27 protein-coding genes (1 of these 27 only partly in view) are annotated in these 55816 nt (G+C 72.2%); 18 read left to right on the top strand and 9 right to left on the bottom strand.

The window, feature by feature from the left end; genetic code table 11:
* Nucleotides 1-103: 103 nt before the first annotated feature.
* The 3 genes from ACH442_RS29805 to ACH442_RS29795 all read left to right on the top strand — a co-directional run bounded on the left by ACH442_RS29805 (nt 104) and on the right by ACH442_RS29795 (nt 4581).
* Nucleotides 104-1231: a glutamate--cysteine ligase gene (locus ACH442_RS29805; RefSeq protein WP_396341424.1), complete on the top strand. Its 1128-nt coding sequence runs from the start codon at nt 104-106 to the stop codon at nt 1229-1231.
* 73 nt (nt 1232-1304) lie between these two features.
* The gene (locus tag ACH442_RS29800) at nt 1305-2600 is read left to right on the top strand and encodes a M20/M25/M40 family metallo-hydrolase (RefSeq protein ID WP_396341423.1); all 1296 of its coding nucleotides are present in this window, start codon (nt 1305-1307) and stop codon (nt 2598-2600) included.
* A 391-nt stretch (nt 2601-2991) separates the two neighbouring features.
* Nucleotides 2992-4581 (top strand): xylulokinase, encoded by a 1590-nt coding sequence (locus tag ACH442_RS29795; protein ID WP_396341422.1) that lies wholly within the window; start codon nt 2992-2994, stop codon nt 4579-4581.
* A gap of 233 nt (nt 4582-4814) precedes the next feature.
* Here the strand turns inward: ACH442_RS29795 and ACH442_RS29790 are convergent, their stop codons facing one another.
* On the bottom strand, nt 4815-6413 hold the full coding sequence (locus ACH442_RS29790; RefSeq protein ID WP_396341421.1) for a diguanylate cyclase: 1599 nt from the start codon (nt 6411-6413) through the stop codon (nt 4815-4817).
* A gap of 92 nt (nt 6414-6505) precedes the next feature.
* Between ACH442_RS29790 and ACH442_RS29785 the strand changes: the two genes are divergently transcribed.
* A complete protein-coding gene (locus ACH442_RS29785) occupies nt 6506-8020 on the top strand; it encodes a serine/threonine-protein kinase (RefSeq protein WP_396341420.1) in 1515 nt (504 codons plus the stop codon).
* On the opposite strand, the gene ACH442_RS29780 is transcribed toward ACH442_RS29785, so the two are convergent.
* The 3 genes from ACH442_RS29780 to ACH442_RS29770 all read right to left on the bottom strand — a co-directional run bounded on the left by ACH442_RS29780 (nt 7992) and on the right by ACH442_RS29770 (nt 10925).
* On the bottom strand, nt 7992-9128 hold the full coding sequence (locus ACH442_RS29780) for an FAD-dependent oxidoreductase (protein ID WP_396341419.1): 1137 nt from the start codon (nt 9126-9128) through the stop codon (nt 7992-7994). The two genes, ACH442_RS29785 and ACH442_RS29780, sit on opposite strands and share 29 nt — an antisense overlap.
* A gap of 410 nt (nt 9129-9538) precedes the next feature.
* Nucleotides 9539-10318 (bottom strand): hypothetical protein, encoded by a 780-nt coding sequence (locus ACH442_RS29775; protein ID WP_396341418.1) that lies wholly within the window; start codon nt 10316-10318, stop codon nt 9539-9541.
* A 79-nt stretch (nt 10319-10397) separates the two neighbouring features.
* Complete coding sequence (locus tag ACH442_RS29770; RefSeq protein ID WP_396341417.1) at nt 10398-10925, bottom strand: LURP-one-related/scramblase family protein; 528 nt, start codon at nt 10923-10925, stop codon at nt 10398-10400.
* 295 nt (nt 10926-11220) lie between these two features.
* Between ACH442_RS29770 and ACH442_RS29765 the strand changes: the two genes are divergently transcribed.
* On the top strand, nt 11221-13299 hold the full coding sequence (locus ACH442_RS29765) for a M14 family zinc carboxypeptidase (protein ID WP_396341416.1): 2079 nt from the start codon (nt 11221-11223) through the stop codon (nt 13297-13299).
* 69 nt (nt 13300-13368) lie between these two features.
* On the opposite strand, the gene ACH442_RS29760 is transcribed toward ACH442_RS29765, so the two are convergent.
* Complete coding sequence (locus ACH442_RS29760; protein WP_396341415.1) at nt 13369-14076, bottom strand: FKBP-type peptidyl-prolyl cis-trans isomerase; 708 nt, start codon at nt 14074-14076, stop codon at nt 13369-13371.
* A gap of 196 nt (nt 14077-14272) precedes the next feature.
* Here ACH442_RS29760 and ACH442_RS29755 point away from each other — a divergent pair, with 196 nt between their 5' ends.
* A complete protein-coding gene (locus tag ACH442_RS29755; protein WP_396341414.1) occupies nt 14273-14968 on the top strand; it encodes a hypothetical protein in 696 nt (231 codons plus the stop codon).
* On the opposite strand, the gene ACH442_RS29750 is transcribed toward ACH442_RS29755, so the two are convergent.
* Nucleotides 14929-15570 carry a YdeI family protein gene (locus ACH442_RS29750; RefSeq protein WP_396341413.1) on the bottom strand — a complete coding sequence of 214 codons (642 nt, stop codon included), beginning with the start codon at nt 15568-15570 and terminating at the stop codon, nt 14929-14931. The genes ACH442_RS29755 and ACH442_RS29750 overlap by 40 nt on opposite strands.
* Nucleotides 15571-15819: 249 nt before the next feature.
* Here ACH442_RS29750 and ACH442_RS29745 point away from each other — a divergent pair, with 249 nt between their 5' ends.
* On the top strand, nt 15820-17910 hold the full coding sequence (locus ACH442_RS29745; RefSeq protein WP_396341412.1) for an ATP-binding protein: 2091 nt from the start codon (nt 15820-15822) through the stop codon (nt 17908-17910).
* Between the two features lie 99 nt (nt 17911-18009).
* A complete protein-coding gene (locus tag ACH442_RS29740; RefSeq protein ID WP_396341432.1) occupies nt 18010-19053 on the top strand; it encodes an NAD(P)-dependent alcohol dehydrogenase in 1044 nt (347 codons plus the stop codon).
* A gap of 98 nt (nt 19054-19151) precedes the next feature.
* Here the strand turns inward: ACH442_RS29740 and ACH442_RS29735 are convergent, their stop codons facing one another.
* From ACH442_RS29735 to ACH442_RS29725, 3 genes are read right to left on the bottom strand one after another with little or no spacing between them, the layout of a single operon-like run.
* Nucleotides 19152-19985, bottom strand: a complete 834-nt coding sequence (locus ACH442_RS29735) for an ABC transporter ATP-binding protein (RefSeq protein ID WP_396341411.1) — start codon at nt 19983-19985, stop codon at nt 19152-19154.
* Nucleotides 19982-21037, bottom strand: coding sequence for a FecCD family ABC transporter permease (locus ACH442_RS29730; protein WP_396341410.1), 1056 nt, complete (start codon nt 21035-21037; stop codon nt 19982-19984). Before ACH442_RS29730 ends, ACH442_RS29735 begins: the two co-directional genes overlap by 4 nt.
* On the bottom strand, nt 21034-21996 hold the full coding sequence (locus ACH442_RS29725; RefSeq protein WP_396341431.1) for a FecCD family ABC transporter permease: 963 nt from the start codon (nt 21994-21996) through the stop codon (nt 21034-21036). The genes ACH442_RS29730 and ACH442_RS29725 overlap by 4 nt, the downstream gene beginning before the upstream one ends.
* Nucleotides 21997-22201: 205 nt before the next feature.
* On the opposite strand from ACH442_RS29725, the gene ACH442_RS29720 reads away from it, so the two are divergent.
* The 10 genes from ACH442_RS29720 to ACH442_RS29675 form a co-directional block, all read left to right on the top strand.
* The gene (locus tag ACH442_RS29720) at nt 22202-23224 is read left to right on the top strand and encodes an ABC transporter substrate-binding protein (protein ID WP_396341409.1); all 1023 of its coding nucleotides are present in this window, start codon (nt 22202-22204) and stop codon (nt 23222-23224) included.
* A complete protein-coding gene (locus ACH442_RS29715) occupies nt 23225-23863 on the top strand; it encodes a GNAT family N-acetyltransferase (RefSeq protein ID WP_396341408.1) in 639 nt (212 codons plus the stop codon). It abuts the gene before it with no gap.
* 27 nt (nt 23864-23890) lie between these two features.
* Nucleotides 23891-24124, top strand: a complete 234-nt coding sequence (locus ACH442_RS29710; RefSeq protein WP_396341407.1) for a phosphopantetheine-binding protein — start codon at nt 23891-23893, stop codon at nt 24122-24124.
* The gene (locus ACH442_RS29705; protein ID WP_396341406.1) at nt 24121-25614 is read left to right on the top strand and encodes a tryptophan 7-halogenase; all 1494 of its coding nucleotides are present in this window, start codon (nt 24121-24123) and stop codon (nt 25612-25614) included. The genes ACH442_RS29710 and ACH442_RS29705 overlap by 4 nt, the downstream gene beginning before the upstream one ends.
* Entirely contained in the window at nt 25611-25823 is a 213-nt protein-coding gene (locus ACH442_RS29700) for an MbtH family protein (RefSeq protein WP_396341405.1), read from the top strand. Before ACH442_RS29705 ends, ACH442_RS29700 begins: the two co-directional genes overlap by 4 nt.
* Nucleotides 25824-25901: 78 nt before the next feature.
* Nucleotides 25902-40583: an amino acid adenylation domain-containing protein gene (locus tag ACH442_RS29695; RefSeq protein WP_396341404.1), complete on the top strand. Its 14682-nt coding sequence runs from the start codon at nt 25902-25904 to the stop codon at nt 40581-40583.
* A complete protein-coding gene (locus ACH442_RS29690; protein WP_396341403.1) occupies nt 40580-52327 on the top strand; it encodes an amino acid adenylation domain-containing protein in 11748 nt (3915 codons plus the stop codon). Before ACH442_RS29695 ends, ACH442_RS29690 begins: the two co-directional genes overlap by 4 nt.
* On the top strand, nt 52324-54066 hold the full coding sequence (locus ACH442_RS29685; protein WP_396341402.1) for an ABC transporter ATP-binding protein: 1743 nt from the start codon (nt 52324-52326) through the stop codon (nt 54064-54066). The genes ACH442_RS29690 and ACH442_RS29685 overlap by 4 nt, the downstream gene beginning before the upstream one ends.
* A complete protein-coding gene (locus tag ACH442_RS29680) occupies nt 54059-55753 on the top strand; it encodes an ABC transporter ATP-binding protein (protein WP_396341401.1) in 1695 nt (564 codons plus the stop codon). Before ACH442_RS29685 ends, ACH442_RS29680 begins: the two co-directional genes overlap by 8 nt.
* Nucleotides 55744-55816, top strand: the start of a protein-coding gene (locus ACH442_RS29675; protein WP_396341400.1) for an alpha/beta fold hydrolase. It continues 737 nt past the right edge of the window; only the first 73 of its 810 coding nucleotides appear in the window; its start codon is at nt 55744-55746; its stop codon lies beyond the right edge, outside the window. The genes ACH442_RS29680 and ACH442_RS29675 overlap by 10 nt, the downstream gene beginning before the upstream one ends.

Here is a 55816-nt window from a genome sequence, read left to right as displayed (position 1 = left end):
TCGCCCGCCGGCTGACGGACGAAAACACCCCAACCTGGCGAGACCCTCAAATCGCATAACACCACAAAATACGTTAATCAGACGTCCTCTTAGGGTTGGGCGCATGGGTATCGATTTCGCCCCATCGGTCAGATCGCGTCTAGGGATCGAATGGGAAATCGCCTGTGTCGATCGGCGCAGCGGAGAACTGGCCGCGGCGGCCCCGGAACTGCTCGCCAAGCTCGGCGTCGCGGACGGGTTTCCGCACGTCACGAACGAGCTGCTGACCAACACCGTGGAACTCGTCAGTGCGCCACATCACCGGGCGCGCGACGCCGTGGCCGACCTCACCCACCTCGTCGAACGGGTCGCGGCCGTCGCCGAGCCGATGGGGGTGGACCTGATCTCGTCCGGCACGCACCCGTTCAGCCAGTGGTTCCGGCAGCAGGTGACGCCGGGCAAGCCGCGCTACGACACGCTGATCGACCGGACCCAGTGGTGGGGCCGGCAGATGATGATCTGGGGCGTCCACGTGCACGTCGCGGTCGACGATCGGCGCAAGGTGCTGCCGATCATCGACGGGCTGCTCACGTACCTGCCGCACTTCCAGGCACTCAGCGCGTCCAGCCCGTTCTGGGCGGGGGAGCGGACCGGGTACGCCTCCAACCGCGCGCTGATGTTCCAGCAGCTCCCGACCGCCGGGCTGCCCCCGCAGCTCGACTCCTGGGCGGAGTACGAGTCGCTGGTCGCCGACCTCAAGCACACCGGCGTCATCGAGGAACTCAACGAGCTGCGCTGGGACATCCGGCCGTCGCCGACATGGGGGACGATCGAGATCCGCACGTTCGACGGCGTCTCCTCCGCGTGGGAGATCGGCGCCGTCGCGGCCCTCGCCCAATGCCTGGTCGAACACTTCTCCCGGGAACTCGACGCGGGCCGGGACGTGCCCCGCATGCAGCCGTGGTTCGTCCGGGAGAACAAGTGGCGGGCCGCGCGCTACGGCCTCGAGGCGATCATCATCAAGAATGCGGCCGGCGACGAACGCCTGGTCACCGAAGATCTCGCCGAGCTGGTGCCGCGGCTGGCACCGGTCGCGGACGCGCTCGCCTGCCGGCCGGAACTGGAACGGCTGCGCGACATCGTCGACGGCGGAGCGAGTTACCAGCGCCAGCTCCAGGTCGCCGCGGCCCACCACGGCAGTCTCAAAGCAGTCGTCTCGTCCCTGGTCCGCGAACTCCGCGACAACTGCTGACCATCGGCGCCCGCCCGCCGACAGTTCGCGAGCCGGGGCGTACGGGAAACTGGGGTTGATCTTGGGGGTGGGGATGAGCGACGAGGTGGTTCGGTTCGCGAGCGAGCTGATCGCGATCGACACGACGAACGCGAGTGACAGCGGCGGACCCGGAACTGAGCGGCCGGCCGCCGAGTACGTCGCGGAGAAGCTCACCGAGGTCGGCTACGACGTGACCTACGTGGAGTCGGGAGCGCCCGGCCGTGGCAACGTCATCGCCCGCCTGACCGGAAGCGACCAGTCGCGCGGGGCGCTGCTCGTGCATGGTCACCTCGACGTCGTGCCGGCCGACGCCACGGAATGGTCGGTGCACCCGTTCTCCGGCGAGGTGCGTGACGGCTTCGTGTGGGGGCGCGGCGCGGTCGACATGAAGGGCACGCTCGCGATGAGCCTCGCCGTGGCGCGGCAGCTCAAACGGGAGAACGTCGTCCCGCCGCGGGACCTGATCTTCGCGTATGTCGCCGACGAGGAAGCCGGTGGTCTCAACGGCGCTCGATGGCTGGTCGACAACCGTCCCGAGCTGTTCGAGGGCGCGACCGAGGCGATCAGCGAGGTCGGCGGCTTCTCGGTGACCACCGGCGACGGCGCTCGGGCCTACCTGGTGGAGACCGCCGAGAAGGGCGTCGCGTGGCTGCGGCTGACCGCGCGCGGGACCGCCGGGCACGCCTCCCTGCTGCACGACGACAACGCGGTGGCGAAACTCGCCGCCGCGATCACCCGGCTCGACCGGCACCGGTTTCCGCTGGTGCTGACCGGTCCCGTGCGCGAGCTGCTGGAGGGGCTGGCCGAGATGACCGGGATCCCGTTCGACCCGGACGACCCGGAGGCGGCCGTGGCCCGGCTCGGTCACCTGTCCCGGCTGGTCGGGGCCACGCTGCGGGACACCGCGACGGTCACCATGGTCGAGGCCGGCTACAAGGCGAACGTGGTGCCGTCGACCGCCCGCGCCACCGTCGACGGGCGGATGCTGCCGGGCCGGGAGGCGACGTTCGAGGCGGAACTGGCGACGGTGCTCGGGCCCGGCATCGAACGGGAGTACCTGTTCATGCCCGGGGTGGAAACGTCCTTCACCGGGTCGCTGGTCGACGCCATGGCGGCGGCGGTCGGTGCGGAGGATCCGGGGGCTCGGTTGTTGCCGTACATGCTGTCGGCCAGCACCGACGCGAAGGCATTCCAGCGGCTGGGGATCCGGCATCTCGGGTTCTCGCCGTTGAGGTTGCCGCCGGAGCTGGACTTCACGTCACTGTTCCACGGGGTGGACGAACGTGTTCCGGTGGACGGGCTGCGCTTCGGTGTCCGTGTCCTTGACCGGCTGCTCAGGAACTGCTGATCCAGCCCGGTACCGCCCGGGCCCGGCTCGTAGGCCCACACCACCAGCTGCGCCCGATCCCGCAGACGGAGTTTGATCAGCACCAGGCAGCACCGCCGCACCGGCCTCGCAGACGAGGAGCCCGCGCCGGCGAGCCGCGGTGGAGAGCGACGAGCGGCACGGTCATGACGTCGAGGGTGAGGATCAGCGCCGGCACGAGGGCGTCGCGCATCGATGCGGGCCGCCACCTGGCCCCACTCTACGGCGGCGTTGCCGCTACCCGGGGGATCGCCGGGGCCCTATCCTGTGAGCGTCCTGGCGTCTCAGCCGTCGTCAGACGCTGAGCTGCACCACAGCTAATGTTAGCGTTCACACTCCCATGTCCCAGGCCCGCTTGAGGTAGAACATGACCATGACGGAAACGCGTGCAGCGATCGAGCAGGGGCGCACCGCGCTCGGCATCGAATTCGGATCGACCCGGATCAAGGCGGTGCTGATCGGGCCGGACAACGCGGCCATCGCGACCGGCGCCCACGACTGGGAGAACCAGTTCGTCGACCGCGTCTGGACCTACTCCCTCGACGCGGTCTGGGCCGGCGTGCAGGACTGCTTCGCCGCCCTCGCCAAGGACGTGCGGGAGCGGCACGGCGTCGAGCTGACCAGCACCGGCGCGCTCGGCGTCTCCGCCATGATGCACGGCTACCTCGCGTTCGACGCCGACGGTGAACTGCTCACCCCGTTCCGCACCTGGCGCAACACCAACACCGGTGACGCGTCCGAGCAGCTCAGCGAGCTGTTCGACTACAACATCCCGCACCGCTGGAGCATCGCCCACCTCTACCAGGCCGTGCTCAACGGCGAGGAGCACCTGCCGCGTCTCGCCCACTTGACCACGCTCGCCGGTTACGTGCACTGGAAGCTCACCGGCCGGCAGGTCCTCGGCGTCGGCGACGCCAGCGGCATGTTCCCGATCGACGTCACCACCGGTGGCTACGACGCCGGCAAGCTCGCCCAGTTCGACGAGCTCGTCGACGGCCGGCTCCCGGTCAAGCTGGAGCAGTTGCTCCCGGCCGTGCTCCCGGCCGGCGAGTCCGGCGGCACGCTGACCGAGGCCGGGGCGAAACTGCTCGACCCGACCGGCACGCTGCAGCCCGGCGCGGTCGTCTGCCCGCCCGAGGGTGATGCCGGCACCGGCATGGTCGCCACCAACTCCGTCGCCCGCCGCACCGGTAACGTCAGCGCCGGCACCAGCATCTTCGCCATGATCGTGCTGGACGGCCCGCTGAGCCGCCGGCACTCCGAGGTCGACCTGGTGACGACCCCGGCCGGCGATCTGGTCGCGATGGTCCACTGCAACAACGGCGCCAGCGAGCTGAACTCGTGGGCCGGCCTGTTCACCCAGTTCGCCACCGCCCTGGGCGTTTCCGCGGACGCCAACACGATCTTCGAGACGCTCTTCCGCTCGGCGCTCGACGGCGCGCCCGACGGCGGCGGCCTGATGGCGTTCAACTACCTCTCCGGCGAGCCGATCACCAAGCTGCACGAGGGTCGCCCGCTGTTCCTGCGCGAGCCGGGCAGCACGCTCGACCTGTCCACGTTCATGCGCGTCCAGCTCTACTCCGCGCTTGCCACCCTGCGCCTCGGCATGGACGTGCTCCAGAAGTCCGAGAACGTTCAGCTCGACCGGATGTTCGCCCACGGCGGCCTGTTCAAGACCAAGGGCGTGGCCCAGAACCTGCTCGCCGCCGCGATCAACACCCCGGTCTCCGTCGGCGACCTCGCCTCCGAGGGCGGCGCCTGGGGCATCGCGATCCTCGCCGCGTTCGTCGCCGCCAAGCAGCCCGGCCAGACCCTGGACGACTTCCTGACCGGCACGGTCTTCGCCGGCGCGGAGCTGGAGACCGCCGCTCCCGCCCCCGCCGACGTGGCCGGCTTCGACGCCTTCATCCAGCGCTACGCAGCCGCCCTCCCGGTCGAGCAGGCCGCGGTCGCCAACACCTGAAATTCACATTCATCATTGCCCATCTCCGCTGGGGTACAGACCGTCGCTCCCGCGGGGACCCTTCCGGGCTGAGCAGGGCGCAGGGCGCCCAGAACGCTCAGCCCGGAAGGGCGGCCTCCGTGGGTGGGCGCGGTCAGGGCAGCAGGCGGTCGGGGCCGGGCCGGGCCGGGGCGGGCGCTTCGTGACGGACTCGGCCGGCGTTGTCACGGCGTACCGGCACGGGGCTTCGGGGGTTAAGAGGCCTGTTTCAACAGGTGGTAGGGGCCGTCGCAGGTGCGGTCGCGGCCGGCCTCCTTGGCGGCGTAGAGGTGCGTGTCGGCGAGCCGCAGCAGCGCCTCCTGCGTCCGGCAGCTCTCCGCCGACGTGGCGACGCCGATGCTCGCGGTCACCGGCACGTTCCCGGTGACCGGCCGCCAGTCGTGGGCGCGGATCGCGAGCCGGAGCCGTTCCGCCCATGTGTAGGCCGTCGCCGGGTCGGCGCCCGGCTGCACCAGCAGGAACTCCTCGCCGCCGAGCCGGGCCGCGAACGCGTCACGCCCGGTCGCCGCCGAGTCGGTCAGCAGCTGTGCGATCCGTCGCAGCACCTCGTCGCCGACCTCGTGCGAGCACGTGTCGTTGATGCGTTTGAAGTGGTCGAGGTCGACGACCGCGATGGACAGCGGCGTGTGCGCCTCGAGGGCCTGACCGATGAGGACGGGCAGTTCGACGTCGACGAAACGGCGGTTGAACAGGCCGGTCAACGGGTCCCGCAGGGACAGCTCCTGGGCGCGGGCCCCGGCTCGGCGGGCCTCGTCCGCCTCGTACATCGCATGAAGGGTTTTTGCTCTGGCGTCGCGCTCGCTGGAGGTCAGCGCCATCGCGGCGGCGTGGAACGCCTTGTACTCGTCGAGCGCCTCGGCGAACCGGCCGGCCGCGGCCCAGATCTCGGCCTGCTCGCGGCGGACACCGACGGCGACCCCGGACAGCCGTCGGTCCTCGCAGAGCAGGCGGCACCGGTCGACGGCGTCCTGCGCGGCGTCGAGGTTCCCGGCGCGGCGGTGCACCTCGGAGAGCGTGACCAAGCATTGCGCGCGGGAGCCGACCTCCTCGTAGGCGATCGCGTACTCGTCGTCGAGCGCCGGCAGCAGCGTGGTGATCGCGTCCGGGTACCGCCCGGCGCCGAGCTGCACGTGCGCGACCGTGTCGAGGGTGTTGTAGTCCAGGGTCAGCCCGTGCTCGGCGGCGAGCTGCAGGATTCGCTCGACGGCGTGCTCGGCTTCCGCGCTGTCGCCGAGGTCGTGCTCGGTGAAGGCCAGGTTGTTGAAGACCCGGATCCGCGCCCGGACGTCACCGAGCGTCACCGACAGTCGCCCGGCTTCCGCGTAGCGCTGCCGGGCGCCCTGGATGTCCTCGACGTCGGCGAGCGCGTCGGCGAGCGCCATCACACACCGCCATCGCAGGTACGACGAAGCCGCGTCCCCCATCCGCGACAGCGCGTCGAGCGCCCCGAGGGCGTGCTCCAGGGCGGTCGGATAGTCCCCGAGCTGCCCGAAGTACGGCGACAACCGCAGATGACTCAACGCCAGCAGCAGATGATGCTCGTGATCGGCGGCCCACGCGTTCACCCGGCGGCAGATCTGCCCGCTGGTGATCACGTCACCGCGGCGCCCGACGATGTCGGCGCGCAGCAGTTGCGCCCGCAGTTCCAGGTCGGTGGCTCCGAGCTCGGCCGCGGCTGCCTCGATGCCGGCGGCACGGGTGAACCACTCGTCCAGGTCCATGCCGTACCGCGGCTGTTCCTCGAGCGCGGTCAGTTCCGCGTCCAGGGTGCTCAGGTCCACATCTGCGCTCATCGTCCGACTGATCGTAGTCCTGAGAGCTCCGGTAGATCAGCATGGGTAAACTCCCGCCCGAAGCCGACAGAGGGGCAAAAGTCGACGTGAACATGCCGTTACGTCCGGGGGACGAGACCCGGCTCGGCCAATACGAGTTGATCGGCCGACTCGGCGAGGGCGGCATGGGCACCGTGTTCCAGGGCCGTGACCCGGCCGGACGGCTCGTGGCGATCAAGATGGTCCGGCCCGAGTTCGTGCACGAGTCCGAGTTCCGCGCCCGTTTCCGCAGCGAGGTGAACCGGGCGAAGCAGGTGCCGCCGTTCTCCACCGCCGAGGTGCTCGACGCCGACCCGGATCACGAGCCGCCGTACCTGGTGGTGGAGTTCGTCGACGGCCCGAGCCTGGCCGCCGAGGTGCGCGACAACGGGCCGCTGTCCGGGGCGGCCCTGCACAGTGTCGCTGTCGGCATTGCGACAGCGCTGACCGCGATCCACGGCGCCGGCGTGATCCACCGCGATCTCAAGCCGGGGAACGTGCTGTTCGCGCGCGGCGGGATCAAGGTGATCGACTTCGGGATCGCGCGGGCGTTCGAGGCGACGAGCCAGCACACGCGCACCGATCAGATGGTCGGGACCGTGGCGTACATGGCGCCGGAACGGTTCGACCCGGCCGGCGGCCGACCGGTGACCCCGGCGGCGGACATCTTCGCGTGGGCCGCGGTGGTCGCGTTCGCGGCGACCGGGCGGACGCCGTTCGCGGCGGATTCGGCGGCCGCGACCGCGATGCGGATCCTGACCCAGCCGCCGGACCTGTCCGGCGTTCCGGTGCCGCTGCGTCCGGTAGTGGAGCGCGCGCTGGACAAGGACCCGGAGGCGCGGCCGACCGCGCGGGAGTTGCTGGACGTGCTGCTGGCGGGGACGGCGCCGCTGTCGCCGGCTGCCCCGGCCCCGGTCGAGGCGGATACCGTGCTGGTTCCGGTTGTCGCGCCGCGCCGCCGCTCGCGACTGCTTCCGATCACTGCCGTCGTCGTCGTGCTCCTGGCCGCGGCCGGCGTCGCCCTGGCCAGATATCTTCCTGTAGACGACCGATCAAGCGCAGCTCCCACGGTCGAGACCAGCGTGAGCCTTGTCCCGAGCCCCTCGGCGACCCCCTCGCTGACCGCGGCCGACAAGCTGTCGTCGATCAAGCTGGGCAAGCGCCGCACCCTGATCCACATCGCCGAGGCCGACCGTGACCTGGCTCTGGACGTCACCGACGAGGAGGTCCAGGGTGGCGACGGCACCGGCCCCAAGTCCGAGTTCGCCCTCGTCCCGGTCGGCGTCCAGTACATGATCCGCACCCTGCGCGAACCTGATGCCAAACGTCAGACCTGCCTCGGCGTGGAGATCGTCCTGGACGAGTCGGCGCGACTGGTGCCGACGACGTGCGAGCCGACCGAGGCGACGCTCTTCAATCTGGATCCGGCTGACGGCACCGATGACAAGAAGCGCCCCACCTACTACCTCTCCAACAAGAAATACGGCGCCGTGCAGTGGAGCGAGGGCGACCGGGTCCTGTTCGTCGAGGTGCTCGGCGACGCCCCGCCCCTGTCCTCGTTCAGCTTCGTGGATCGAGGGCCCCTGTGAGCAGCGCGACCAGGCTGTCCGGCACCTTCTCGCCGAGGCAGAGCTCGAAGTCCCGCCACGCTTCGGCCGCTTCTTCCGCGCTGCGGACAAAAAGCCTTTGCTCGTACGCCGTGAGCGCGCCTTCGACGTCCCCGGCGTGATCGGCGAGCGCCCGGCCGAGTTCCGCCCCGTCGAGCATGGCCAGGTTCGCGCCCTCCCCGTTCGGCGGTGACAGGTGCGCCGCGTCGCCGAGCAGGGTCACGCCCGGGACGCGGTCCCACCGGTGCCCGACCGGCAGGGCGTGCAGGCTGCGCAGCACCGGCGCCGTCTCCCCGTCGGTGATCAGCGCGGTCAGCTCCGGCGCCCACCCGGTGAACTCGGCCGCGACCGCCGCGGTGGCCGCCGCCGCGTTCCCGAAGTCGATCGCGGCGAACCAGTCCAGCGGCCGGGTCAGCGACACGTACGCGTGCAGCACGCCGTTCGCCTCCCGGTGCGCCTGGATGCCCTGGCCGGGCACGGGCGCCATCAGCGCCCCGGCGCCGACCGCCCGGGCCGCCGCGGGGTGGCGCTCGTCCGCCTCGAACAAGTAGGTCTCGACGAACGACGTACCCACATAGCCGGGTTCTGCCGTGGAGAGCAACGGACGGACGCGTGACCACGCGCCGTCGGCCCCGACCAGCACGTCGGTCGTCACCGTCGCCTCGCCGGCGAACGTGACCTCGTGCCGCCCCGCGCCGAGCGGGCGGACCGCGGTGACCTTGTGCCCCCACCGGACCGCGCCGGCGGGCAGCGCGTCGAGCAGCATCCGCCGCAGGTCGCCGCGGAGCACCTCGGGCCGGTGGCCGGTGCCGTCGTCGGGTTCGTCGAGCAGGACCGTCCCGTCATACCCGAGAACCCGGGTCGCCTCGGCGCCCGGCCGGATCAGCGCGCGGAACTCGGCGGACAGCCCGGCCGCCTCGATTGCGACCTGCCCGTTGTGCTCGTGGATGTCGAGCTGCCCGCCCTGCGTGCGCGCGTCGGGGGAGGCGTCGGCCTCGTAGACGGTGGCGGTGATGCCGTGGACGTGCAGGACGCGCGCGAGCATGAGCCCGCCCAGCCCTGCCCCGATGATCGTCACATGTGCGCTCATGATCGTTCCCTTCACTTCTGGAATGCCGTTCCAGTGCAAGAATGGAACGGCATTCCAGAACTGTCAAGGGCGAGGGACGCCTGCAGTCGCACATGGCGGAACCGGTAGCCGGCTCCGGCCCGGCGGCGAACCCCACGCTGCTGGGCGTCCTCGAGGAAAGCGGCGACGTCCCGGGGGATCAGCCCGCGCGGCCAGAGCCGCAGCCGCGCCTGCCGAAACCGGAGCCACGCCGTCCCGGCGCCACCGCCCGGCCCCCGGGCCGGGCCGAGCACCACGGCGAACCCGCCGCTGACCGCGGGGAGGGCGGGGGGGCGGTTCGTGAACCGTCCCGGCAGGTTGACAATCCAGCAGCCGGCGCCGGTGACCAGTCGCTGTCGTCGGCCGATCGGGCGAACCCGGCGGTGCGACGGTCAGACCGAGGCGAAACGGGCGGCGAACGCGACCGCCCCGACATCTCCCTGGCGCAGCCGCGCGGCGATCTCCGACTCGCCGATCGTCTCCAGGGTGCGTGCCGCGGTGTTGATCGCGGCCGCCTCGCCGCGCAGCAGCTGCCGGGCCAGCCGCGACTGCGTCGAGCGCAACGTCGCGAACGCGCACAGGTCCAGCGCCGCGACGAACTCGTCGGTCAGTGTGCCGGCCACGGCGTGCTCGACGACCAGGTCACGCAGCCAGTCCGGCCAATAGCCGTACTTCCCGACGATCTTGCCGGCGTAGATGGCCTCGGCCGGGGTGCGCCCGGCGTTCAGCAGGTGCGCGGTCACGTTCACGTCCAGCGCGGAGACGCGCAGCGCCGACACGAAGATGCGCAGCAGCACCACCGCACCGAACCGGGGCTCCATCTCCGCGGCGGCCTGCGCGTACTCGCCGTCGAGAACCCAGGACACCACCTCGGCCTCGGCCAGCGCGGCCGGGTCCACGTCGCGGTCGGCGAGACGGGCGATCGTCTCCCGCAGCCGGTGTCGCGCGCCGTTGTACCGATCGAGCAGACCCTCGCTGCCCGGTTTGTTCCGGTACAGGATCGCGATGTCGGCGGCGATGTCCGCCTCCCGCTGCAGCAGCTGCGAGGTGATCTTCGGCAGCAACAGTTCGGTCAGACCGGTGGTGAGGATCGCCTCGTCGAACCGCTCGGTCGCGGTCTGGAACTGCCGCCACCAGTCGACGGGGTGAGCAACGCTGTGCTCGGCCAGCATGAGGACCTCCCGGGAACTCGATGCCACCCCATCGACCGGCGGACGGCGATGTTGCCGATTCTGCGCGGTCGGATTCCGCTCAGTTCGTGTCGTCGCCCTGCTTCTCCCGCTGCTTCTCGTCGTGCTTCTCGGCCTCCCGCTCCATCGCCAGGTCCAGCGCGAGGACACTGCAGATGATCAGAAGCGGATCAACCCCCGAGGTGATCTGTACGGCGTAGGTGTCCCGCACCGTCAGCCAGCGCTTGGAGACGGCCGCCACCTCGTCGCCGTCCAGCTCGATCACGTACTCGTGATCCAGCAGGTCGCCCTTCATCGTCAGGTCGTCGTGACCCGGCACGTCGATGGTGAACTTGTCCCGGAACGGGGTGAACAGGTTCTTGCGGACCTCGGCGGCCTCCTCGCCACCGATCCGGACCTCGTACGTCGGCCGGAGCGCGACCAGGTGGCGGTGCACGGTCGCCACCTCGTCCCCGTCCGGGTTCTCGATGACGAGCTTGTCGCGGAGGCTGAACGCCTTGCCGTCGACGCGGTAGACCTTGTTGCCGTTCTCGTCGAGCACGTCGAAGTCATCGCCGATGGCGAAGAACCGTTCCCTGATCAAATACATGATCCGGATTCTCCGCCATCACGCCACGTACCCCCTCGCCGCACTCCGGGACAGAGCCGGCGCGGCCGGGAAGCGTGGCGCGGGGCCCGCGGTGGGTCCGGGCCGGGGCGCGGGAGGCGCGCTGCGGGATCGACCCGGGACCGGCTTGCGGCAGCGGGCGGCGGGCGTGGGCTCACCGCGTACCGGAAATCGGGTGAAGGGTGACCGAAGCGGACCCGGCGCATCGACGCATGTTGACATCGATCGATCGCCACGATGGGGTGACAGTCATGACCTTCTATGCTCAGGAGGCTTGATGTCGCTCCGAGTCCGTTGGGCGGCCACCGCCGCCCTGCTCATCCTGGGTTCCTCGCTCGCCGCGACCCCGGCCGGCGCCGAACCCACCGAGGCAGCAGCCCCGGCCATCTCGCTCAGCAGTGGCGAGCATGCGCTGATCCGTTTCCGACTGGCCGATCAGGCCGCGCTGGACCGTCTCGTCGTGCAGGGCGCCGATCTGGCGGCCCGGCCGAAGACCGACGCCGGCGCGATTCTCGCCGATGTCGTCGTCGACGACGTCCAACTCGCCGAACTCGTGAGAACCGGCGCCGTGCCGGTCCAGCTGATCGGCACCGAGTCGAACGCGCCCGCGCGCCGGTCGAAGCTCTCCGCCACCGCGGACACTCTGCAGTTCCTGCAGGCCTACTGGTGGACGACCGGTGGGCGCACGTTCCTGCAGACGCAGGTGGCGACGACCGCGACCGACGACCCGGATGTCGAGATCACCGTCACATGGACCACCGCCGACGGCGCCACCGGCACGTATCCGCTCGTCCGGTTCGAGGACTCGGGTGAATATCAGTACCACTACGCGTTGCCGCAGCCGCTGCCCGGAAAGCCGGTGAAGGTTTCCGCCACGTCCAGCCTCGGTGGGAAGTCCCGTGCGGTGACGCCGTCCACGTGGCCGGCCGCGACGCCGCCGCCGGCACCGGCCGGGTACCAGAAGGACTTCATCGCCGCCTACATGACCCCGACCGACATCGCCGCCCGGATCAAGCGGCTGGCCCGGCAGTACCCGAAGCTCGTCGACGTCATCAATCTGCCCGACAAGACCCAGGGCTATCGGCGTACGGCCGTCGCCTACCTCGGTGACCCGAATGCCGCCGCCGTCGTGGTGGAGTCGGTGAAGTTCGGTGACCAGGGCATGAACGGGGTGCAGGTGCGCACCGTCGACCCGGGTGCCAGGAACCGCCCGCTCGCCGCGTCGTACGTCGACCGGGTCCTGACCGTCCGGCTGGCCACCGACGACGCCGGCAAGACGACAAGCACCACCGACGACGTGGCCGCGTTCATCACCGCGAAGTACCCGCAGCGGTTCCGCGCGGTGGTCGAGACCGGATCCGCCGGGCTGCCGATGCCGGTGGTCGCGCCGGTCCGGCTCGACGACGGGCTGGCCGGCACCGAGGTGTCGAAGAAACCGTGGACCGTGCAGGCACTGCGGATCGGCAAGGCGCGGGACGGGTCCAAGATCGGCGTGCTCGCCTACTCCCAGGAGCACGCCCGGGAATGGGCGACGCCACTGGTCACACTGGAGTTCGCCGAGCGGCTGCTGGCGAATTACTCCACCGACCCGGCGACGAAGGAACTTGTCGACAACGTCGACGTGTTCGTCATCCCCACCGTCAACCCGGACGGGGCGAACTACTCCTTCAACGACTTCAACTTCCAGCGGAAGAATCTCGTCAACCACTGCACCGGCGCCGACCGGGACCCGCGGTACCGCAACTCGTGGGGTGTCGACGTGAACCGCAACTACACGGTCGGCTCGTACTTCGACGGGTACGTGGGCGGCAGCCCGAACTGCCTCTCCGGGACCTACGCCGGCACCGCGGAACTGTCCGAGGCGGAGAGCAGCAACGTCATCGCGCTCGCCTCCGCGCACCCGAACATCCGGTTCGCGCTGAACGTGCACTCCTACGGGGGCTACTTCATGTGGCCGCCCGGCTCCTACAAGGCCGACGGCCGGGTCACGCTGCCCCGCCCGTCGATCGACGAGTCGAAGTTCTACCTCGACAGCGCCCGGCGCATCGTCGGGGCCATCGCCGCCTCCCGCGGCACCGTGACGTGGCCGGCCTACACCGGACCGGTCGCGGACGTGCTCTACTCGGCCGCCGGGAACTCGGCCGACCAGCTCTACTACGAGCTGGGCATCGACGCCTGGGACTTCGAGGTCGGCAACGACATCTGGAACGAGGCGACCCAGGAATGGGAGGGGGTCGGGTTCCAGCCGCCGTACGACGAGGCGCACGCCGAGTCCCAGGAGTACGCCGGAGGTCTGGTGGAACTGGTCCGCATCGCCAAGGACGCCCAGGACCGGGAGAGCCGGACCGCGCGCTGAACCCGAGCCGCTGAGCAGTGACGGGAGGGTGCCGGTGACGCGCACCCTCCCGTCACTGCTTGCGAGAGGTCAGGACGCGCCCAGCACGTCGACGATGAACCGCAGGGCACCGGCCGGCTGACCGCCGGTCGGGTTCTCGCCGTAGGCCAGGGCGGCCGGGATGTCGAGCTGCACCCGGCTGCCGACCTTCACGCCGATCAGCCCCTGGTCCCAGCCCTTGATGACACCGCCGGTCCCGATCTGGAAGGGGAACGCCTCCGACCGGCTCCAGGACGAGTCGAACTCCTTGCCGTCGGCATAGGTGACCCCGACGTAGTTGACGGTGATCGTCTGACCCGACTGCACGGCCGGCCCCGTGCCCTCGATGACGGTCGTCGTCGTGAGCTGGGTGAGCTTCCCCTTGCCCGCGGTGGCCTTGGGCTTCGTGCTCAACGCCGGATCGGCGCCCGGCGGCACCGGCGGGAACGCCGCACTCGACGCGGCGGCGGCGGGAGTGGCGGTGGCGGTGGTCGCCGTCGACGGCGTCGAGTCGGACGCGCCGGCGATCCACGTGATCAGCCCGACGACGAGCGCCAGCACCACGATCGCCGCACCGGCCACGGTCAGCGTCTGGCGACGTTTCTGCATCGCCCGGGCGCGTGCCTTGGCCGCCTTGGCCTCGGCCCGCTTCTCGGCTTTCGTCTTCAGGGGAGGGCCACCGGCACTCCGGCGCGGCGGACCACCGGCAGTGGCACGTTGGACAGCCGCGCCGTCGCGGCGCGCTACAGAATCGGGCACCGTCAGACGATACGACACGGACCTCGGAGCAGCCGACCCCCGACGTCGACGCGTTTGCGGGCGGTGGATCCGTTCGTACCCGGGAAAGATCTGAATCTTGTGGGTCTGCGGGGAACCGATGGGGGGTGAGGCGCGTCCACACGGAGACGAATGCCGCGGATGGCGCGGCGCGGCGCTGACGAACGGGGCACCGGGAATGAGCAGACCTGTCACGACGGCCGTGATCGCGGCGACGCTGGGAGTCGCCGCAGGATGCGGTACATCGGTCGCGGCGACCAGCCCCGCGCCGGAACTGCCCGGGGTGGTGGACGTCGTCTGCTCCCCGGGTGGCACCACGATCTCGGGCACCCGGTTCGCGGCCCGGAACGACGGCGTGCACCTTCACGTCGAGGACACGTCCGGCGGGTCCGGCACCTACCTCAACTTCGTCCACGACCAGGGGATCGGGGCGAACGGCGGCCGGCCGGTCGCGTCGGGGACCGACCTGGTGCTCGACCTCGCCCCGGGCCGGGTCTCGCTGAACTGCGCCCACGACACCGGGAGCAGGCAGGACCCGCCGGTGACGATCGAGGTGCTGGACCCGGCCGGTGCCTGGCGCACCGGGGACCTCGCGGCGCTCGGCTGCCGGCCGCCGGAGAAATCGACCGTCGACTGGGTCTACCGGCCCGGGACCGGGCCGACGGCCGAGGCCGCGCTGGCCGCGACGGCCGCCCAACTGCCGAAGCCGGTCACCTGGCGTCACGCGCAGGAGGGTTACGCCGGCTCGGCGCACCAGGTCTATGTGGCGATGCGCGACGACAAACCGTGGGCGTCGACGGCGGCTGACCGTTCCGCGGACGGCACGGTCAGCGTCTACCTCGGGGGGCTCTGCGCGGGCGCGAGCCCGTCCTGATCCGGCCGGCCGGCGGGGCGGGCCTTCTGCGGGTGAAACGTCTCCTGGCGGGCCAGCATCGCGACGAACTCGCCGATCTTGCGCTCCCGGGTCTCGGCCCGTTTCACCGCGTTGAGGCGGTAGACCATCGCGAAACGGTTCGTCTTCGTCAGCACCTCGAACATGGCCTGAGCAGCGGGTTCGGCGGCGATCGCGGCCAGCAGATCATCGGGCACCTCGGCCTGCGACGTCGGCGCGTAGGCGGCCGCCCAGCGGCCGTCCGCCTTCGCCGCCTCCACCGCGGCCCGGCCCGCCGGCTGCATCCGCCCCTCGGACTCCAGCCGGGCGACGTGCTCGACGTTGCGCTGCGACCAGGCGCTGCGCGACCGGCGTGGCGTGTAGCGGATCCACGACGAGGCCTTGTCCCGCTTGCGCGCCTGCCCGTCGATCCAGCCGAAGCACAAGCCCTCGTCCACCGCCTGCTGCCAGGTCAGGGTGGTGACGGTGCCGCCCTTCTTGGTCAGCGCCAGCCAGACCCCCGGGGAGGTGGTGTGCTGCTCCAGCAGCCACGCGCGCAGTGATTCAGCGTCGGGGACGATCAGTTCGTCGAGTTCGCTTGCCATGGGGCGCAGGCTAACCCGCATTCCGGTCACCACGGTGACCGCAGGCCCGTCGGGCACTGGGGCATGGCGTCGCCGGGCGCGGGGCCGCGACGCCGGCTGGGCACCGGGTCGCGGCCTGCCCGGGGGTGCGGGACGGCGACGTGCGCCGGACGCTCAGCCGCCGGCCGGTCCTGCGCCCGACCGCGCCGCCCCCGGCATGATTGTCGGAATGACCTGCGGCCCCGCCGCCCGGCGGACAAAAGTGGGGGAGTGCGGGCCGGCTGGTCACCACGGACGTGGTGGCAATTCATAGCCGTTCCCCTGGCGATCTGGCTGGTTCTGACCGCGAGCGGGACGGCGGCCCTGCTGTGGGCCCAGTCGCAGAGCCGGACCGGCCTGGTCCAACGGTTCGAGACGCGTCTGGATCTGATCCGCGACTTCGTCGGCAGTTATGTCACCGACCTGCTGGACCGCGAGCGGATTCAGGCCGAGGCGCTGCTGGCGGATCCCGCCGTGACGCAGCGGGAATTCGCGCGTTCGGTCGGCGGTTTCGGCTATCCGGCGGCGGTGCTGCTGGACGCGCGGGGCCGGTTGCTGCACGCGGTGCCCGACGAGCCGGCGATGACGGGGAAGGATCTCACCGGGACGTACGCCCACCTGCGCATCGCGGTCCGGGACGGCCGCCCGGCGGTGTCGCCGGTGGTGGAATCCGTCGTCCGCCGCGAGCCGGTGGTGGCTTTCGCCGTGCCGTTCGCCACGGGTTCCGGCCGGCGGGTGTTCTCCGGCGCGGTGGCGATTTCCGACAGTCCGCTGTCGTCGTATCTCTCCACCGCCTGGACGTTCGACGACATCCGCGTGCAGCTGACCGACGATGCCGGCATGATCGCCGCCAGTAACCGGAAGTTGAACGCCGCCAGCCCGTCGCTGAGCGGGAACGACCCCGACCTGGCCCGCGCGCTGACCGCGAGTGATCAGGGGCGCTACCGGGCCGGCGGGCGCTGGTGGCGTTATGCGGCGATGCCGGTCCCCGGCGCACCGTGGCGGCTGTCGGCGACCGTGCCCGAGGAGGTGCTCTTCGGCTCGGTGCACGGCAACGAGACGGCGGGCCGGGTCGCCGTGGTCACCGCGGCCGGCGTCGGCCTGCTGGTCGTCGTGGCGGCCGCCCGCGCCCGCCGCAATCGTCGTGAGCTGCAGGCCAGCGAGCAGCGTTTCCGCAAGGTGTTCGACAGTTCCCGGATCGGGATGCTGATCGCCGACCCGCGCGGCCGTTTCCTGCGGGTCAACCCGGAGCTGGCCCGGATGCTCGGCCACCCGCCCGAGGACCTGGTCGGGCGCGATTTCACCGAGTTCACCCACCCCGACGACACCGCCCCCTGCGTCCAGGCGGTCGACGACTGCCGCGCCGGCCGGCTCGACGGCTTCGAGCTGGAGAAACGATACCGCCACGCGGACGGCCACTACCTGGAGGTGATCGTCACCAGCATCCTGCTGCGCGATCCGGGCGGCCAGCCGCAGTTCTTCGCCGCGCAGATCATCGACATGACCGAGCGGAACACCCTGAAACGCACCCGCGACCGTCAGCAGGCTGAGCTGGCCGAGCGCGCGGAGGAGTTGCAGCTGGCCAACGCGCAGATGGCGGACTTCATCACGATGCTCACCCACGACGTCCGGCAGCCGCTGACCGGGATCGTGGCCGGTGGCGAGCTGCTGATCGAGGAGTGGCCCGAGCTGACCGATGAGGATCGCATTCATCGCGTACGGCAGATGACCGCCGGCGGGCATCGCGCCGACCAACTGGTCGCGGAGATCCTCACCCTGGCCCAGCTCGACGCCGGCGCGATCGTCGCGCGCCCGGTCGTGCTCGACCTGTCGCAGCTGGTCCCGGAGGCGATCACCGCGCAGGGCCTGCCGCCGGGCAAGCCGATCACGGTGCTGGCGCCGGACCGGTCGATCGCCGTGGCCGACCCGACGCACCTGCAGCTGATCCTGGGGAACCTGCTCGGCAACGCGGTGAAGTACGGCGCCCCGCCGGTCACCGTCCACGTCATCGGCCGCCCGCACCACGTCGAGATCCAGGTGACCGACAACGGCGAGGGTGTGCCGGAGGCGTTCGTCCCGCACCTGTTCGACCGCTTCGCCCGCGCGGAGACCGGGGTGGCGATCACCAAGCCGGGCACCGGGCTCGGCCTCTATCTGGTCCGGCAGCTGGCCTCGGCGGGTGGGATCACCGTCGCCTACCGCCCGCACTCGCCGCACGGGTCGACGTTCGTGCTGACCGTGCCGCGCCCGCCGCTGCCCCCGGCCGACGTGTCCGCGACGGCCGTCCCGCTGCGGCGCGACGCCGCTGTCAGCAGCGGTTAGCCCTGGGTGGTACTGCTGGTACACCCCTCAGCGAGGACTTGCTCGCGCCGAGCTGGGTAGGTGTGATGAGTCAGCTGAAATCTTCACTGGGAGGGCATCATTCTCACCGTCAACGCGATCGCCGCGACCTCCGCCACCGACCCGCTCGTGCGCACCACCGTCGAGCGGCGTGACGTCGGGCCGCGCGACGTGCTCATCGAGATCCGTTACGCCGGCATCTGCCACTCCGACATCCACACCGTGCGCGGGGAGTGGGGCGAGGTGCCCTACCCCCTGACCGTCGGCCACGAGATCGTCGGCGTGGTCAGCGAGGTCGGCGCCGAGGTCACCCGCCACGCGGTCGGTGACCGGGTCGGCGTCGGCTGCATGGTCAACTCGTGCCGGGTCTGTGACAACTGCAAGGCCGGCCTGGAGCAGTACTGCACGGGCGGCAATGTCGGCACCTACGCGAGCGTCGACCGGGACGGCACCGTCACGCAGGGCGGTTACTCCACGCACGTGGTCGTCGATCAGGACTTCGTGCTGCGGGTTCCCGAGTCGATCCCGTACGAGGCGGCCGCGCCGCTGCTGTGCGCCGGCATCACCACGTACTCGCCGCTGGCGCACTGGAACGCCGGCCCGGGCAAGAAGGTCGCCGTGGTCGGCATGGGTGGTCTCGGTCACATGGCCGTCAAGATCGCCGCGGCGATGGGCGCCGAGGTGACCGTGCTGTCACAGACGCTCAGCAAGAAGGACGACGGGCTCGCGTTCGGCGCCCAGCACTACTACGCCACCAGTGACGACGCGACGTTCGAGACGTTGCGGAACACCTTCGACCTGATCGTCAACACCGTCAGCGCGCCCATCGACATGCACTCCTACCTGGGCCTGCTGCGCCTGGACGGCACGCTGGTCAGCGTCGGCGCGCCGCCGGAGCCGCTGGCGGTGCCGGTGTTCGCGCTCTTCGGCCAGCGGCGCTCGTTCGCCGGTTCCAGCATCGGCGGGATCGGCGAGACCCAGGAGATGCTGGACTTCTGCGCCGAGCACGACGTGGCGCCGGAGGTCGAGGTGATCAGCGCCGAGGCGGTGAACGAGGCCTACGAGCGGGTGCTCAAGTCCGACGTCCGCTACCGCTTCGTCATCGACGTGGACACTCTGCGCTGACCTTGCCTGCGCAGGCACGCTGACCGGCCGCATCCGAGCCGGTCAGCGTGCGCGGGCGCCGGCACGCCGGGTGATCCGCGGGCGCCGGCCGAACCGGCTCAGGCGGCCCGGGGGAGCGGGACCACCAGCGGCGTCCCGCTCGCCGGGTCGGGCACGACCATCGCGGTCAGCCCGAAGACCTGGGCCAGCAGTTCCACGGTGAAGACCTCGGCCGGCGGGCCCTGCGCGACGATCCGCCCGGCGTGCATGGCGATCACGTGCTGGGCGTACCGCGCGGCCAGGTTCAGGTCGTGCAGCACCATGACGACCGTCCGGCCGCGTTCCCGATGCAGCCGGCCGACCAGGTCGAGCACGTCGATCTGATGGGCCAGGTCGAGGAACGTGGTCGGTTCGTCGAGCAGCAGCATGTCGGTGCCCTGAGCGAGCGCCATCGAGATCCAGGCGCGCTGCCGCTGCCCGCCGGAGAGCGCCTCGACCGGCCGGTCCGCGAACTCGCGCATGCCGGTCCACTCCAGCACCTCGGTGACCACGTCCTGATCGGCGCCGGACCACTGGTGGAACCACGTCTGGTGCGGGTGCCGGCCGCGCATCACCAGGTCGGCGACGGTCAGACCGTCCGGTGCGACCGGTGACTGGGGGAGCATGCCGATGATCCGGGCGACCTCGCGGGTGGGCATCCGGTCGATGCGGTGGCCATCGAGAAGAACCTCCCCGGCGTACGGCGTGAGCAGTCGCCCCAGAGCCCGCAGCACCGTGGATTTGCCGCAGCCGTTGGGGCCGACCACCGCGGTCACCGCCCGGTCGGGAACGTCGAGGTCGAGCCCGTCGACCACGATGTCGTCGCCGTATCCGAGCCGCAGGCCCCGTGCCCGCAGCCGCGAGGTCACCGGCGTGGACGCGGGCTCGGCGCAAAGATCCTCAGGCGTGGTCATGTCGTCCTCCGGTTGGTGCGGATCAGCAGCCACAGCAGATAGGGCGCGCCGAGCACGGCGGTGACCAGCCCGACCGGCAGTTCCCGGCCGGGCAGCGCGACGCGGGCGACCAGGTCGGCCCCGGCGACCAGCAGCGCGCCGAGCACGGCCGAGACGATCAGTGGCGGGCGGTAGCCTCCGCACAGCCGCAGCGCGATCTGCGGGACGACCAGCGCGACGAACTCGATCGGGCCGGCGGCGGCGACCGCGGCGGCGGCGAGGGCCACGGCGGTCAGCACCACTGCCGACTGCGCGACCTTCAGGCGTACGCCCCAGGACCGTGCCACGTCGTCGCCGAACTGCAGCGCCTGCAACGTGAAGGCCGTCGCCACCGCCAGTGGCAGCAGCATCACCAGGGCCAGGGTAAGTGGCCGCACCTGGGTCCAGTCGGCCCCGGCGACCGAGCCGTTGAGCCAGACGGTGGCGCGCGCCGCGTCGACGATCTCGGCGCGGATCAGGAACCAGGACACGCCCGCGTTGACGATCTCGCCGACGCCGATGCCGACCAGCACGAGCCGGTAGCCGTCGACGCCGCGCCGCCAGGCCAGCAGGTACACGGCGGTGGCCGTGATCAGCGCCCCGGTCAGCGCGGCGAGCGGGATGCCGGTGGCCGAGGACCCGCCGAGCACGATCAGCGCGACCGCCCCGAGTGAGGCGCCGCGGTTCACGCCGAGGATGTCCGGGCTGGCCAGAGGGTTGCGGGCGAAGGTCTGGGTGAGCGCCCCGGAGACCGCGAGCGCCGCGCCGACCAGCAGCGCGACCAGGATCCGGGGCAGCCGAAGGTCCAGGACGATCAGTCGTTGCGCCGTGGTGCCGCCGCCGAGCAGGGTGGCGACGACGTCGCCGGGCGCGATCGTGAAGCTGCCGTGACTGATGCTGAACACCGCGACGGCGGTCACGGCCACCAGCCCGGCGAGGCCGACGGCGACGCCGCGCGGCGAGACGGTCGCGGTGAACCGGCCGGCCCGCACGACGAGGCGGCCGCGGGGCCGGACCGGGGTGGAGAGCGTCACAGCCGCACCGTCCCCGTGCGGCGGCGGACGAGGGCGATGAAGAACGGCGCGCCGGCCGCGGCCAGCATGATCCCGGTCTGCAGCTCGGCCGGGCGCAGCACGACCCGGCCGGCGGTGTCCGCGATCAGCAGCAGCACCGCGCCGGCCAGCGCCGAGCAGGGGATCAGCCAGCGATGGTCGGGACCGGTCAGCGCGCGGGCCGCGTGGGGAACGATCAGGCCGAGGAAGATGATCGGCCCGCAGGCCGCGGTGGCCGCCCCGGCGAGCAGCACGATCGCGGTCACGCCGACGATCCGGGCCGGGAGGATGCGCTGGCCCAGTGCCCGGGCGACGTCCTCGCCGAGGCCGAGCGCGTTCAGCGCCGGCGCGTTGACCAGGGCCAGCCCGAGCCCGGCGGCGATGAACGGCGCGACCTGGGCGGACACCTCGCTGCCGCGGCCGGAGACCGAGCCGACCACCCAGAAGCGGAAGACGTTGAGGCTGGCGTCGTCGGTCAGCAGCAGCGACTGCGTGAACGAGCTGAGCAGCGCGCTCATCGCCAGACCGGCCAGCGCCAGCGTGACCGGGGTGGGCCCGCCCCGCCCACCGGCCGCGACGCCGAACACGGCCAGGCTGGCCAGCAGCGCCCCGGCGAACGCGAACCAGATGTAGCCGGTGAGCGTGCCCACGCCGTACTGAATCGCCAGGACCACGAAGAAGGACGCGCCGGCCGAGATGCCGAGCAGCCCCGGATCGGCGAGGGGGTTGCGGGTGTGCCCCTGCATCAGCGCGCCGGCTGCGCCGAGGGCGAGCCCGGCCAGGACGCCGAGGACCGTGCGGGGCAGACGCAGTTCGCGGATGATCGCGGTGGCCGGTGCGGACGGGTCCGGGTCGACCAGAGCGTGCCAGATCTCGGCCGGGCTCAGCGTCTGCGCACCGATCGACAGGCTCAGGACGACGGCCACGGCCACCGCCGCCATCAGGACGATCAGCGTCCAGCCACGACGGTGCGTGACCGGTGCCGGGCGGGCGAGCCGGAGTGTGGCCACTATCGATCTTCCCTCTTGTCCATTGCCCGAATTCTATGGAAGGTTAGCCTTACCAAAACACGGACCCCCGTATTGCCTCCGCAACGGAGCGTCGCTTAGCTTAGCCTCACCTAACTTTGCGATCGAGAGGTCCCACATGTCCCTCCCCCTCTCCGTTTCCCGCCGCACCCTCGCGGCCGGGCTCGCGCTCGCCGCCGGGCTCACCGTGCTCAGCGGCTGCGGCGGCGACGACGGTGACGACACGGCGGCATCGGCCTCGTCGGCCGCCGCGGCTGCGAGCTTCCCGGTCACACTGCCGCACAAGCTCGGCACGGCCGAGGTCAAGGCGGCTCCGCAGCGCGTCGTCGCGCTCTCCGACGCGGACCTCGACGCGCTGCTGCTGCTCGGCGTGCAGCCGGTCGGCGTCGCCGAGTCCTCCGGCGAGAACGGCATCACCGACTGGGCCCAGCCGCTGCTGACCGGCAAGCCGACCATGCTGACGGCCGGTGACAGCGGGTTCGACGTGGAGAAGATCGCGGCGCTGGCGCCGGACCTCATCCTGGCCGGTGGCGACTACTACATCGCCGACGAGTACGCCAAGCTCAGCCAGCTCGCGCCGACCACGGCCTACGAGACCACCGGCGCCTTCGAGGACCCGTGGCAGACCACGCTGCGGCAGGTCGGCAAGGCGGTCGGCCGGAGCGCGAAGGCCGAGCAGGTCGTCTCCGAGGTCGAGGGCAAGGTCGCCAAGGCCAGGACCGGCCACCCGGAGCTGGCCGGCAAGGAGTTCACGCTCAGTCAGATGTGGGAGGCCGGCTCGATCGGCGTGCTGCGTTCCGAGAAGGACGCCGGCGTGAAGATGCTCAACGACTTCGGCATGAAGCTGGCGCCGGCCGTGGCCGGGCTCAAGGGCGACGAGTTCGCGGTGCAGCTGAGCCTGGAGAAGGTCGCCGTCCTCGACGCGAACGTGACGCTCGTCTACTACGCCGAATCGGAGCTGCAGCCCGCGCTGGAGGGAAACAGCCTGTTCAAGGGGCTGGGCTCGGTCAAGCGCGGCTCGTACAAGGCGCTGACCGCCCCGCAGTTCTCGGCGCTGCGCTCACCGACCGCGCTGTCCGTGCAGTACCTCATCGACAACGTCCTGCCGGTGATCTCGGACGCGTCCGAGAAGGCCGCCTGAGTGTCCGCCCGCGAGGTGACCGACGGTCTCGCCGCGGCGGTCGTCGCGGCGGGGCCGCCACCCCTGCCGGTCCTCGGGGCGCCCTGGTCGATCCGGGTGCTCGACGCCGGGGGTGACGACCCGGAGCTGGTCAGCCGGTGGATGAACGAGCCGCACGTGGACCAGTTCTGGGAGCAGGCGTGGACGCCCGAGCGCTGGGCCGGCACGATCGCCCGGCAGCTGGCCGGGGAGTGCTCACGCCCGTGCCTGGTGTCCTACCGGGGCGATCCACTGGCCTACGCGGAGATCTACCGCACGCCGCGGGACGTCGTCGGACTGCGGTACGACGCCGACCCGTACGACCTCGGCATCCACCTCGCGATCGGCGACCGCGACCGGACCGGTCGCGGTCTGGGCCGGCGGATGGTCCGCGCGATCGCCGAGGGTCTGTCCGTGGCGGACCCGCGGATGCGCCGGGTCCTGGCCGACCCGGACGAGCGGCACGCGATGGCTCGCCGGATGTTCGCCGGCGCCGGGTTCCGCGTGCTGGGCGTTCGTGATCTTGGCCATAAGCGCGCTGCCCTCTATTCCTATGAGATTTCCGGAAATGACCCCGGTGCACCTTTACCGGCATCGCCGAATAAGGTAAGCCTTACCTAACTAATGACTACCGAAGGACCTCCGCACATGACCGCACCCCTGAGCCTCGACCGTCTGCGCAGCGACGTCGCCGAGGTGCTGGCCGAGGAGCCGGGCAGTTTCGCCGACGACGAGAACCTGATCGACCTCGGACTCGACTCGATCCGGCTGATGAGCCTCGCCACCCGCTGGCGGGAAGCCGGTTACGAGGCCGGATATCTCGACCTGGCCAAGGAGCCGACGGTCACCGCGTGGTGGAACCTGCTGGAGGGGAAGCGTTGAGCCCGATCATCGAGAGTGCCGCCGTCGTCGTCATCGGCGGGGGCCCGGGTGGGTCGACCACCGCCACCCTGCTCGCCAAGCGCGGGCACCGGGTTGTCCTGCTGGAGAAGGAGACCTTCCCCCGCTACCAGATCGGTGAGTCGCTGCTGCCGTCCACGGTGCACGGCATCGGCCGGATGCTCGGCGTCACCGCGGAACTGGAGAAGGCGGCGTTCACCGTCAAGCGCGGTGGCAGCTTCCGCTGGGGCACCAACCCGGTGCCGTGGAACTTCCTGTTCGCGGTCGCCCCGGAGCTGTCCGGCCCGACCTCGACCGCGTACCAGGTCGAGCGGATGAAGTTCGACGACATCCTGCTGCGCAACGCGGCGGACAACGGCGTCGACGTACGGGAGAACAGCCCGGTCACCGAGGTCGTCAGCGACGACGAGCGGGTCCGCGGCGTGCGCTACACCGACCCGGACGGCGCCGAGCACGAGATCCGCGCGTCCTTCGTGGTCGACGCCTCCGGCAACCGCAGCCGGGTCCACCAGAACGTCGGCGGCGAGCGGCTGTACTCCGACTTCTTCCAGAACATCGCGCTGTTCGGCTACTTCACCGGCGGCAAGCGGCTGCCCGCCCCGGACAGCGGCAACATCCTCTGCGCCGCCTTCGACGAGGGCTGGATCTGGTACATCCCGCTCTCCGACGAACTCACCAGCGTCGGCGTGGTGATCGCCCGGGAGCACGCGGCCGAGCTGCAGGGCGACCAGGAACAGGCGATGCGCGGGTTCATCGACCGCTGCGCGATCGTCAAGGACATGCTCGCCGGCGCGACCCGGGTCACCGAGGGCGTCTACGGCGAGATCCGCACCCGCAAGGACTACTCGTACACCAACTCGACGTTCCACCGGCCCGGCATGGTGCTCGTCGGCGACGCGGCGTGCTTCATCGACCCGGTCTTCTCCACCGGGGTGCACCTGGCCACCTACGCCGGCCTGCTCGCCGCCCGCTCGATCAACACCGTGCTGGCCGGCGAGAACACCGAGGAGCGCGTCTTCGCCGAGTTCGAGGGGCGCTACCGCCGGGAGTACCGGGTCTTCTACGAGTTCCTCTCCGCGTTCTACGACATGCAGGGCAACGAGGAGTCGTACTTCTGGAAGGCCCGCAAGGTCATGAACTTCGACGCCTCCGACCTGGAGGCGTTCGTCAGCCTGGTCGGCGGCGTGCACTCCGGCGAGGCGGCGTTCACCGACGCCGGCCGGCTCGCCGGCGACTTCCGCGAGTCGTCCGGCGCGCTCGCCGACGCGGTGCAGAAGACCGGCGCCATGGACACCGAGACCGGCGACAGGATGCACCACCTCTTCGGTACACCGGTGGTCCGCGAGGTGATGGCCGAGATGAACAACGTGCAGGTGCGCGGCGTGCTCGGCCAGGACGCCCGGGAACTGCCCCTGCTGGAGAACGGCCTGGTCCCGTCGGCCGACGGCCTGGCCTGGACGGAGGCGAAGTGACGACCAACCCGTTCGAGGACGAGGACGGCCGGTACCTGGTGCTGGTCAACGACGAGCGCCAGCACTCGCTCTGGCCCGCCTTCGCCGACGTGCCGGCCGGCTGGACGGTCGCGTTCGGCGAGGAGAGCCGGGCCGCGTGCCTGGACTACGTCGAGAAGAACTGGACCGACATGCGGCCCGCCTCCCTCGTCGCCCAGATGGACGCCTGAACCACCGCCCCGGCCGTGGACCGCCGTGCGTTGCCGCGCACGGCGGGCACCACCCTGCACAACATCGGAGTTACGCCAGTGCCCGACCGTCTCGAGCTCACCGCGGCCCAGGCCGGTGTCTGGTTCGCCCAGCACCTGGACCCCGGGCCGGCGTTCACCACAGCCGCCTGCGTCGACGTCGACGGCGAGATCGACCCGGTGGTCTTCGAACGGGCGCTGCGCCGCACCATCGCCGACGCGGAGGCGCTGCGCGTGCGGTTCTCCGATGCTGACGCCGTACCACGGCAGGAGATCGTCGAGGATCCCTCGTGGACCCTGTCGGTCCTGGAGCTCGACGACGATGCCCTCGACCGGTGGATCCGGGCGGACCTGGCGACGCCGATCGACCTGGCCGCCGGGCCGGTCTTCGCGCAGGCGCTGATCCGGCGCGGCCCCGGCCGGTGGACCTGGTACCAGCGGTGCCACCACATCGTGCTGGACGCCTACACGTACGCGCTGATCGCGAACCGGCTCGCCGCCGTCTACAGCGCCCTGATCGCCGGTGCCGACGTGCCCGGGAACCCGTTCGGCACGCTCGCCGAAGTGGTCGCCGAGGACGCCGCCTACCACGCCTCCGAGAAGCGCGGGACCGACCGCGCGTTCTGGCTCTCGCGCCTGGCCGGCCTCGACGTTCCCGACCTCTCGTCCGGCCCGTCGCGGCCCGGTAGGACTTTCCTTCGCCACCGCGCCATCCTGCCCGCCGAGGTCGGCCGTGGGCTGACCGCACTCGGCGGTGCCGCGAAAGCCACCCGTGTGGAGGCGGTGCTGGCCGCCACCGCGCTCTACGTGCACCGGCTCACCGGCGCCGCCGACGTCGTGCTCGGCCTGCCGATGATGGGCCGGCTCGGCTCGGTCGCCGCTCGGGTGCCGGTCACCGCCGTCAACGTGCTGCCGCTGCGCCTCACGGTGCACCCGGCGGACACCGTCGCCGAGCTGATCGCGCGGGTCGCCGCGGAGATCAGGGAGATCCGGCGGCACCAGCGCTACCGCGGCGAGGACATCCGGCGCGACCTGGGCCTGGTCGGCGGGGAACGACGGCTGACCGGGCCGTGGGTCAACATCAAACCGTTCGGGGCGACGCTCGACTTCGGCGGCAACCCCGGAACCCCGCGGTACGTGTCGCCGGGGCCGGTCGACGACCTGTCCATCACGCTCGACGACCGTGGCGGTGACCGGCTCGAACTCGCCGTCGACGCGAACCCGGGACGGTACACCGAGACCGAGCTGGACGGTCACGCGGCGCGGCTCGCCGGCCTGCTCGCGACCCTGGCGCTGACCGGCGCCGACACGGCGACCGGGCGGATCGGGCTGGTCGACTCGCCGGTCGTCGAGGACACCGCGCGGGAACTGCCGGCGGCGGGACTCGTCGAGCTCTGGCGTGCGCAGGTCGCCCGTACCCCCCAATCGGTTGCCCTGATCGAACCCGGCGGCGCGTCGCTCACCCATGCCCAGCTCGAAGACCGCGTCGCCGCCCTCGCGACCTCGCTGGCCGAGCGTGGCGCGGGCCCCGGACGCATCGTCGCCGTCCGGCTGCCGCGCACCGCCGAACTGCTGGTCACGCTGCTGGCCGTGCAGTGGACCGGCGCCACCTACCTGCCGCTCGACCCGGACTTCCCGGCCGACCGGCTCGCCTGGATGATCGAGGACAGCGATCCGGCGCTGGTGATCACGCCCGGCGGCATCGAGACGCGCCCGTCCACTTTCTCGATCAAAGACGATTCGGCGTACGTCCTTTACACCTCCGGATCCACCGGAAAGCCCAAGGGCGTGGTCGTGACCAGGGAGAACCTGGTCAACTTCCTGCTCGCCATGCAGGCGGAGGTGCCGCTCGGCGGTGACGACCGGCTGCTCGCGGTGACGACGGTGAGTTTCGACATCTCCGGGCTGGAGCTGTACCTGCCGCTGTTGTGCGGTGCCGCGGTGGTGCTTGCCGCCAAGGAGTCCGTGCAGGATCCTTTCGTCCTGGCCGAGCTGGTGAGAAGCACCGGCGCCACCGTGGTGCAGGCGACGCCGACACTGTGGCGCGCGCTCGCCGACGTGCCCGGCGGGACGGCGGCGCTCAGCGGGCTGCGGGTGCTCGTCGGCGGGGAGGCACTGCCGCCGGAACTCGCGGCGGAACTGCGCAGGCACGCGGCCGGGGTGACCAACCTGTACGGGCCGACCGAGACCACGATCTGGTCGACCGCGCATCGGCTGACCAGCGACGACGTCAGCGTGGGACGACCGATCCGGAACACCCGGGCGTACGTGCTGGACGCGGCGCTGCGGCCGGTGCCGGACGGGTTCGCGGGCGAGCTGTACCTGGCCGGGGCCGGGGTGGCGCGTGGCTACCTGAACCGGGCCGGGCTGACCGCGGCGCGGTTCGTGGCCGACCCGTGGGCGCCGGGGGAGCGGATGTACCGCACCGGTGACCTGGCCCGGCGGCGGGCCGACGGGACGTTCGACGTGCTCGGCCGGGTCGACCACCAGGTGAAACTGCGCGGGTTCCGGATCGAGCTCGGGGAGATCGAGGCCGTTCTGGAGAGCGATCCCGGGGTGACGCGCGCGGTGGCGATCATCCGCGAGGATCGTCCCGGCGATCGTCGGCTGGTCGCCTACGTGGTCGCCTCGCCGGCTTCGGCCGGCTCCACTCTTGATCTTGATGGTCTTCGGCAGCGCGCGGCCGGGGTGCTGCCCGACTACATGGTGCCGGCGGCGATCGTCGCGATCGGCGCGCTGCCGACGACGCCCAACGGCAAGCTCGACCGCAACGCGTTGCCCGCGCCGGACTACGCGGTCACGGCGCCGGAAACCGCGCGCACCCCCGAGGAAGAGTTGCTGACGGACATCTTCGCCGAGGTGCTCGGCGTGCCGTCGGTCGCTCTCCGGGAGGATTTCTTCGCCCTCGGCGGGCACTCGCTGCTGGCCGCGCGAGTCGCGGCGCGGGTGCGGACCGTGCTCAGCGCCGAGGTGACCCTGCGCGACGTGTTCGAGGCGCCCTCGGTGGCCGCGCTGGCGACCCGGCTCAAACCGTTCCACCGTCCGCCGCTGGTGCCGCACGCGGGTGCGCCCGTCATGTCGGCGGCGCAGCGCCGGATGTGGTTCCTGACCCAGCTGGACGGGCCCGACGCCACCTACAACCTGCCGCTCGCGCTGGACGTCGACGGTGAACTCGACCTGGACGCGCTGCGGGCCGCCCTGAACGACCTGGTCACGCGGCACGAGCCACTGCGGACGGTCTTCACGCCGGAGCCGGTGGTGCTCGGCCCCGACGTACGCCTGGTGATCGAGGACGGCGACCTCGACGCGGCCGTCCGCGAGCCGTTCGACATCACCGCCGAGGCGCCGCTGCGCGTTCGCTGGTTCCCGTCGCAGAGCGTGTTGCTGCTGCTCGTGCACCACATCGCCGGGGACGAGTGGTCGCTGACGCCGATGCTCGACGACCTGGCCACCGCCTACGCCGCCCGCCTCGCCGGGCACCGGCCGGAGTGGGCGCCGCTGCCGGTGCGCTACACCGACTACGCCGCCTGGCACAACGACCTGCCCGTGGACGTCGACTTCTGGCGGGACAACCTGGCCGGCGCGCCCGAGGTGCTGCGCCTGCCCACCGACCGGCCGCGGCCCGCGCAGGCCTCCGCAGCCGGTGACACCGTCACGTTCCCGATCGGGAAAGACCTTGAAGAAGCGCTGCGGCGACTCGCCCGCGACAACGGGGTCACCGTTTTCATGACCCTGCAGGCGGCGGTCGCGGCCCTGCTGAGCCGGCTCGGCGCCGGCGACGACATCCCGCTCGGCACGCCGGTGGCCGGCCGCGGCGACGACGCCCTCGAACGGCTCGTCGGCTTCTTCGTCAACACGGTCGTGCTGCGGACCGACGTCTCCGGTGACCCCACCTTCGCCGAGCTGCTGGCGCGGGTCCGGGCCGCCGATCTGACCGCTCTTGCCCATCAGGACGTGCCGTTCGAACGCCTCGTCGAGGAGCTCAACCCGCGGCGGTCCCTCGGTCACCACCCGCTGTTCCAGGTGATGGTGTCCTACCAGGCGGCGCTCCCCGCGATCGCCGGATTCCCCGGGGCCGAGGTCACGCCCCGGCTCGTATCGACCGGCACCGCCAAGTTCGACCTGACCGTCGACGTGGCCGAGCGCCCGGGTGGGCCGATCGGCAGCGTCGAGTACCGTACCGACCTGTTCGACCGGGAGACGGTGACCGCTTTCGCCCACCGCCTGGTGCGACTCCTGCACGCCGTCACGGCCGACCCGGGTGTGGCGATCTCCTCGGTGGACCTGCTCGACGAGGCGGAGCGCGCGCCCCTGGCCGGCCCGCGCCGCGACCTTGCGCCGCAAACGCTCGGCGATCTGTTCACGGCCACTTGCGCCGGCGCGCCTGACGCGGCCGCTGTGGAGGACGGGGGGCGCACGCTCACCTACGCCGAGCTGAACGCCCTGGCCAACCGGCTCGCGCACCGGCTGATCGCGGCGGGTGCCGGGCCGGAACGCGTCGTCGCCACCCTGCTGCCCCGCTCGGCCGACCTGGTCGTCGCCATGCTCGCCATCGCGAAGTCCGGCGCCGCCATCCTGCCGCTCGACCCGAACCACCCGGCGAGCCGCCACGAACTCCAGATCGCCGACGCCGACCCGGTCCTGGTACTGACCGAGATCGGCGACCTGCCCGCCGACCCGGGCAACCCCAAGATCAAGATCAACCCGGATTCCCCCGCGTACGTCATCTACACCTCCGGCTCCACCGGCCGCCCCAAGGGTGTGGTGGTCCCGCACCGTGGCCTGTCCGCCCTGGTCACGAGCGTGCGCGAAGGTTTCGGCACCGGCCCGGGCACGCGGGCGTCGCAGTTCGTGTCACCGGGCGTTGACGTAGCCTTCAGCGAGTTCGCCGCCACGATCCTCTCCGGCGGAACCCTGGTGATCGTCCCCGAGGATGCCCGCCTCGGCACCGGCCTCGGCGCGTTCATCGCCGGGCGCGGCCTCACCCACGTCGACCTGCCACCGGCACTGCTCGCGGCGCTGCCCACCGCGGACCTCCCGGCGGGCGTCACCGTCGTCGCCGGTGGCGAGGCGATGCCGGCCGACCAGGTGCGGCGCTGGTCCCGGGGCCGGCGGCTGATCAACGCGTACGGCCCGACGGAAACCACCGTCACCGCCACCAGCTGGACGGCGACGGCGGAATTCTCCACCGTCCTGATCGGCCGCCCCGAGCTGAACCGCACCGCCTACGTCCTCGACGCCCGCCTGCGCCCGGTCCCGCCCGGCGTCCCCGGCGAGCTGTACCTGGGCGGCGACGGCCTGGCCCGCGGCTACCTCAACCGTCCCGCCCTGACCGCCGCCCGTTTCGTGGCGGACCCGTTCGCCGAGCCGGGCGCCCGCATGTACCGCACCGGCGACCTGGTCCGGCGCACGCGCACCGGCGAGATCGAGTTCCTCGGCCGCACCGACGAGCAGGTCCAGCTCCGCGGCTTCCGGGTAGAGCCGGGCGAGGTCGAGGCGGAACTCACCGCCCACCCGGCCGTCACGCAGGCAACCGTCGTCGTCCGCGACAACCACCTCCTCGCCTACGCGGTCAGCACCACCACGGGCCCCGAGCTTCGTGATCACCTTGCGGCCCGGCTGCCCGCTCCGCTGGTGCCGGCCGCGGTCGTGGTGCTCGACGCGTTGCCGCTCACCAGCAGCGGCAAGGTCGACAAGGAAGCGTTGCCGGCGGCGGAGACTCTCACCGCCGCCGGCGCGGAACCGGCCGACGACGCCGAGCGCACGCTGGCGAACGTCTTCGCCGGGCTGCTCGGTCTCGGCGAACAGGCGATCGGCCGGCACGACGGTTTCTTCGCGCTCGGCGGCGACAGCATCCTCGCGATCCAGCTCGTCTCCCGTGCCCGGGTCGCCGGCCTGCACTTCGCCCCGCGCCAGGTGTTCGAACATCAGACCGTCGCCGCGCTGGCCCGGGCCGCCGGCGCCGCGGCCGGGAGTGCGGCGGTCCCGGTGGAGTCCGGCACCGGTGTCGCACCGGAGACTCCGATCATCGCCTGGCTCCGCGGCCTGGAAGCTCCGATCAACCGGTACTCGCAGGCGTTGCTGCTACGCACGCCCGCCGGTGCGAACCCGGCCGAGGTCGCCGCGGTCGTCGAAGCTGCCCTCGCCCCGCACGACATCCTGCGGGCCCGGCTCGTCACCACCCCCGAGGGTCGCTGGGCTCTGGACGTGCCGGCCGGCGACCTGAGCCTCGATCTGCGCGTCGTCGCCGGTGACGACCTCGCCGGCCGGACCCTCACCGAGGTCGTCTCCGCCGAGCGGGAGGCCGCCGCCGACCGGCTCGACCCCGCCGCCGGCACGATGGTCCAGGCGGTCTGGTTCGACCGGGGCGAACAGCCCGGTCGCCTGCTTCTCGTCGCCCACCACCTGGTCGTCGACGGTGTCTCGTGGCGCATCCTGGCCGAGGATCTGGCGACTGCCGCGTGTGGTGAGACCCCGGCCGTCACCGGCACGTCGTTCCGCGCCTGGGCGCTCGGCGTGCGCGAGGTGGCACCCGACCGTGAACCGTGGCAGCAGGTCACCGGCGAACCCGGCGAGGGCGTGCCGGCGCGGATCACCGGTCGTCCGGGCGAACGTCAGCTCGACCCGGCCCGGGACACCGCCGGAACGCTGCGGCACGTCACCGTGCACGTCGACGCGGCGGTGACCGGCCCGCTGCTGTCCACCGTCCCGGAGATCTTCCGCGCCGGGGTCCAGGACGTCCTGCTCGCCGGTCTCGCTCTCGCTCTGGCCCGTCGTTCCGGCCCGCACACCGGAACCCTGGTCGGCCTGGAGGGCCACGGCCGCGAGGAGCAGGTCGTGCCCGGCGCCGACCTGGTCCGCACGGTCGGCTGGTTCACCAGCGAATACCCGGTGCGCCTCCCCGCTGCCGCCGGTGGCCCCGCCGCCGTCCTGCGCGGCGTCAAGGAACAGTTGCGGGCCGTTCCGGACGGCGGCATCGGCTACGGCGTGCTCCGCTACCTCGGACCCGGCCTGCCCCTGGTCGAGCCGGAGGTGCTTTTCAATTACCTGGGGCGTTTCTCGGTGCCGCAGGAGGGTGTGGACTGGGGGCTCGCGCCGGAGCTTCCCGCCGCGCACACCGTGGCTGACCCGCGGATGCCCGTCAGTCATCGGCTTGCCGTCAACGTGACCGCGGTGGACGGCGCGGACGGGCCGGTGCTGCGAGCCGAGTTCAGTTACCCGGCCGCCGTGCTCGGTGACACCGAGGTGCGGCGGATCGCCGACGACTGGCTGGCCGCGCTGGTGGCGCTGCTCGCCGCCGCGAACGAGCCCGGTGCCGGCGTGCTGACCCCGTCCGACGTCCCACTGGCCGGGCTGACCGCGGATGATCTGGCCGAGCTGACCGGGCGGTTCCCGGACCCGGCCGACGTCCTGCCGCTCTCCCCGCTGCAGGAGGGCCTCTACTACCTGTCCGATCTCGATCAGGACACCGACGTCTACACGGTCCAGCAGGTCTTCACGCTGACCGGCCCGGTCGACGCCGCCCGGCTGGAAGCCTCCGCGGCCGGGCTGCTGAACCGCTACCCGAACCTGCGCGGCGGCTTCACCCGCACCGCCGCGGGCACCGCGGTCCAGGTCGTCCCGGCGCGCGTGACGGTGCCGTTCACCCGGGTCACCGTGGACGCCGCCGGGTTCGAGGCGCTGGTCGCGAGTGAGCGCCGGCAACGGTTCGACCTGGCCCGGCCGCCGCTGCTGCGGTTCGTCCTGGCCACGCTCGGCGACGGCGATCACCGGCTCGTCCTCACCCAGCACCACCTGCTGATGGACGGCTGGTCGGGACCGCTCGCGATGCGGGACCTGTTCGCCACGTACGCCCGGATCGGCCGGCCGCGACCACGCCCGTTCACCGACTATCTGGCCTGGCTGAAGGGCCGGGACGTGGTGGCCGCGGAGAGCGCCTGGCGCACCGCGCTGGCCGGCGTGGACGAGCCGACCCTGGTCGCGCCGGATGCCCCCGCGGTGGTCGCGTTGCCCGAGGTCGCCGAGATCGTCCTGACCGAAAGTGACACTGCACGCCTGACCGCCACGGCCCGGCGGAACGGCCTCACGCTCAACACCGTCGTGCAGGGCGCGTGGGCGCTGCTGCTCGCCGCGCTGACCGGTCGTGACGACGTGGTGTTCGGCGCCACCGTCTCCGGCCGTCCGGCCGAGCTGCCCGGTGTCGAGGACATGGTGGGGCTGTTCATCAACACCGTCCCGGTCCGCGTGCGCCTGAACCCCGCCGAGACCTGGACCGAGCTGCTGCGCCGCGTGCAGGGCGAGCAGGCCGCGCTCCTCGACCACCAGTACCTCGGCCTCGCCGCCGTCCAGCGCCTTGCCGGAGCCGGCGACCTGTTCGACACGCTGACCGTTTTCGAGAGCTACCCGGCGACGGCCGGACTGCCGCGCGTCGACGGTCTGGAGATCGGCGGCGGCATCCCGGTCGACGCCACGCACTACCCGCTGAGCCTGGTCGTCGTCCCGCACGCCGCCCTGCGACTGCGCCTCGAACACCGCCCCGACCTCTACGACCGCGCCGCTGCGCTGGGAATTCTCGGCCGATTCCGCGCGCTGCTGGACGCGTTCGTCGCGGGCACACCGCCGCTCACGGCGCGTCCCTCCGGCATCCTGCGGGATCCCGGTCCCGTCTCGGAGGTTTGGCCGGGCACTGTTCTGGACGAGTTCGAGGCTGTTGTCCGGCGGGCCCCGGGCGCGGTTGCTGTTCGTTTCAGGTCGAGTTCTTTGACGTACGGGGATCTGGCCGTGCGCGTGGATCGTCTCGCGCGGGTGCTGGTGGCTCGTGGTGCGGGGCCGGAGAAGGTGGTCGCCGTCCTGTTGCCGCGGACCGAGGATGCGATCGTGGCGTGGCTGGCCGTGCTGCGGGCCGGGGCGATCTACCTGCCGATCGATGTGGATCATCCGGCCGAGCGGATCGAGTATCTGCTGGCTGACGCGTCCCCGGTGGTGATCGTGACGCCGGAGTTGCTGGGCGAGACCGCCGAGGCGCAGCTTCGCGTGGTCGACCCGCGCAGCGGTGCGTATCTGATCTACACCTCGGGTTCGACCGGCCGGCCCAAGGGTGTCGTGGTCGAACACGCCAGCCTGCTCAACTTCTACCGGCACCACCGCGAGCACCTGATCATCGCCGGCGGACGGACCCGGGTCGCGCTGTCGGCGGCGCTTGTCTTCGACACGTCCTGGGAAGGGATTCTCTGGCTGATCGCCGGCCACGAACTGCACCTGCTCGACGACGAGACCCGCCGCGACCCGGCGCTCTTCGTCGACTACGTCCGCCGCCACCGGATCGACTTCCTCGACGTCACCCCGTCCCTGGCCGGCCCGCTCGCCGACGCCGGGCTGCTCGAGGGGGAGCACCGCCCGGCGATGGTCGCGCTCGGCGGTGAGGCGGCCGACCCCCGCATCTGGCAGGCGCTGCGCGACGCGGACGGCGTGACCGGCGTCAACCTGTACGGCCCGACCGAGTGCACCGTCGACACCCTGATGGCGTGGGTCGCCGACAGCACGGAACCCCTGATCGGGCGGCCGATCGCCAACACCCGGGCGTACGTCCTGGACAGCTGGCTGCGCCCGGTGCTGCCCGGTGTGGCGGGGGAGTTGTACCTGTCCGGCGCGCAGCTCGGCCGCGGCTACCTGAACCGGCCCGGACTCACCGCCGGCCGGTTCGTGGCCGACCCGTTCCAGCCCGGCGAGCGGATGTACCGCACCGGCGACGTCGCCCGCTGGACCGGGGACGGCACGCTGCAGTTCGTCGGGCGCGCCGACGACCAGGTGAAGATCCGTGGATTCCGGGTGGAGCCGGGCGAGGTCGCCGCCGCGTTGCGCGAACACCCCGCGGTCCGGCAGGCTGCCGTCGTCGCCCACGGCGGGCACCTGGTCGCGTACGTCGTCGGAGAGGTTCCCGGTCTTCGGGAGTGGGCCGCCGAGCGCCTTCCCGACCATCTCGTCCCCGCGGTCGTGGTCGAGCTCGGCGCCCTGCCACTGACCGTCGCCGGCAAGCTGGACCGGCGTGCGCTGCCCGAGCCGGACTTCACCGGGATCACCGGCGGGGCGGCGCCGCGCACCGCCACGGAGGAGATCCTCTGCGGGCTGTTCGCCGACGTGCTGTCGTTGCCCGCGGTCGGCGCGGCGGACAATTTCTTCGCGCTCGGCGGGCATTCGCTGACCGCCACGGCGCTCGCCGCCCGGGTCCGCGCCGTCTTCGGCAACACGCTCCCGATCCGGGCCGTTTTCGATCAGCCGACGCCGGCCGCCCTCGCCGCGTATCTCGACCGTCCCGGTGCCGGCGCGGACCTGCCCGAACTGACCGTCGCCGAGCGGCCCGACCCGCTGCCGCTCGCACCCACCCAGCACCGGTTGTGGCTGCACCACCAGCTCAACGGGCCCGGTCCCACCTACAACGTGGCGTTCGCGCTGCGGCTGGACGGGCCGCTGGACCGGGACGCGCTGCGGCTCGCGCTGGACGACGTGCTCGACCGGCACGAGAGCCTGCGCACCGTGTTCCCGGCCGTCGACGGCCGGCCCGAGCAGCGGATCCTCGACCGGCCCGAGGTGACCTGGCGATTCGGGGAGTACAGCGACGAGGCGCTGGCCGAGGCCGCCCGCTACGGCTTCGACCTGGCCGGCGAACTGCTGCTGCGTCCGTATCTGTTCAGCGACGGGCCGGACCGGCACGTGCTGCTGCTCCTGGTGCACCACATCGTCACCGACGAGTGGTCCGAGGGACGGCTGATCGCCGACCTCGGTGCCGCCTACGCCGCCCGGGTGGACGGTCACGCGCCGGACTGGTCGCCGCTGCCCGTTCAGTACGCCGACTACGCGATCTGGCAGCGCGACCTGCTCGACCGGGTGCAGGACGGACAACTCGCGTTCTGGCGCGACGCGCTCGCCGGGATCCCGGCCGAACTGGTGCTGCCCACCGACCGGCCGCGCCCCGCGGTGCCCGGTCACCGCGGCGGCATCGTGCCGTTCAGCATCGACGGCCGCACCCACGAGCGGATCCGTGAACTGGCCCGCCGCACCGGGAGCACCGCGTTCATGGTGGTCCAGGCGGCGCTGTCGGCGCTGCTCGGACGCCTCGGCGCGGGCACTGACATCCCGCTCGGCAGTCCGGTCGCCGGGCGTGGGGACCAGCGGCTCGACGCGCTCGCCGGGTTCTTCGTGAACACGCTGGTGCTGCGCGCCGACCTCGGTGGCGATCCGTCCTTCGCGGACCTGGTGGCCCGGTTGCGGAGCGTGGACCTGGCCGCGTTCGGGAACGCCGACGTGCCGTTCGAGAAGGTGGTGGAGGCGGTCAACCCGGAGCGGTCCCTGGCCCGGAACCCGCTGTTCCAGGTCATGGTCGCGGTCCAGCACGTGCCCGCGGAGACGCCCGGACTGCCGGGGCTGACCACCTCGCCGGTGCCGATCGACACCGGGGTCGCGCAGTTCGACCTCGGGGTGGTCGTCACCGAGGAGGACGGCGTCAGCGGGATGCGCGGCGTCGTCGAGTACAGCGCCGACCTGTTCGACCGGGCGACGGCGGAGACGTTCGCCGCGCGGTTCGTTCGGCTGCTGGCGTCGGCGGTCGAGCGGCCGGAACAGCGCCTTTCCTCGCTGAAGGTGCTTTCCGCCGCCGAACGGGACGCGTCGGAGAGGGACTGGCAGGGCACGCGGGTGCCGACGGTGCCGCGGACGATGGCGGACCTTTTCGCCGCCGCGGTCCAGGCCGATCCGGCGGCACCGGCCCTCGAGGACGGAGAGGCTCTTCTCAGCTACGCGGAGCTGGACCGGCGGACCAACCAGCTCGCCCGCCGGCTGATCCGCGCCGGAGCCGGCCCGGACCGCATCGTCATGGTGCTGCTGCCCCGCTCGGCCGAGCTCTTCGTCACCGAGCTGGCGGTGGCCAAAGCCGGCGGTGCCTACCTTCCGGTCGACCCGTCCTACCCGGCGGAAAGAATCGCCGGCCTCATCGCCGACGCCGACCCGGTCCTGATCGTCGCCGCGCGCGGAGCCACGAATCTGCCGGACGGTGCCACGGTGCTCGACCCGGCTGACGGCATCGGTGAGGACGACACCGCCATCACCGACGCGGACCGGACCGCGGCACTGCGGGTGGAGCACGCGGCCTACGTGATCTACACGTCCGGGTCGACCGGGCGGCCCAAGGGTGTTGTCGTTCCGCACGCCGGCCTCGCCGACCTGTCCGACACGTTCGGCGAGGTCTGGCGGGTCGAGCCCGGCCACCGGATCGCCCAGTTCGCGTCGCCGAGCTTCGACGTCACCGTCGCCGAGCTGGCCGTGAGCCTGCTGCGCGGCGCCACGCTGGTGATCACCCCGGAGGAGTCGCGGCTGGGCGAGGACTTCGCCCGGTTCGTCCACGAGCGACGGATCACCCACTTCGCGCTGCCCCCGGCCGCCCTCGGCGCGGTGCCCGCCGGCGCCTTCCCACCCGGCGTGACGGTGATTTCCGGCGCCGACCGGCTGTCGCCGGAACTTCTCGCCCGCTGGACCGCCACGCACCGGCTGCTCAACGCGTACGGCCCGACCGAGGCCACGGTCAACTCCACCTACGGGGAGTGCGTCGCCGGCGGTCCGGTCCTGATCGGCCGTCCCGACCGCAACAAGCGGGCCTACGTGCTGGACAGCGCCCTGCGCCCGGTCCCGCCCGGTGTCCCCGGCGAGCTGTACCTGTCCGGTTCCGGTCTGGCCCGTGGCTACCTGGGCCGAGCCGCGCTGACCGCCGAACGCTTCGTCGCCGACCCGTTCGCCACCGGCGAGCGCATGTACCGCACGGGTGACCTGGTCCGCCGTACCCCCGACGGGCAGTTGGCCTTCCTCGGTCGCGCCGATGACCAGGTGAAGATCCGTGGTTTCCGGATCGAGCCGGGCGAGGTCGCCGCCGCGCTCGCCGAGCACCCGGACCTCCGCCACGCGTACGTCGTGGCGCGCGACGGTCACCTCGTCGGTTACGCCGAGGGCACGGCCGACCCCGCCGAGGTACGGGCCTGGCTCGCCCACCGGCTTCCGGACCACCTGGTCCCGGCCGTGATCGTGATGCTGGACGCGCTCCCGCTCAACGCGGCCGGCAAGGTCGACCGCGACGCCCTGCCGGAACCGGTCGTCGAGCGTGCCACCGAGCGACCCGCGACCGTACCGCAGGAGATGCTGGCGACCCTGTTCGCCGAGGTCCTGGGGCTGGACGAGGTCGGGATCGACGAGGGTTTCTTCGCCCTGGGCGGGGACAGCATCGTCGCGCTGCAACTGGTGTCCCGGGCGCGCGCCGCCGGTCTGGAGCTCAGCGCCCGCCAGGTGTTCGAGAACCAGACCGTCGCGGCCCTGGCCGTGGTCGTCACGCCGGCCGGCGGCCCGCCGGCGGAACCGGCCGGCGCCGGTCTCGGCGCGGTGCCGATCACCCCGATCCAGGCGTGGCTGCGCGACCAGAACGCCCCGATCGACACGTTCGCCCAGTCGGTCGTCCTGCGCGTCCCGGCGGCTCTCGACCGGGACCGTCTGGTCCCGATCCTGCAGGCGGTCCTCGACCGCCACGACGCGCTGCGGGCGCGCTGGACCGCGGACGGACTGATCGTTCCGCCGCCCGGGGCGGTCGACGCCGCCACGCTCGTCCGGGCCGGTGACCGGCCTCTCGACGAGGAACACCGGGCCGCGGTACGCCGTCTGGCCCCGGCCGAGGGCCGCATGCTCCAGGCGGTGCTCCTCCCCGGCCGCCTGCTGCTGACCGGCCATCACCTCGCGGTCGACGGCGTCTCGTGGCGGATCATCGCCGGCGACCTGGCCGCCGCGTGGCAGGGCGGTGAGCTGCCCCCGGCCGGCACGTCGCTGCGCACCTGGGCTCGCGGCCTGACCGCCGCCGCGCGCGCCCGGGCCGCCGAGCTACCGCTGTGGGAGTCGATCCTGGCCGCGCCGACGGCCTCGCTCGGCGGCGGCGGAACCGTCGCCGACCAGCGCCACCACACGGTGCGGCTGACCGCCGAGCAGACCACGCCACTGCTGACCACGGTTCCGGACGCGTTCCACGCGGGGGTCCAGGACGTGCTGCTCACCGGTCTGGCCCTGGCCGTCCGCGCCTGGCGCCCGTCCGTCGCCGCGCACGGCCTGCTGCTGCGCCTGGAAGGGCACGGCCGCGAGGAGCACCTGGTGCCGGGCAGCGACCTGACCCGGACCGTCGGCTGGTTCACCACCGAGTTCCCGGTCCGGATCGACCCCGGCGGCGACGACCCGGCGACGGCGTTGAAGCTGGTCAAGGAGCAGGTACGGGCGATCCCGGACGCCGGCGCCGGCTACGGAATGCTGCGGTACCTGAACCCGGGCACCGCGTCCCGCCTCGCTTCCGCGCCGCAGCCGGAGATTCTTTTCAACTACCTGGGCCGGTTGACCGCCTCCGACGACGGCGAATGGGTCGCCGCCGAGGAGAACGACACCCTCGGTGACGGCCTCGACCCGGCGTTCCCGGTCGCGCACGCGCTGGAGATCAACGCGGCGACGGCCGACCTCCCGACCGGCCCCGAGCTGGACATCCGGCTCTCCTATGTGGCCGGCGTCCTCACCGAGGCCGACGTCGCCGAGCTGGGCCGCCACTGGTCCGGCGCCCTGGGACGACTGCGTGACGCCGCCACCGGCGGTGGCGGCCACACCCCCTCCGACCTGCTGGTGGAACTCAGTCAGGACGAGATCGACGAGTTCGAGGACGAATGGAGACTCCAGTGACGACGCCCCGCGGGTTGCAGGACATCCTGCCCCTGTCGCCGCTACAGGAGGGTCTCTACTTCCTGTCCGCGTACGCCGGGAACGACAACCCCGACGTCTACGTGGTCCAGCAGGTACTGACCCTCGACGGCGATCTCGACGCGCGCCGGCTGCGGGCCGCCGCGCAGGCGCTGCTCGACCGGCACGCCAACCTGCGAGCCGCGTTCCGGCCGCGCAAGGCCGGCCAGCCGGTCCAGCTGATCCCGGCCGCCGTGCCGGTCGACTGGACCGACATCGATCTGACCGGCCGGCCCGGGGACGCGGACGCCGTCGCGGAACAGGCGCGGGCCGAGCCGTTCGACCTGGCGCGTCCGCCGCTGCTGCGCTGGCACCTGATCCGGCTCGGCGCGCGCCGCCACCGGCTCGTGCTGACCAGCCACCACATCCTGCTGGACGGCTGGTCGGCGCCGCTGCTCGTGCGTGACCTGCTGCTCTCCTACTCCGGACGCCCGGTTCCGGCGGTCCGCCCGTACAAGGACTATCTGGCCTGGGTGGCCGAGCAGGACCGGGGAGCCGGCGAGAACGCGTGGCGCGACGCGCTCGCCGGGATCGAGGAACCGACCCTGCTCGGCCACGGCGCGACCGCCGCGGCCGTGCCGGAAGCGATCGAGCACGTCGTCGACGCCGCGCGGCTGACCGAGATCGCCCGCGCTCGCGGGTTGACGCTGAACACCGTCGTGCAAGGCGCATGGGCCCTTGTGCTGGCCGAACTGACCGGGCGCGACGACATCGTCTTCGGCAGCACCGTCTCCGGCCGCCCGGCCACCCTGCCCGGCGCCGAGGACATGATCGGTCTCTTCATCAACACCGTGCCTGTCCGGGTTCGACCACGGCCGGGCGACACCTGGACCGGGTACCTGAGCCGGCTCCAGGCCGAACAGGCCGCGCTCCTCGACCACCAGCACGTGGGCCTCGCCACCATCCAGCGGCTCGGCGGCATCGGACCGCTCTTCGACACCCTGCTGGTCTTCGAGAGCTACCCGCTCGACGCCGACGGCCTGCGCGTTCTCGAGGACGCGGCCGGGCTCCGCCTCGCCGAGGTGACCGGGCGCGACGCGACGCACTACCCGCTCACGCTCACCGCGATCCCCGGCGAGACCCTCACGCTCGGCGCCGAGTTCCGCGCCGACGTGGTCTCCCGCGCCGAGGCGACACGCCTGCTGGATCGCCTGGAACTGCTGATCTCCGCGTTCACCGCCGATCCGGGCGGCCGGCTCGCCGCGCTGCCGCCGGCCGGATCCCTGCGGGATCCCGGTCCCGTCTCGGAGGTCTCGCCGGGCACTGTTCTGGACGAGTTCGAGGCTGTTGTCCGGCGGGCCCCGGGCGCGGTTGCTGTCCGTTTCAGGTCGAGTTCTTTGACGTACGGGGATCTGGCCGTGCGCGTGGATCGTCTCGCGCGGGTGCTGGTGGCTCGTGGTGCGGGGCCGGAGAAGGTGGTCGCCGTCCTGTTGCCGCGGACCGAGGATGCGATCGTGGCGTGGCTGGCCGTGCTGCGGGCCGGGGCGATCTACCTGCCGATCGATGTGGATCATCCGGCCGAGCGGATCGAGTATCTGCTGGCTGACGCGTCCCCGGTGGTGATCGTGACGCCGGAGTTGCTGGGCGAGACCGCCGAGGCGCAGCTTCCCGTGGTCGACCCGCGCAGCGGTGCGTATCTGATCTACACCTCGGGTTCGACCGGCCGGCCCAAGGGTGTCGTGGTCGAACACGCCAGCCTGCTCAACTTCTACCGGCACCACCGCGAGCACCTGATCATCGCCGGCGGACGGACCCGGGTCGCGCTGTCGGCGGCGCTTGTCTTCGACACGTCCTGGGAAGGGATTCTCTGGCTGATCGCCGGCCACGAACTGCACCTGCTCGACGACGAGACCCGCCGGGACGCGGACCTGTTCGTCGCCTACGTGCGCGAGCACCGCATCGGCGCCGTCGACGTCACGCCGTCGCTCGGCCAGGAACTCGTCCACGCCGGACTCCTCGGCGAAGACGGTCCCGCCCTGGTCATGCTCGGTGGGGAGGCGGCCGGGCCGGCGCTGTGGACGGCGCTGCGTGCGGCTCCGGCGACCATCGGCGTCAACCTCTACGGCCCGACCGAGTGCACCGTCGACACCCTGATGGCGTGGGTCGCCGACAGCACGGAACCCCTGATCGGGCGGCCGATCGGCAACACCCGGGCGTACGTCCTGGACAGCTGGCTGCGGCCGGTCGCGGACGGTGTGGCGGGGGAGTTGTACCTGTCCGGCGCGCAGCTCGGCCGCGGTTACCGGAACCGGCCCGGACTCACCGCCGGCCGGTTCGTGGCCGACCCGTTCCAGCCCGGCGAGCGGATGTACCGCACCGGCGACGTCGCGCGCTGGACGGCCGCGGGGGCGCTCGAGTTCGTGGGACGCGCCGACGACCAGGCGAAGATCCGCGGGTTCCGGGTCGAGCCGGGCGAGGTGGCGGCGGCACTCTCGGAGCACCCGGACGTGCGGCAGGCCGCGGTGGTGGCGACGGACGGGCGGCTGGTGGCGTACGTCGTCGGCAATGTTCTTGATCTTCGCGAGTGGGCCGCCGAGCGCCTCCCCGATCACCTCGTCCCCGCGGCCGTGGTCACGATGGAGCGGCTGCCGGTCACGGTGGCCGGCAAGCTCGACCGGCGCGCCCTGCCGGCCCCGGACTTCGGGGCGCTGACCGGTGACGCCGCACCCCGGACACCGGCCGAGGAAACCCTGGCCGGGCTCTTCGCCGAACTGCTGGGGCTGCCGGCGGTCGGCGTCGACGACAGTTTCTTCACCCTAGGCGGCGACAGCATCGTGTCGTTGCAGCTGGTCGCGCGGGCCCGGGCCGCTGGGCTGCGGATCACGCCGCGGCAGATCTTCGAACTGCGGACCGTCGCCGCCCTGGCCGCCGTGACCGTGCCCGCCGCCGAGTCCCGGCCCGTGGTGACCGGCGCCAACCTCGGTGACGTGCCCCTGACCCCGGCGCTGAGCTGGCTGCGCGACGCGGGACCGGCGGAAAACCTCCACCAGAGCATGGTGCTGCGCGCGCCGGCCGGGCTGACCCCGGAACGGCTGCACGCGGTGGTGCAGGCGTTGCTCGACCGGCACGACCTGCTGCGCGCCCGCTGGACCGGCGACACGCTGACGGTTCCGCCACCGGGAGCAGTGAGAGCGCCGGACGTGGTGACGACCGGTGCGGCCCGGCTGCGGCCGGGCGACGGCGTGCCGATCCAGGTGGTGTGGCGCGGCGACGAGGTGGAGTTCGTCGTGCACCACAGCGTGGTCGACGGTGTCTCGTGGCGGATCCTGCTGCCGGACCTGGCCGCGGCCTGGGCCGACGTGGTCGCCGGCCGGACGCCGGACCTGCCGGCCGTGGGCACCTCCTTCCGCGAGTGGTCGCTGGCACTGCGGGCCGCGGCCGCGGACACCGCGCAGCTCGCCTACTGGACCGAGGTGCTGGACGGCACGGAACCGCTCCTGGGCGCGCGGGCGATCGACCCGGCGCGCGACACCGTGGCCACCGCCCGGACCGTCACCGTCACCCTGGACGCGGAACGGACCGCGCCGCTGCTCGGTGCCGTCCCGGCGGCGTTCCACGCGTCGGTGCCGGACGTGCTGCTCACCGGCCTCGCCCTGGCCGTCGGCCGCGAGTCGCTGCTGGTCGAGCTGGAGGGCCACGGCCGCGAGGAGAGCCTCGCCCCGGGCGTGGACCTGTCCCGCACGGTCGGCTGGTTCACCAGCGAATACCCGGTGCGACTGAGTCCCGGACCGGGCCGCCCGGCCGACGCGCTCAAGCGCGTCAAGGAGCAACTGCGGGCGGTGCCGGAGAACGGCGCCCGCTTCGGACTGCTACGACACCTCAACGCGGAGACCCGCGCGATCCTCGCCGCCCGCCCCGAACCGCAGATCGTCGTCAACTACCTGGGCCGCTTCGACGGCGGCGACGCGCGAGGCGACTGGACGGCGGTCGACGGGCTCGGCGGTGGGGCCGACGCCGGCATGCCACTCAGCCGCGCGCTGGAGATCAACGCGTCCGTGCTGGACGGACGGCTGACCGTCGCGCTGACCTACCCGGAGGGCGTGTTCACCGAGGCCGGGGTGCGGGAACTCGCCGGTGACTGGTTCGCCGCGCTGGACCGGCTCGTCGCCGCGCCGGGTGGGCACACGCCGTCCGACCTGTTGCTCCCCGGCATCGGGCAGGACGAGATCGACGCGCTGGAAGCCCGGGACGGTGGTCTCGGCGACGTGTGGCCGGTGACGCCGCTGCAGGAAGGTCTGGTGTTCCTCGCCGCGGTGGCGGAGGACGTGGACCCGTACGTCGTGCAACAGGTTCTCGATCTTGAAGGTCCGCTCGATCCGGAGCGCCTCCGAGCCGCCGGGCAGGCACTGCTCGACCGGCACCCGGCGCTGCGCGTCAGTTTCCCGGCCGGGCCCGGCGGGGTGCTCCGGCAGGTCGTCGCCGCGCACGCGGAGCTGCCATGGTCGGTCAGCGACGGTGATTTCGAGGAACTGGCCGCGGCCGACCGGCACACGCCGTTCGACCTCACCCGGGCGCCGCTGCTGCGGCTCACCCTGGTCCGGACCGGGGAGCGGCGGCACCGGCTGATCTTCACCAACCATCACGCGCTGCTCGACGGGTGGTCGACGCCGCTCGCGGTGCGGGAACTGTTCGACCTCTACAACGGGCGGGAGCTGGGCGCGCCGCCGCAGTACCCGGAGTACCTGCGCTGGCTGATGCGCGCCGACCGGGACGCCGCGCTCGCCGCCTGGCGTGACCACCTGACCGGGTTGGACCAGCCGACGCTGGTGGCGCCGGGCGCCGGGGCGGTGCTCGACGCACGGCCAGGGAAGCTGGACCGGGAACTGCCGCGAGAGGTGACCGAACGGCTCACCGCGCTGGCGCGGGAACGGCAGGTCACGCTCAACACCGTCGTGCAGGCCGGATGGGCGGTGCTCCTGACGCACCTGACCGGGCGTACCGACGTCGTCTTCGGCACGACCGTCAGCGGCCGACCGGCACAGGTGGCCGGGGTCGAGGACATGATCGGGTTCTTCATCAACACGCTGCCGGTGCGGGTGACCCTCGACCCGGCGCAGACCTGGGGCCAGCTCCTCGAACGACTCCGGTCCGACCAGGCTGCGCTGCTCGAACACCAGCATCTGCCGCTCAGTGACCTTCAGCGGCTGAGCGGGACGGGGGAACTGTTCGACACGCTGACGATCTTCGAGAGCTACCCGCTCGACACGGACGCGCTGCACTCGTCGACCGGGGCGGCCGGACTGCGGATGACCGGGGTGACCGGGGACGACGCGCCGCACTATCCGCTGACGCTCGCGGTGGCGCCGGACGAGCGGCTTCGGCTCGGACTCGCGTACCGGAAAGATGTCTTCGACCCTGCGACGGCCGAAGAGATCCTTGACCGGTTCGGGGCGCTGCTCGCGGAACTCGCGGCGGCACCCGATCGGGCGGTGGGGCGGGCGCTGCCGGCTCCCGCGGATGTGGCCGAAACCGGTCATCCCGTTCCGGAGACGACGTTGCCGCGGCTGTTCACCGCGGCCGTTGAGAGAGATCCGGCCGCGGTGGCGGTGATCTTCGAAGGCTCCGAGTTGAGCTACGGGGAACTGGACGAGCGGGCCGGACGGCTCGCGGCTGCGCTCGTGGACCGGGGAGTGCGGCCCGGGGACGTGGTGGCGGTCGCCGTTCCGCGGTCGTTCGAGCTGGTGGTGGCGCTGCACGCGGTGCAGCGGGCGGGGGCGGCATACCTGCCGATCGACCCGTCGCACCCGAAGGAGCGCAACGACCACCTGCTGGCGGACTCCGGTGCGGCGGTGCTGCTGACCTCGGCTGAAGCGGACGGGTACGCGCCGATCGCGGCCGTGGACGTGCCGGCGGACAGCGCGGCCTACGTGATCTACACGTCCGGGTCGACGGGGAAGCCCAAGGGGGCGGTCGTCTCGCATCGGGCGATCGTCAACCGGCTGCTGTGGATGCAGGACTCCTACGAGCTACAGCCCGGGGAGCGGGTGCTGCAGAAGACGCCGGCCGGGTTCGACGTGTCGGTGTGGGAGTTCTTCTGGCCGTTGATCGCCGGGGCGACGCTTGTCGTGGCTCGGCCCGACGGGCATCGGGACCCGGCGTACCTGGCTTCGCTGATCATGGCCGAGAACGTCGGGACGGTCCACTTCGTGCCGTCGATGCTGCGGGCCTTCCTCGCCGACCCGGCGGTGGCCGGTGCTCTGTCGACGGGCCGCGGCGGGCTTCGGCGGGTCATCTGCTCCGGGGAGGCGCTGCCGGCGGACCTGGCGGCGCGGTTCCCCGACGTGCTGCCCGGGGTGGAACTGCACAACCTCTACGGCCCGACGGAAGCGGCCGTGGACGTGACCTACCACCCGGTGGTTGCTGCCGAGAACACGGTTCCGATCGGGCGGCCGGTCTGGAACACCCAGGTGTACGTGCTCGACCCCTGGATGCGGCCGGTGCCACCCGGGATCACGGGCGAGTTGTATCTCGGCGGGGTTCAGTTGGCTCGCGGCTACCTGAACCGTCCCGGGTTGACCGCCTCCCGTTTCGTGGCCGACCCGTTCGGAGCGGACGGCGGGCGGCTCTACCGCACCGGGGACCTGGCTCGCCTGCGGGCCGACGGTGTTCTGGAATACGCGGGCCGGACCGATGACCAGGTGAAGATCCGCGGCTTGCGGGTGGAGCCGGGGGAGATCGAAGCGGCGCTGCTGGCCTTGCCCGGGATCACGGCCGCGGCGGTGGTGGCTCGCTCCGACGGGCCGGCGACTCGGCTCGTCGGCTACGTGGTGGGCCCCGCCCCCGCCCCCGCCCCCGATCTGGCTGCCGCACTGGCCGCCACGCTGCCGGAACATCTCATTCCAGCAGCGTTCGTCGTGCTCGACGAACTGCCGCTCAGCCCGAACGGCAAGCTCGACCGCCGCCGCCTCCCGGCCCCCGACTTCGCCGCCCGCGCCGGCGACGACGATCCGCGCACCCCGGCGGAGCACTTCTTCGCCGACCTGGTCGCCGGTGTCCTCGGCCTGCCCCGGGCCGGCATCCGGGACAGCTTCTTCACTCTCGGCGGCGACAGCATCCTGGCCTTGCAGCTCACCGCTCGCGCCCGGGCGGCGGGCTGGCAGCTGACCGCCCGCGACGTCTTCGCTTATCCGACGGTCGAGGCGCTGGCTGACGCCGCGACGCCGCTGACCGTGGTGCCGGTCCGTGACGCCTCGGAGGGCTGGGGTTTCGTCCCGGCCACCCCGATCATGCGGGACCTGGCCGTCGCTGACCCCAGGCTGAGCCAGTCCATGCTGCTGCCGGCGCCCGCCGACCTCGCGGGCCGGCTGCAGACCCTGGTGGACCGTCACGACGTGTTGCGGTCCCGCTGGACCGGCGACGGGCTGCACGTTCCCGCGCCGGGCACGGTCAGCGCCGCCGACCTGATCGGCGCCACCGATCTGGACCCGTGGTCGGGCCGGATGCTGCGCGCCGAGCTTCGCGGCGACCGCGTACTGCTGGAAATCCATCACCTCGCTGTCGATGCCGTGTCCTGGCCGATCCTGATCAGTGACCTGGCGGCCGCGGAAGAAGAGAACCGCGCGGCCGCGGAAGAAGAGAACCGCGCGGCCGCGGAAGAAGAAGACCGCGCGGCCGCGGGTGAAGCGGACCTGGTGGCCGCGGGTGAAGCGGAGCCGGCGGCTGCGGGTGAAGCAGGCCCGGCCGCGAAGGGAGAGTCCCCGGAGCGCGCGGGCGAAGCGAGACCACCGCTGCCCGGCACACCGTTCCGCACCTGGGCGCTCGCCCTCCAACGACTCGCCACCGAGCGGACCGTCGAACTCGATCACTGGCTGAAAGTTCTCGACGGTCCGGCCGGCTACCTCGGCGAGGTAGCTCTCGACCCGTCCGTGGACACGCTCGGCACGCTCGACCAGGTGATCGTCCGGCTCGACACCGCACGGACCACGCCGCTGATCACCTCGATCCCGGCCGCCTACCGGGCCAACGTCCAGGATGTCCTCCTGTCCACGCTCACCACGGCCGCCGGCACCGATCTGCTGATCGAACTCGAAGGCCACGGCCGCGAGGAGCAACTGCTCCCGGGTGCCGACCTGTCCCGCACCGTCGGGTGGTTCACCACCTCCCATCCGGTGCGACTCTACGCCGCCGAAACGGCCGGTTCCGGGTTGTCCACACCGGATGGTTGTCCACAGGGCACCCCTCACGACCAGGCCGAATCTGAGACAATGGACGAAGGAAGCTCCCCCAGGGTGGGTGGGCTGTGCAGTTCGGGTGGGCTGTGCAGTTCGGGCGGGCTGTGTAGTTCGAGCGGGCACCTCAAGCGGATCAAGGAGATTCTGCGAGCGGCGCCGGACGGCGGTGTCGGCTACGGCCTGCTCCGCCACCTCAACCCGGACACCGCCGAGCGCCTGGCCTCCTTGCCCCAGCCCCCGGTGCTCTTCAACTACTTGGGCCGCATCGGCGAGTCCGGCGTCGACGGTCTGCGCGGCGACGCCGGCGATGACGTCCCGGCCCGTCACGTCCTGACCGTCGAGGCCTCGGTGCAGGCCGGCGAGCTGGTCCTCTCCGCCGCCTTCCCGCGACGGGTGCTGTCCGAGTCGACCGTGCGCGGCCTTCTCGACCGCTGGCTGCAGGCTCTGACGGCGCTCGCCGAGAACCCGGGTGACGGCGGCCTCACCCCGTCGGACGTGCTGGCGACCGTCGACCAGTCCGATCTCGACGAGCTGGCCGCCCGTTGTCCGGGCCTGACGGACGTGCTGCCGCTGACCCCGCTGCAGGAGGGACTGTTCTATCTGCACGCGCTCGACGGCACCGACGTCTACACCGTGCAGCAGCGCCTGGACCTGGACGGCGACGTCGACCCGGACCGGCTCCGCGCCGCCGCTCGCACGCTGCTGGATCGGCACCCGAACCTGCGGGCCGGGTTCACCACGACCGCGGCCGGCACACCGGTGCAGGTCATCCCGGCGGTGGCCGAGCCGGTCTGGGACTACCGGGAGGTGTCCGGGGACGAGGCCGAGCGGCTGGCCGACTCGGAGCGGGCGACGCCGTTCGACCTGGAGCGGCCCCCGCTGCTGCGGTTCCTGCTGCTCCGGCTGGGCGAGACCGCCTTCCGGCTGGTGCTCACCCAGCATCATCTGCTGGTCGACGGGTGGTCCGGTCCGCTGATCGCACGGGAGCTCTTCACGGCGTACGCGGGAAGTCAGCCGACGCCGAGCCGCGCCTACCGTGACTTCCTCGCCTACCTGGGCCGGGCCGACGCCGAGGCGGCACGCGAGGCGTGGCGTGACGCGCTCGCCGGGCTGGCCGAGCCGACGCTGGTCGCCCCGGGTGGCCGTGCCGGGCTACCGGCCGAGGTGACCGGCGAGCTGCCGTCCGCCGCGGCCGAGCTGGCGCGCAACCTCGGGGTCACCCCGAACACGCTGGTCAGGGCTCTGTGGGCGGTCCTTCTGGGGCGGCTGACCGGGCGCGACGACGTGGTGTTCGGCGCGACTGTCGCCGGGCGTCCGGCGGAGCTCGCGGGGGTCGAGGAGACGATCGGGCTTTTCATCAACACTCTTCCGATTCGCGTACGCCTTCTGCCCGGCGAGACGTGGCGGAACTTCCTCGCGCGTCTGCAGCGGGAGCAGGCCGCGCTGCTGCCGCACGAGCACCTGGGCCTGGCCGCGATCCAGCAGTTGGCCGGGCTGGGTGAGCTCTTCGACACCCTGGTGGTGTTCGAGAGCTACCCGGTCGACGCCGACCGCCTCGGCGACAGTCAGCGCGCCGCCGGCGTGAAGCTCGCCGGGGTGGAGAGCCGGGACGCCACGCACTATCCGTTGACGCTGGTCGCGGCCGAGGACGACGGGCTGCACCTGGCCTTGGAGTACCAGCCGTCGCGTTTCGGTGAGGCGACCGCGCGACTGCTGCTGGACCGTCTCGTGGCGCTCGCCGCCGAGGTGGCCGCGGACCCGTCGCGGCCGGTGGACCGGGCCGATGCGCTGACCGCGGTCGAGCGGCGGCGGATGCTGGTGGACTGGAACGCGGGCTCGGTGCCGGTGGCGCCGGCGACGCTTCCGGGGCTGGTCCGGGGCTGGGCGGAACGGACGCCGGACGCGACGGCTCTGGTGGTGGGGGCGCGGCGGTGGTCGTATGCCCAATTGGTCGAGGAGGCCGAGAGCCTCGCTCTGCACCTGCGGGACAGGGGCGCGGGAGCGGGGCAGATCGTGGCTCTCGTGCTGCCCCGGGGTGAGCACATCGTGCCGGCGATCCTCGCGGCGATGATGACCGGATCGGCCTATTTGCCGATTGATCCCGATTATCCGCCGGCTCGCATCGCGGCGATGATCGAGGATGCACAGCCGGTGCTGACCTTGACCGATGGGCTGACGCCGGGAGCCAATATAGCGGACTTCGTCGGTGATGTCCGAAAAGGGGACTTGCCTGCGCTCATCCCGGACCAACCTGCCTACGTGATCTACACGTCCGGGTCGACCGGGCGGCCCAAGGGCGTCCTCGTTCCGCATCGGACCGTCGTCAACCTGTTCGCCAGCCACCACCAGCGCATCCTCGGCCCGGCCGCGGAGAAGCTCGGCCGTCCGCTGCGGATCGCCCACAACTGGTCGTTCGCGTTCGACGCGTCGTGGCAGCCGCTGCTCGCCCTGCTCGGCGGCGGCGAACTGCACCTGGTCACCGACGAATCGCGCAAGGACCCGGACCTGCTCGCGGCCCTGCTGCGCGACAACGGCATCGACATGATCGAGCTCGCGCCCTCGCACCTGGACCAGCTGGTCGCGTCGGGCTTCGACGCGGCCGGGCTCGCGGTGCTCGGCGTCGGCGGCGAGGCCGTTCCTGACCAGCTGTGGGCGGCGATGGCGGCGTTGCCGGACACCGAGTCGTACAACTTCTACGGCCCGACCGAGTGCACCGTCGACGCGGTGGTGCAGCGGGTCAAGGAGGTACCGCGGGCGCTGATCGGGCGCCCGGTCGCCAACACCGGGTTGTACGTCCTCGACGCGCGGCTGCGCCCGGTCCCGCCGGGCGTCGCCGGTGAGCTGTACATCGGTGGCGCCGGCGTCGCCTACGGCTACCTGCGGCAACCCGCGCTGACCGCGACCCGGTTCGTTGCCGACCCGTGGTCGCCGGGGCAACGCATGTACCGCACCGGCGACGTGGTCCGGTGGACCACGGACGGGCGCATCGACTACCTCGGGCGCACCGACGACCAGGTGAAGATCCGGGGCCACCGGGTCGAACTGGGCGAGGTCGCGACCGTCCTCGGTGAGCACGACGAGGTCGGCCAGGCGGTGGTGAGCGCGGACGGTGGGCGCCTCGTCGCGTACGTCGTGACCGCTCTTGATCCGGCGCAGGTGAGGGCGTGGGCCGTCGAGCGGCTGCCCGCCCACCTGGTGCCGTCGGCGGTGGTGACTCTGGACGCGCTGCCGCTGACCGTGAACGGCAAACTGGACCGGGCCGCGCTGCCGAAACCGTCGTTCGCGGTCACCGGCCGGCCTCCGCGGGGCCCGGCCGAGGAGCGGATCGCCGCCCTGTTCGCCGAGGAGCTCGACCTGGACGTGGTCGGCGCCGAGGACAGCTTCTTCGACCTGGGCGGGGACAGCATCGCCGCGATGCGCCTGGTCAGCCGGGCCCGCACGGCCGGCGTCGACCTGCGCCTGCGTGACCTGGTGTCGACCCCGACCGTCGCGGCGCTGGCCGAGGTGGCGCCGTGACCCGGGGTGAGCTGCTGACCTGGTCCGCCCGGCACTCCCGGGGCGGGCTGATCGCGTCGTGGATCGGCGGGCTCGGCTACCAGGCGGGCCTGCTCGCGCTGCCGTGGGCGATGGGCCACGCGGTCGACGCGGTCCGCACCGGCGACCGGCCGGCGCTGCTGCTCTGGGCCGGGGCGACGCTCGCCGTGTCGGCCGGGCTGACCGTCGCCGAGTGGGCGATGCGCTGGTGGTCGACGCTCGCCGGGGTCCGCACCGGCAACGCGCTGCTGCAGCGCCTGGCCGAACGGGTGCTCGGCTGGGACGCGGTGACCGCGCACCGGTTCAGCGCCGGTGACCTGGTCGTCCGCGGCACCCGCGACACCGAGCAGGTCACGGTGTGGCTCTCCACCGTGCCGTCGCTGGCCAGTGGTGTGATCGGCCTGTTCACGGTGCTGGTGCTGATCGCGACGCTGGACCCGGCCCTCGCCGTGATCGGGCTCGGCGCGGTGCCGCTGCTGATCCTGGTCAACCTCTGGTACCCGCGCCGCTACGAGCGCGCCAACGAGCAGCTCTCCGCCGCTCATGGCGCCCGCGCCGACGCGGTCGAAGACCTTCTTTCCGCCAGTACGGCGGTTCGGGGCCTCGGCGGTGAAGCCGTGCTGATCGAGCGGCACCACGAGGCCAGCCGGACGGTCCGCGACCGCACCCTGGCCCTGGCCCGGGTCGCCGCCGGCTGGTCGGCGCACGCCCCGTTCATCCCGTGGCTGGCGACCGCGGCCGGTGTCACGGTCGGCGGCCTGGCCGTGCTCGACGGGCGGCTGTCGGTGGGCGGGCTGACCGCGTTCGCCGGGTGGATGGCGCTGCTCGGCCGTCAGGTGATGATGCTGACGCTACGGTTCAGCCAGTTCGGCGACGCGTGGACCGCCGCCGGCCGCATCGCCGAGGTACTCGACGCCACCTCGTCCCTCACGTCGCCCGCCACACCCCAGCCGTTGCCCGCCGACTGCCGGCTGGCGCTGCGGGGTGCGGCGAGCGGGACGCACCCCTCGGCGCCGGCCGGCGGGTCGGTGCTGGTCGTCGGGGGCGCTTCGAGCGGGTTGACGCATCCCTCGGAGCCGGCCGAGGGGGTGACCGTGGCGCCGGCGGGGCGGGATCCGCTCGTGCTGCCGGAGATCACGATCGCGGACGGGGAGTTCGTGGCCGTCACCGGGGCGGTGGGCAGCGGGAAGTCGACGCTGCTGCGGTTGCTGGGGCGACTTGCCGACCCGGACACCGGGGTGGTCACGCTCGGCGGGACCGACCTGCGAGATCTCGACCTCGACGAGCTGCGGGACACCGTCACGGTCGTCGGGCAGCGGCCGCTGTTGCTGTCCGGGACGATCGCCGGGAACCTGCGGCTGGGACGGGCGGACGTCACCGACGAGCAGATCGAGGAAGCGTGCCGGCGGGCCGCGATCCTCGGCCACGTCGAGTCGCTGCCCGACGGCTTCGCCACCGAGCTCGGCGAACGCGGGTCGGGTGTCTCCGGCGGGCAGGCGCAACGACTCGCGCTGGCCCGCGGGCTGCTGCGCGGCAGCCGGGTGCTCCTGCTCGACGACGTGACCTCGGCCGTCGACGCCGGCACCGAACAGCGCATCCTCGACGGCCTCCGCGAACTCGGATGCACGGTCGTCTTCGCCACCTCGCGCCCGGCGGTGGCGGCGCGCGCCGACCGGGTCATCCACCTGGGCGTCCACGACGGGGAGCTGGTCCATGGCTGACGTACGGATGCTGACCGAGGAGCCCGACCAGCGGCACGTGCTGCGCCGGGCCTGGCCCCACCTGCGACGACACCGAACGGCGATGGCCGGGGCAGTCGCCGTGAACCTGCTCGCGACCCTCGCGCTGACGCTGGTCCCGGTGGCGGTCGGCCGAGCCGTCGACGCGGTTCTCGATCACGACCGGCAAGGGCTCATGACGTCCGCCGCAATGGTGTTCGTCCTGGTCATTGCGCGCACGGTCCTGCTGCGACGCTCGGAGCTGCTGCTGACCCGGACCGGCGAGCGGGTCGTGCACGACCTGCGCGACCTCGTCGTCGAGCGGCTCGGCGGGACGCCACTGCGCTTCCTGGAGGCGCATCGCGGCGGTGACCTCCTGCAACGGGCGACCGTGGAGATCGCCGAGCTGGCCACGTTCGTCCGCGGCCAGCTGCCGGACCTGATCTCGCTCGCCGGGTACGTCGTGTTCGCCACGATCGTCCTGCTCACCTCGTCCTGGCAGCTGTTCCTGCTGCTCGTGCTGGTCTTCGCGCCGCCGATGTGGCTGCTCGCGCGGATCGTGCGACGGGCCGCCGAACGCGCGTATCCGGCCGAGGCGGCCGCGCGGTCCACGCTGACCTCGACGTTCTCGGAGAGCCTGCTCGCCCGGGAGCAACTGCAGATCGACGGCGCGACCGGGACGTGGCTGTCGCGGCTGCGCGCTGACGCGGACGGCTACTACCGCCGGGCGCGGGCCGCTCAAGGGGCCGCGACCTGGATCGACGGCACCTGGATCGTGCAGGGGATCACCAGCGCGGCGCTGCTCGTCGCCGGTGGGATCCTTGCCGCGAACGGGCACGTGACGGTCGGTGTGGTGGTCACGTTCGTGCTGGCCGGCCGCGACCTGTTCAGCTCGGTCGACGATCTCACCCTGGTCGTCGGTGACCTGCTGGAGACCAGGGTCGGTCTTGCGAGACTGCTGGATCTGCTGACCGCCACCACCCCGCTGGAGATAACGGAGAAAGCCGAAAAAACGGATAGTGCAGGCCTGGTCGCGGAAGCCGTCACCTACAGCTACAACGCGGGTGAGCGGGTCCTTCACGGCGTCACCGTCCACTTCGAGCCGGGCGAGCACGTCGGCCTGGCCGGCGAGACCGGATCGGGCAAGACCACCCTCGCCAAGCTGCTGTGCGGCCTCTACCTCCCGGACTCGGGCACGGTCCGGCTCGGCGGGGTCGACCTGGCGTCCCTGGACGTGGCCGACCTGCGGAAACGGCTCGTGCTCATCCCGCAGCAGGTCCATCTGATCGCCGGAACCCTCGCCGACAACCTGGCGCTGACCCCCGGCGGCAAGACCCGGGACGACTTCGCCGCGGCCGCGGCGGCACTCGGCCTGAGCACCTGGATCGGCGCGCTGCCCGACGGCTTCGACACCGAGCTGGGCCGCCGCGGCGAACGGTTCTCGGCCGGGGAACGCCAGCTCGTCGGCCTGATCCGGGCCGCGATGACCGACCCCGAGGTGCTGATCCTGGACGAGGCCACCGCCGACCTCGACCCGGCCACCGCCGAACGCATCGAGCAGGCCCTGGCCCGGCTCCGCGAGCGGCGCACGGTCCTGGTCATCGCCCACCGCCCGGCCACCATCGCCCGGCTGCCGCGCGTGATCCGCCTGCATGCCGGACTTGTGACAACGGAGGAATCATGCCCCTGATCGACGTCGGCGGGGTTCGGCTCAACTACGCGGAACGCGGGTCCGGACCGGCCGTGCTGTTCC

This window comes from Actinoplanes sp. NPDC020271, from assembly GCF_044388125.1.
Lineage (GTDB): Bacteria > Actinomycetota > Actinomycetes > Mycobacteriales > Micromonosporaceae > Actinoplanes.
The sequence above is the reverse complement of the archived record's forward strand: the minus strand, read 5'-3'. Positions and strand labels throughout refer to the sequence as shown.

Bases quoted from the DNA above. Each gene is read 5' to 3' on its own strand.
- ACH442_RS29710 (WP_396341407.1), top strand. From the start codon at position 23,891: ATGACCGCACCCCTGAGCCTCGACCGTCTGCGCAGCGACGTCGCCGAG.
- ACH442_RS29720 (WP_396341409.1), top strand. From the start codon at position 22,202: ATGTCCCTCCCCCTCTCCGTTTCCCGCCGCACCCTCGCGGCCGGGCTC.
- ACH442_RS29725 (WP_396341431.1), bottom strand. From the start codon at position 21,996: ATGGCGGCGGTGGCCGTGGCCGTCGTCCTGAGCCTGTCGATCGGTGCG.
- ACH442_RS29770 (WP_396341417.1), bottom strand. From the start codon at position 10,925: ATGTATTTGATCAGGGAACGGTTCTTCGCCATCGGCGATGACTTCGAC.
- ACH442_RS29780 (WP_396341419.1), bottom strand. From the start codon at position 9,128: ATGAGCGCACATGTGACGATCATCGGGGCAGGGCTGGGCGGGCTCATG.
- ACH442_RS29775 (WP_396341418.1), bottom strand. From the start codon at position 10,318: ATGCTGGCCGAGCACAGCGTTGCTCACCCCGTCGACTGGTGGCGGCAG.
- ACH442_RS29750 (WP_396341413.1), bottom strand. From the start codon at position 15,570: ATGGCAAGCGAACTCGACGAACTGATCGTCCCCGACGCTGAATCACTG.
- ACH442_RS29800 (WP_396341423.1), top strand. From the start codon at position 1,305: ATGAGCGACGAGGTGGTTCGGTTCGCGAGCGAGCTGATCGCGATCGAC.
- ACH442_RS29785 (WP_396341420.1), top strand. From the start codon at position 6,506: ATGCCGTTACGTCCGGGGGACGAGACCCGGCTCGGCCAATACGAGTTG.
- ACH442_RS29805 (WP_396341424.1), top strand. From the start codon at position 104: ATGGGTATCGATTTCGCCCCATCGGTCAGATCGCGTCTAGGGATCGAA.
- ACH442_RS29790 (WP_396341421.1), bottom strand. From the start codon at position 6,413: ATGAGCGCAGATGTGGACCTGAGCACCCTGGACGCGGAACTGACCGCG.
- ACH442_RS29680 (WP_396341401.1), top strand. From the start codon at position 54,059: ATGGCTGACGTACGGATGCTGACCGAGGAGCCCGACCAGCGGCACGTG.
- ACH442_RS29735 (WP_396341411.1), bottom strand. From the start codon at position 19,985: ATGACCACGCCTGAGGATCTTTGCGCCGAGCCCGCGTCCACGCCGGTG.
- ACH442_RS29765 (WP_396341416.1), top strand. From the start codon at position 11,221: ATGTCGCTCCGAGTCCGTTGGGCGGCCACCGCCGCCCTGCTCATCCTG.
- ACH442_RS29795 (WP_396341422.1), top strand. From the start codon at position 2,992: ATGACGGAAACGCGTGCAGCGATCGAGCAGGGGCGCACCGCGCTCGGC.
- ACH442_RS29755 (WP_396341414.1), top strand. From the start codon at position 14,273: ATGAGCAGACCTGTCACGACGGCCGTGATCGCGGCGACGCTGGGAGTC.